This is a genomic window from Stenotrophomonas aracearum (assembly GCF_031834615.1).
Classification (GTDB): Bacteria; Pseudomonadota; Gammaproteobacteria; order Xanthomonadales; family Xanthomonadaceae; genus Stenotrophomonas; species Stenotrophomonas aracearum.
Window position 1 is genome coordinate 445,001 of sequence record NZ_CP115543.1, and the last position, 57,301, is coordinate 502,301.

The following is a 57,301-nucleotide window of genomic DNA, read 5'->3' on the forward strand; positions in this document are numbered from 1 at the left end:
TTGCGGGTATCCTGCAGTGAATACATAGCTGCTGGAAGCGAACCTGGTGAACTGAAATATCTAAGTAACCAGAGGAAAAGAAATCAACCGAGATTCCCTGAGTAGCGACGAGCGAACGGGGACTAGCCCTTAAGCTGGAATGGTTCTAGAAAAACAGCCTGGAACGGCTGGCCATAGAAGGTGATAGCCCTGTATTTAAAAGGGCCACTCCAGTGAAGACGAGTAGGGCGGGGCACGTGAAACCCTGTCTGAACATGGGGGGACCATCCTCCAAGGCTAAATACTACTGACCGACCGATAGTGAACCAGTACCGTGAGGGAAAGGCGAAAAGAACCCCGGAGAGGGGAGTGAAATAGATCCTGAAACCGTGTGCGTACAAGCAGTAGGAGCTCGAAAGAGTGACTGCGTACCTTTTGTATAATGGGTCAGCGACTTACTGTTCGTGGCAAGCTTAACCGTATAGGGGAGGCGAAGGGAAACCGAGTCTGATAAGGGCGCATAGTCGCGGGCAGTAGACCCGAAACCGGGTGATCTAGTCATGGCCAGGGTGAAGGTGCCGTAACAGGTACTGGAGGCCCGAACCCACGTCTGTTGCAAAAGACGGGGATGAGCTGTGATTAGGAGTGAAAAGCTAATCGAACCCGGAGATAGCTGGTTCTCCTCGAAAGCTATTTAGGTAGCGCCTCATATGTATCCTCTCGGGGGTAGAGCACTGTTATGGCTAGGGGGTCATCGCGACTTACCAAACCATTGCAAACTCCGAATACCGAGACGGACTGTATGGGAGACACACGGCGGGTGCTAACGTCCGTCGTGAAAAGGGAAACAACCCAGACCCACAGCTAAGGTCCCAAATTCACTGCTAAGTGGAAAACCATGTGGAAAGGCACAGACAGCCAGGAGGTTGGCTTAGAAGCAGCCACCCTTTAAAGAAAGCGTAATAGCTCACTGGTCGAGTCGGTCTGCGGGGAAGATTTAACGGGGCTAAGCAGTGAACCGAAGCTTGGGGTGTGCATATTTATATGTACGCGGTAGAGGAGCGTTCCGTAAGCCGTTGAAGGTGGATTGAGAAGTCTGCTGGAGGTATCGGAAGTGCGAATGCTGACATGAGTAACGATAATGCGGGTGAAAAACCCGCACGCCGAAAGCCCAAGGTTTCCTTGCGCAACGTTAATCGGCGCAGGGTGAGTCGGCCCCTAAGGCGAGGACGAAAGTCGTAGTCGATGGGAAGCAGGTTAATATTCCTGCACCTCGCGTAAGTGCGATGGAGGGACGGAGAAGGTTAGGTGTACCCGGCGTTGGTTGTCCGGGGGAAAGGCGGTAGGTTTGGATCTTTGGCAAATCCGGGATCCTCTAAGACCGAGCACCGAGACGAGTCTTTAAGACAAAGTCACTGATACCACGCTTCCAGGAAAAGCTCCTAAGCTTCAGCTTACGCAGACCGTACCGTAAACCGACACAGGTGGGTAGGATGAGAATTCTCAGGCGCTTGAGAGAACTCGGGTGAAGGAACTAGGCAACATGGCACCGTAACTTCGGGAGAAGGTGCGCCCTTTTTGGTGGCTCATGCGAGCTATAGCTGAAGAGGGCCGCAGAAACCAGGCCGCTGCGACTGTTTATCAAAAACACAGCACTCTGCAAACACGAAAGTGGACGTATAGGGTGTGACGCCTGCCCGGTGCTGGAAGGTTAATTGATGGGGTCAGCCGCAAGGCGAAGCTCTTGATCGAAGCCCCAGTAAACGGCGGCCGTAACTATAACGGTCCTAAGGTAGCGAAATTCCTTGTCGGGTAAGTTCCGACCTGCACGAATGGCGTAACGACAGCGGCGCTGTCTCCACCCGAGACTCAGTGAAATTGAAATCGCTGTGAAGATGCAGCGTTCCCGTGGCAAGACGGAAAGACCCCGTGAACCTTTACTATAGCTTTACACTGAACGTTGAGTTCGTCTGTGTAGGATAGGTGGGAGGCTATGAAACTGTGGCGCTAGCTGCAGTGGAGCCATCCTTGAAATACCACCCTGTCGTGCTTGACGTTCTAACCTGGGCCCATTATCTGGGTCGGGGACCGTGTATGGTGGGTAGTTTGACTGGGGCGGTCTCCTCCTAAAGAGTAACGGAGGAGCTCGAAGGTACGCTCAGCGCGGTCGGACATCGCGCACTGTGTGCAAAGGCATAAGCGTGCTTGACTGCAAGATCGACGGATCAAGCAGGTAGGAAACTAGGACTTAGTGATCCGGTGGTTCTGTATGGAAGGGCCATCGCTCAACGGATAAAAGGTACTCCGGGGATAACAGGCTGATACCGCCCAAGAGTTCATATCGACGGCGGTGTTTGGCACCTCGATGTCGGCTCATCACATCCTGGGGCTGTAGTCGGTCCCAAGGGTATGGCTGTTCGCCATTTAAAGTGGTACGCGAGCTGGGTTCAGAACGTCGTGAGACAGTTCGGTCCCTATCTGCCATGGGCGTTGGAGATTTGAGAGGGGCTGCTCCTAGTACGAGAGGACCGGAGTGGACGAACCTCTGGTGTTCCGGTTGTCACGCCAGTGGCATTGCCGGGTAGCTATGTTCGGAAGCGATAACCGCTGAAAGCATCTAAGCGGGAAGCGCGCCTCAAGATGAGATCTCCCGGGGCACAAGCCCCCTGAAGGAACCATATAGACTATGTGGTTGATAGGTCAGGTGTGTAAGTACAGCAATGTATTGAGCTAACTGATACTAATGATCCGTGTGGCTTGACCATATAACCTCAAGTTGCCTTGGCCGACATGACATGTCGATGGATACCAAGTGCACGCTACGTCACAAGACCTATGAGAGGCTGGCGCTGATATGCGCGTCCCTTCGCAAAAGCCTGCACATCCATGTGCAGACTCTAAGAAGGCACCGCATCTGCGACACTCCAACCGTCTCCCTGGTGAAATTAGCGCTGTGGAACCACCCGATCCCATCCCGAACTCGGAAGTGAAACGCAGCTGCGCCGATGGTAGTGTGGCTCAAGCCATGCGAGAGTAGGTCATCGCCAGGGTTTACACCCCGAAAACCCCGCTGCACATGCAGCGGGGTTTTCCTTTTTTTGCAGACCCCTGGTTTTCGCTACGGGTCGGCTTCTCGGAAGAGACCCCTGCTGAGCTGGCGCATGCATGCGCTGCTCCAACCGTCTCCCTGGTGAAATCAGCGCTGTGGAACCACCCGATCCCATCCCGAACTCGGAAGTGAAACGCAGCTGCGCCGATGGTAGTGTGGCTCAAGCCATGCGAGAGTAGGTCATCGCCAGGGTTTACACCCAAAACCCCGCTGCTGACGCAGCGGGGTTTTTCTTTGCGTGTTCGACGGGCAGTGAACACCGCCCACGATCTCTGTCCAACGGTAGGGTCGGTTCCCAAACGACCGCCGATAACGGTGATCGGCACGGTGACGCATGGACCCTGATCGAAGGGCGATTCCTCCGATCACAGGCCATGCCCCAATGACGCGATCACCACCTCAGTGGGGCGCTCCTTCGCATCCTGCGAACGCGCCACTCGTGCATCCATGCACATCGTCGATCGGGATGCGACCCTACCGCCTGCGCTGTCTGTCCAACGGTAGGGTCGGTTCCCAAACGACCGCCGATAACGGTGATCGGCACGGTGACGCATGGACCCTGATCGAAGGGTGATTCCTCCGATCACAGGTCATGCCCCAATGACGCGATCACTACCGCGGCGGGGCGCTCCTTCGCATCCTGCGAACGCGCCACTCGTGCATCCATGCACCGCGTCGATCGGGATGCGACCCTACCGAGGGACGCCCATTCCGTCTCCGGTTGACCTACGACATATCGCATTGTCTTCCGGCACTCACGGCGGTGTTCCTCCGATACGCACGAACGCGGGGGAAAGCGAGCCTATGAGTATGTCCAGTCCCCGACTTCTCATTGGCCGCCGCTCCTTGCAGGGCGCGTGCTACATGCTCACCACCACCGTCGCAGACCGCCAACGCGTCTTCATCGATGACGCCAGGGTCGAGTGCGCGGTAGAGGCGTTTCGTTGTTCAGACAGGGAGCATCGCTCGCGAACACTCGCGTGGGTAGTCATGCCCGACCACGTGCACTGGTTGATGCAGCTGCAGAACGGCAACATCAGCCGCTGCATGGCAGCGTTCAAATCCCGGTCCGCTCGTGCGCTGAATCTGCATCGAGCGTCGCAGGGAGCGCTTTGGCAGCGTGGTTTCTACGACCACTGCATCCGCTCGGACGAGTCGCTACTCAAACAGGCCAACTACCTCATCGAGAACCCGGTTCGTGCGGGGCTCACCACCAAGGTGGGCGAGTATCCGTACTGCTGGACGCGCTGGCCTGCAGAGGCCGATGAATCTGCCGACGTCTCTCCACCCGACCAACGCAGTGACGTGGAATGACCACCAACAAAAACGGCGCCCCTAAGGGCGCCGCTCTCTTTCAACCTTGACGATGTAAAAGGCTTACTTCGCCGCAGGCTTGGGCGTTGCCGTATCGACCTTGCCCTTCATCATCTCGTCGCGGGCCGCCTTGAACGGGTTGCCCTCGTACCAGTTCGGCCACCTGCCGCCGATTGCGATCTCACGACCGACGCCGTGCAGCAGCTCCAGGTCTTCCACGGTACCGTCCAGCTTCCAGGTGCTGGCGTCATACTCGTCCTTCGGGCCGTGGTAACGGTCGCGGCCGTAAGCTTCAGCCACCTTGCGGCCGGCTTCCACGCCGCCGTCCAGCAGGTCTTCGCCGCCGTCGGCGTACAGTGCCGGCACGCCGGCCTTGGCGAAGTTGAAGTGGTCCGAACGGAAGTAGAAGCCACTCTGCACCGAAGTCTCGCCGTGCAGGGTGCGACCCTTCTCCGCGGCCAGCGGCTTGAGGATGTCCTCCAGCTGCGAGCTGCCGAAACCGGTCACGGTCAGGTCCTTGGCCCGGCCGGCCACCGACATCGCGTCGATGTTGATCACGCCGGCAATCTTGTCCAGCGGGAAGGTCGGATGGTTCACGTAGTACTTCGAACCCAGCAGGCCCGATTCTTCCAGCGTCACCGCCAGGAACACCACCGAACGCTCCGGCGCCGGCTGCTCGTGGGCCATGGCGTCGGCAATCTCCAGGATGCCGGCCACGCCGGTGGCGTTGTCGATGGCACCGTTGTAGATGTTGTCGCCCTGCTCGCCCTCATGCTTGCCCAGGTGGTCCCAGTGCGCCATGTACACGACGGCTTCGTCGGCATGCTTGGTACCCGGCAGCACGCCGACCACGTTGCGCGACTTCTTCTCTGCGATGGTGCTCTTCAGGTCGAGCGACAGCTTGGCCTTCAGCGGCACCGGCTTGAACCCGCGCTTGTTGGCGTCCTTGTAGGCCTGGTCCAGGTCCAGCCCGGCGTCGGCGAACAGCTGGCGTGCCGTGTCGGCGCTCAGCCAGCCCTGTGCGGGCAGGCGCGGCTCCGGATCGTCCTTGGCCGGCAGGTCGTACTGCGGGCCCGCCCAGGAGTTCTTCACCACGTCCCAGCCGTACGACGCACCGGCGGTGTCGTGCACGATCAGCGCGGCGGCCGCGCCCTTGCGTGCGGCTTCCTCGAACTTGTAGGTCCAGCGCCCGTAATAGGTCATGCGCTTGCCGTCGAACAGCTTGTCGTCGTTGGCATGGAAGCCCGGGTCGTTGACGAACATCACGACCGTCTTGCCCTTCCAGTCCTGGCCGGCGTAGTCGTTCCACTTCTGCTCCGGCGCATCCACGCCGTAGCCGACGAACACCAGCTCGCTGCCGTCGATCTTCACTTCCTGCTGGCCGCTGCGGGTGCCGATCACCATGTCGGTGCCAAACTTCAGGTCGCGCTGCTTGCCGGCCTGGTCCAGCTTCAGCACGGTGCTTTCATCAGCGGTGGTTTCGGTCATCGCCACCTCCTGGAACCAGCTGTCGCCGTTGCCCGGCTGCAGTCCGATGCGCTGCATCTGGTCGCGGATGTAGTTCACCGTGCGCTCTTCGCCGGTGCTGCCCGGGGCGCGGCCTTCGAACTCGTCGGACGACAGGGTCTTGACCAGCTCGCCGAAATCGCCGGCGTTGATCTCGGCGGAGAATGCGTGGCCGGCAGCGGCCGGCGCAGTGTCGGCCGCCGGCGCGGAAGCCGGGGCCGTGGTCTCGCCCTTGCACGCGGTCAGCGCGGCGGTGGCGGCCAGGCACAACAGAAGTTTGCGGGACATCATCGATTCCTGGTGACAAAGGGCCGGTGCACGGGCACCGGGTGAAAGCGTATCAATTGGCGGGCGCGGTGTCGGTGTCGAACGGCACGGGCTCGGCGCCATGCACGGGGCCGATCGACGCGGTACGGTGCACATACAGCACGACCTCACGCTCGAAGTTCAGCTCACCGGCCACCGACGCCTTCGGCCCGATGATGATTCGCGGCTTGCGCGGTGCGCTCAGCGAAATGCCAAAACTTGGCTTTTCCACATGGATGCCACCGCCGACCTGCGAGCCGACGCCGACGGTAATGTCACCGTTGACCGTCTTGATGCTGTTGCTGAGCCGCGTCTCGACCAGCCCGATGCCGCCGTTGACGGTTTCCACGCCACCGTCGATCTGGCTGCCGCGGTCGACGAAGATGCTGCCATTGACGGTCTCGATGTTGCCTTTGGCCATGACCCGCGAGCCCAGCTTGATCGCGCCGTTGACCGTGGACACGCTGCCGGTGCTGGCGCCTTCCTCGACCTTGATGCCGCCATTGACGGTCTGGATGCTGCGCGTAGTGGCGCCGCTGCTCACCGTGATGCCGCCGTTGACCGTTTCAAGATCGCCATAGGCCTGGCCGGCCTCGGCCGTAATGTGGCCGTTGACCTTGCTGATGTCATCCACCGCCCATGCCGACCCGCAGGACAGGGTCATGGCCAACAGCAGTGGGAGCGAGAGATGTTTCATGGGTGCGTCGTCCGGTATGCGGCTGGCAGGCCGCGTGCAGGAATGTCACCATGCAGCGCTGCGATCCGCATCTGCCTGAAGTCACTGGAAAGCCCTTGCGCCACAACGTCTTTTCCTCACGCCGGCATAACAATCCGTCCACCGGGCAGGGCCGTGGCCCGCTGTGGAGGCTGGCGCTGTCGGTGGCGCTGGTGCTGGCGACCCTCGGCGCAGGACCCGTGGCGGCGCAGAACCCGAAGGAAACCGAACGCAAGCTTCAGAAGCTGCGTACCGAACTGAAAGGCGTGGCGCAGGAACGCAAGACCCTCGAAGGCCAGCGCGGCCAGGCTTCGCGCCAGCTGCGCGAAGCCGACGAAAAGGTCGCGCGCACCAGCCGCGTGCTGGCCGAGACCGAAACCGCGCTGCAGCGAGAAAGCCGCGCCCTGCAGGAACTGCAGCAGCGCCGCAGCGAACTGCAGGCCGGCCTGCAGGCGCAGCGCCAGGAGCTGGCCTCGCTGCTGCGCGCCGCGTACCGGATCGGAAACAACGCCCCGTTGAAGCTGCTGCTCTCGCAGGACAAGGTGGCCGACGCCAACCGCACCCTGGCCTACCACCGCTACCTGCAGCGCGAACGCGCGCGTCGGATCGGCGCGCTCACCACCGACCTGACCGAACTGGAAACGGTGGAAGCGCAGATCGTGGAGCGGCAGCAGGCATTGGAAGGCACCCGCAAGCAGCAGAAGCAACAGGCCGCTACCCTGGCCGACGACCGCAAGACCCGCGCGGCCACCGTGGCCAGCCTGGACGAGCGCTTCAAGGACCGCAGCGAGCGCGAGAAGGCCCTCGGCCAGGATGCCAAGGCGCTGGAAACGCTGCTGGCCAACCTGCGCGCGGCCGCCGCCCGCGCCGAGGCCGAACGCAAAGCCGCCGCACGCCGCGCTGCCGCCGAAAAGGCCGCGGCCGAAAAGGCCGAACGCGCTGCCGCTGCCAGCGGCACGCGTCCGCCGCCGCGCCCGGGCAAGACCCCTCCGGCGGTGGCGTCCGCACCCGCGCCCAAGGTCGGTGGCCTGGGCTGGCCGCTGTCGGGCAACCTGCTCGCCCGTTACGGTGGCAAGTTGCCGGACGGGCGGACCAGCAGCGGCGTGCTGATCGGCGCTGCGGCCGGCAGCACGGTGACCGCGGTGGCCGATGGCACCGTGGTGTTCTCCGACTGGATGACCGGCTACGGCATGATCCTGATCGTGGATCATGGCAATGGCTACATGAGCCTGTACGCGCACAACGACACCCTCCTGCGCGATGCCGGCGGCACGGTGAAGAAGGGCGACCCGGTGGCCAAGGTGGGGAACTCGGGCGGGCAGGGGGTTACTGCGTTGTACTTTGAACTGCGTCGTAATGGGCAGCCGGTGGATCCGTCTTCCTGGTTGCAGCGGCGGTAGGTGTGCGCCCAGCCACGCAGGGCGTGGCTCTACCGGCGGGGCGAGCGGCGCCGTCCTGGGCCGTTGTTCAACGGGAATTTACCGTGCGTTCGCGCATAATCGGGCGTGCCTTCCCCCCGCTTACCCTGGAGTGCTTCATGCGCGTAGCCCGTTCCGCCACCCTGCTGCTGGCCCTGGTGCCGGCGCTGTCATGGGCGCAGCAGACCGCCCAGGTTCCGGAACGTGGCGGCGATGCCGCCTCCACTGAAGAAGCCGTCACCTCGCGGGTACCGCTGGAAGAGATCCGCCGCTATGTGGCCGTCTACAACGCCGTGCGCGCGGCCTATGTCGATCCGGTGGAAGACAAGAAGCTGATGCAGTCGGCCATCCGTGGCCTGCTGCTGGACCTGGACCCGCACAGCACCTACTTCGACAAGGAAGATGCCGAAGCCTTCGACGAACAGGCCGAAGGCGCCTACGAAGGCATCGGCGTGGAGCTGCAGCAGCAGCCGGACAACAGCAGCCTGAAGGTGATCTCGCCGATCGACGACACCCCGGCGGCCAAGGCCGGCATTTTGGCCGGCGATCTCATCATCGCCATCGACGGCAAGCCGATCAGCGCCATCGAAGCCACCGAGCCGCTGCGCGGCAAGGCCGGCAGCAAGGTGGTGCTGACCATCGTGCGCGAGGGCAAGCCCAAGCCGTTCGATGTGCCGATCACCCGCGAAACCATCCGCGTCACCAGCGTGCGCAGCCGCATGCTGGAGCCGGGCTATGGCTACATCCGCCTGAGCACCTTCCAGGCCGACACCGGTGCCGACTTCCAGAAGCATGTCGCCCAGCTGCAGCAGCAGGCCGGTGGCCAGCTCAAGGGGTTGGTGCTGGACCTGCGCAGCAACCCGGGTGGCCTGTTGACCGCTGCGGTGCAGGTGGCCGACGACCTGCTCGACAAGGGCAACATCGTCAGCACCCGCGGCCGCATCTCGATCAGCGACGCACGCTTCGACGCTACGCCGGGCGACCTCTTGAAGGGCGCACCGGTGGTGGTACTGACCGACGCCGGTTCGGCCAGCGCCTCGGAAGTACTGGCCGGCGCGCTGCGCGACAACGGCCGTGCCCGCGTGGTCGGCAGCCGCACCTTCGGCAAGGGCTCGGTGCAGACCGTGCTGCCGCTGGACAATGGCGACTCGGTCAAGCTCACCACCGCGCGTTACTACACGCCGAGTGGCAAATCGATCCAGGCAACCGGCATCGTGCCCGACGTGGTGCTGCTGCCGGAGAAGAAGGACGGCGACGACGAGCTGCCGGCCAGCCTGTCCGACTACAGCGAAGCCACCCTGCCTGGGCATCTGCGCGGCGACGACGAAGGCGGCGAAGGCTACCAGGCCGGCGACGTGCTGCCGGGCGACGGGCCGATCAACGACGCCCTGGCCGAACTCAAGCAGCCGGGTTCGGTGGTGGCGAAGCAGAAGGCCGAAGCGGCGAAGAAGCCGGCCGCAAAGCCAGTAGCGCCGGCCGTTGGCCGGCCCACGCAGACGCCAGCACCGAAAGGGGACACCGGAACCGACGCCAACCCCGCGCCCAAACCCGAATCGAAACCCGAACCGAAACCCGAACCGACCCCTTAAAACCCGTGCCGCTTGCGCAGCCGCCGGGCGATGGCGGCGCGCACGTACACCCCGTAGGCCAGGCCGAACACGAAGCCGGCGATGTGCGCCCACCAGGCGACCATGCCGAAGCTTGGGCCGATGTAGGCGAACACCACCTGCAGCCCGGCCCACACCCCGATCAACAGGTAGGCCGGGGCGCGCACGAATTCCAGGAACAGGCCCAGCGGGATCACCACGCCCAGCCGGGCGCCGGGGAACAGCGCCAGGTAGGCGCCGATCAGCGCCGACACCGCGCCGCTGGCGCCGATGATGATCTGGTCGGGGCTGCCCATCGTGTAGATTGCGGTGAGGTTGGAGATCGCACCGCCCACCAGGAACAGCAGGATCAGCCGCCACGGCCCCAGCACCCGCTCGGCGGGCAGGCCGAAGATCAGCAGGAACACCAGGTTGCCCAGCAGGTGCGACCAGTCCGCGTGCAGGAACAGCGCGGTGAACAGCCGCAGCACGCTGCCGTCCTCGAACGTCGCCCACCAGTCCAGCGGCCGGGTCAGCCCGGTGGACAGCGCACCCCAGTCCAGCCACAGGCTGCGGCGGGCGTCGCCCGGCCGCGAGATCGACCACAGGAACGCCGCCCACAGCGCCGCGAACAGCAGGGGCGTGGCCCAGCGGACGGCAGACTTCTTGCGGGCGGGCAGGGAGACGAACATCGGTGCGCTAGCCTAGCGCGCCAGGGCGCCGGAAAGGGGTAAATGGCGGGTTCAGCCTGAATAGCCAGAACCGCCACCAACGTTATTGTTTCATTAACCGGTCTGGGTATACTCGCATACGGCGTCGTATGTCGGGAGGGGAATCCGGCGCGTTGTTCCAAGCCTTTCGGGGCGGGGAACGGCGCAGGCGCGCGTAGCCAAAACCACACGCAATTCCGGAGAGAACACACGATGCATACCGCTTCCACCCTCGCCCGCGTCACCGCCCTGGCTGTCGGCATCGCCGGCGTGCTGGCCGTTGGCCACGTCAACGCCGCCGCCTTCCAGCTGAAGGAAAACAGCGCCAAGGGCCTCGGCCGCGCCTTCGCCGGTTCGGGCAGCGCCCAGGGCGACGCCTCGATCATCGCGGTCAACCCGGCCGGCATGCGCCAGCTGGAAGGCACCATGGTCCAGGGCGACCTGAGCGCCATCAGCTTCAAGGCCGAATACGAAGGCACCGGCCGCAAGCCGACCGGCCAGCCGCAGACCGGCGGTGACGGCGGCGACGCCGGCATGATTGCCCCGGTTCCGGCCGCTTACTTCCACATGCCGATCGGCGAAAAGGCCCACTTCGGTGTCTCGCTGGCCGCTCCGTTCGGCTTCAAGACCGACTACGACAACGGCTGGGTGGGTCGCTACAGCGGCTTGAAGACCGACCTGAAGGCGATCGACCTGGGCTTCGCTGCCTCGTACGACGTCAACCCGTACGTGTCCTTCGGCGCGTCGGTGTTCGTTGAGCACCTGACCATCGAACTGAGCAACAACATCGACTTCGGCACCGCGCTGGCCCAGTCCCGCGTGCCGGGCTTCGCCCCGGGCAGCGCCGATGGCAAGCTGACCGTCGAAGGCGACAACAACGCCGTGGGTTGGACCGTCGGCGGCCTCTTCAGCCCTGATGAGAACACCCACATCGGCATCAGCTACCGTTCCAAGGTCGAGCACAAGATCACCGGCGGCGACGCCACCTTCGACGTGCCGGCCAACGCGGCTGCCGTGCTGGCCGTGGCCCAGCCGGGTCGCTTCGTGAGCACCTCGGGCAAGGCCACCCTGACCCTGCCGGCGTCGGCCACCCTGAGCGTCACCCACAACATCAACGATCGCTGGACCGTGATGGGCGACGTGACCCGTACCGCCTGGTCGACCGCCTTCGACGCGGTCACCATCGACTACGCGTCGGCGCAGCCGGACTCGGTGCTGGAATTCGGCTACCGCGACACCACCTTCGTCTCGCTGGGTACCGACTACAAGCTGAGCGACACCATCACCCTGCGTGGCGGCGTGGCCAACGACCAGACCCCGACCACCGACGCGCACCGCGACGTCCGCGTGCCGGACACCAGCCGCATCTGGCTGTCGGTCGGCATGGGTTGGACCCCGTCGGCGAACACCGAATACAACTTCGGTTACACCCACCTGCTGACCAACGATCCGAACCTGATCGTGCCGGGCACCACCAACAACCAGGGCAACTCGCTCAACGGCAAGTACAAGGTCCGTGGCGACGTGCTGGCTGCTTCGTTCCAGTACAAGTTCTGATTCACGGCGTTCGCGCCGCGTAGTACCAGAAGGCCCCGCGCAAGCGGGGCCTTCTGCGTTTCAGCACTGCGGTGAGCGGCCCGCCGCGTACAACAGGCCCTGGCGCAGGTGCGCCAGGAAATCGCGGTTGCGGTACACCGCCGTGTCGTGGCCCAGGCCGGTGTACCAGCTGCGCCCGCCGTCGAAGGCGTGGCACCAGGCAATGGGGTGGTCGGTGCCCATCGTGCCGCCGCTGTAGCGCTTCTCGTCCACGGTGGCGGTCACCTGAACCGTACCGCGTGGATTGCTGCGGAAGTTGTACAGCTCGTCGCGCACCGGCCAGGCATTCCCCCGTGGCGTGCCCTCGCGTTCGGGCTGCACCGGGCTGAACTGCAGCCCCTCGGGGTGGTTCTTGAAATACGCGCCCACCAGCTGGCCGTACCACGGCCAGTCGTATTCGGTGTCGGCGGCCGAATGCACACCCATGAAACCACCGCCGGCGCGTATGAAACTCTCCATGGCCTGCTGCTGCGTGGCGTCGAGCACGTCGCCGGTGGTGTTGGCGAACACCACCACCCGGTAGCGGGCCAGGTTGGCGTCGTTGAAGTCGGCGGGGTTTTCGCTCTGGTCCACCGCCATGCGCTCACGGCCGGCCAGCAGACGCAGCGTGCTAACTGCCGTGGGGATGGAATCGTGGCGGAACTTCGCGGTGTGGGTGAACACCAGCACGCGGTCTTCCTGCGCCGTGACAGGTCCGGCAATGGTGGACAACGACAGGACCAGCAACAGGGGCAGGGTCAATGAGCGCATGGGCCGATCATGACACAACACGCCATGCCCACAAAAAACCCCGCTTTCGCGGGGTTTTTCGTTACCAGAATCGCCGTAGAGCGGGGCTCTGCCCCGCTGCTCGAATCAATCGCCGAGGGTCAACAACGACGCGTTACCACCGGCCGCCGTGGTGTTCACCGTGACGGTCTTTTCCGTAGCAAAACGCAGCAGGTAGTGCGGACCACCCGCCTTCGGACCCGTACCCGACAGACCCTGGCCGCCGAACGGCTGCACGCCCACCACCGCACCGATCTGGTTGCGGTTGACGTACACATTGCCCACGTTGATGCGCGAGGAAATGCGGTCCACCGTCTCGTCGATGCGCGAATGCACGCCGAGGGTGAGGCCATAACCGGTGGCGTTGATCTGGTCGATCACCGCATCCAGCTGGTCGCCCTTCCAGCGGATCACGTGCAGCACCGGCCCGAAGATTTCCTTGTGCAGCTGGTCCAGGTTCTTCAGTTCGTACGCACGCGGCGCGAAGAAGGTACCGTGCGCGGCCGCTTCGCTGAGCTCGGCGGCGGCGATCAGGCGCGCTTCCTTCTCCATGCGCAGCGCATGTTCGCGCAGGATCTGCAGCGCGTCGGCATCGATCACAGGACCGACGTCGGTGGACAGCAGGCCCGGGTCGCCGACCTTCAGTTCGGCCATCGCACCGGCCAGCATGGTCATCACCTTGTCGGCGATGTCGTCCTGCACGAACAGCACGCGTGCGGCCGAGCAGCGCTGGCCGGCCGAGGTGAAGGCCGAACCGATCGCGTCCTTGACCAGCTGTTCCGGCAGCGCCGAAGAGTCGGCGATGAAGGCGTTCTGGCCGCCGGTTTCGGCAATCAGCACCCCAATGGCGGCGTCGCGCGCGGCCATAGCACGGTTGATCGCACGCGCGGTGTCGGTCGAGCCGGTGAAGGCCACGCCGGCCACGCGCGGGTCGGCGGTAAGCGCGGCACCGACGGTGGCGCCGTCGCCCGGCAGGAACTGCACCACGCCTTCGGGTACGCCGGCGTCGAGCAGCAGCTTCACTGCGTAGTAGCCGATCAGGTTGGTCTGTTCGGCCGGCTTGGCGATCACGCTGTTGCCGGCGGCCAGCGCAGCGGCCACCTGGCCCAGGAAGATTGCCAGCGGGAAGTTCCACGGGCTGATGCAGACGAACACGCCACGGCCGTGCAGCTGCAGCTCGTTGGACTCACCGGTTGGGCTCGGCAGCTTCTCGGCATGGCCGAACTGCTCGCGTGCCTGCTTGGCGTAGTAGCGCAGGAAGTCGACCGCTTCGCGCACTTCGGCGATGCCGTCCGGCAGGCTCTTGCCGGCTTCCTTCACGCACAGCGCCATGAACTCCGGCATGCGCGCTTCCAGCTGATCGGCGGCGTGCTCCAGGATCGCGGCGCGGCTGGCGGCCGGGGTGCGGTTCCACTGCGGCTGTGCCGCCACGGCATTGGCCAGCGCCTTTTCGACGGTGGCGCTGTCGGCCGGCTGCCACTGGCCCACCACCTGGCGGTTGTCGGCCGGGTTGATCACGTTGAGCAGCGCGCCGGTGGGCTGTGCGCCCGGCACCAGCGGGGCGGCCTGCCACGGCTTCACGGCCGCGTTGAGCTGCTCGGCCAGGGCGCGCAGATCGTTGTCGTTGGCAAGGTTGATGCCCATGGAGTTCTTCCTGTCGTGGTTCTGGCTGCGCAGCAGGTCAACCGGCAGCGGGATCTTGGGGTGCGGAATCGAGTCGAACGAGGCAACGGCCTCGACCGGGTCGCGGATCAGGTCGTCGATGGCCACGTCTTCGTCGGTGATGCGGTTGACGAAGCTGGAGTTGGCACCGTTTTCGAGCAGGCGGCGCACCAGGTACGGCAGCAGGTCTTCATGCGAGCCCACCGGCGCGTACACGCGGCACGGCACGTTGAGGCGGTTGGCCGGCACCACTTCGGCATACAGGTCATCGCCCATGCCGTGCAGCTTCTGGTGCTCGTACTGGCCGCCCTTGGCGATCGCCTTCACCGCCGCGATGGTGTGCGCGTTGTGGGTGGCGAACATCGGGTAGATCGCGTCGGCATGGGTGAACAGACGCTTGGCGCAGGCCAGGTAGGACACGTCGGTGTTCTGCTTGCGGGTGAACACCGGGTAGGCCGGCAGGCCGTCGATCTGCGCGCGCTTGATCTCCGCGTCCCAGTACGCGCCCTTGACCAGGCGCACCTGCAGGCGGCGGCCGATGCGCCGGGCCAGGTCGGCCAGGTAATCGATCGTGTACGGGGTGCGCTTCTGGTACGCCTGCACCACCACGCCGAAGCCTTCCCAACCGGCCAGCGACGCGTCGCTCACCACCGCTTCGATGATGTCCAGCGACAGTTCCAGGCGGTCGGTTTCTTCGGCGTCGACCGTGCAGCCAATGCCATACGATTTGGCCAGCTGCGCCAGTTCGAGCACGCCCGGCACCAGGTCGGCCATCACGCGCGCACGCTTGGCGTGCTCGTAGCGCGGGTACAGCGCCGACAGCTTGATCGAGATGCCCGGGGCGGAATTGACGTCGCCGTCCGGACGGCCGCCACGGGCCTTGTGGTCGCCACCGATGGAGTGGATCGCGCGGCGGTAGTCTTCCAGGTAACGCTTGGCGTCCTTCATGGTCAGCGCGCCTTCGCCGAGCATGTCGAACGAGTAGCGGTAGCTGGCGTTGTCGCCCTTGTGCGAGCGCGACAGCGCTTCGTCGATGGTGCGACCCATGACGAACTGGTGGCCCATGATCTTCATCGCCTGGCGCACGGCCAGGCGGATCACCGGCTCACCCACGCGGCCCATCAGGCGCGCGAACGCGCCCGGCACGTCGGCGCGGGTGGAGTCGTTGATCTGCACGATGTGGCCGGTGAGCATCAGGCCCCAGGTGGAGGCGTTGACCAGCACCGAGTCGCTGCCGCCCAGGTGCTTCTTCCAGTCCGCTTCGCCGAGCTTGTCGCGGATCAGCTTGTCGGCGGTGTCCTGGTCGGGAATACGCAGCAGGGCTTCGGCCACGCACATCAGCAGCACGCCTTCCTCGCTGCCCAGGTCGTACTGGCGCATGAAGGCTTCGATCGCGCCCTGGTCCTTGGCCCGCACGCGCACGCGCGCGACCAGGTCGGCGGCAGTGGCCTGCACGGCAGCCTGTTCGTCGGCCGGCAGGCGCGCCTGCGCCAGCAGCTCGCGCACGTGGCTGGCCTCGTCCTTCATCCAGGCATCGGTGATCGCCTGGCGGAACGCGTTGGGAACGGCCGGCAGCTCGGGCGACAGCAGCGGCGGGCGGGAGGCGCCGGACGAAGCCGGGGCAGGGGGAAGCGCGGAAGATGCGGTCATGCCGGTTGGCTCGTGGAGAACTTGACCATTTTAATCGTTTTTTTGCCCTGGCAAGCAATTCGGGGTGCGCCGTCGATCCGCCGCATAGCCTTTCATACAGGGGGATTCGGCGGGTCCCATGGGAGTGTCGAAAAGTGTGCCATTTTCGTCAAATCGGCTGCCGATGCTTATGCTGTATTGCACCATCTCTGAAATTGTGAATGGACCCTTGCGGCTCGCGCGACAGCAGGGCTACCATCGGGACGTTCAGCGTACAGCTGGCAGTCGCACTGCGTGCTCACCCCCTCGGGTGCGTCTGCGACCGAAAAGTAGGCTTGCTCGTGGCCAGCGATGGCTGCAACCGACGACGCTAAGGGTCTAGGCAATGAAGCAACGCAGAAAGTGGGGCACGCAGTTCGGAAAGGCAGTGGGGTGTGGGGCAGCGCTGATGGCGCCGGCACTGGCGTGGGCCCAATCGGCCGACCCCAAGCCGTGGCAGCTCAACATGGGCAAGGGGGTCACCCAGAGCTCGCGGTTGGCCTGGGAATCCAACATGTTCTCGCTGTGGGTGTGTACGGTCATCGGCGTGCTGGTGTTCGGCGCGATGTTCTATGCCATCTTCAAGTTCCGCAAATCCAAGGGTGCGGTCGCCGCCACCTTCAGCCACAACACCAAGGCCGAGGTGATCTGGACCGTCATCCCGGTGATCATCCTGGTGGTGATGGCCTGGCCGGCCACCGCCAACCTGATCAAGTTCTACGACACCCGCGACGCCGAAATGACCGTGAAGGTCACCGGCTACCAGTGGATGTGGAAGTACGAGTACCTGGGCGAAGAGGTCACCTTCACCAGCCGCCTGGACCGCGAGTCGGACCGGGTGCGGCAGAGCGGCAAGGTGCCCGACCGTGAGAGCCACCCGCATTACCTGCTCGACGTGGACAACCGCCTGGTGCTGCCGGTCGACACCAAGGTGCGCTTCGTCATCACCTCCGACGACGTGATCCACGCCTGGTGGGTGCCCGCGCTGGGCTGGAAGCAGGACGCCATTCCCGGCTTCATCAACGAGGCCTGGACCAACATCGAGCAGGTCGGCGTGTACCGCGGCCAGTGCGCCGAGTTGTGCGGCAAGGACCATGGCTTCATGCCGATCGTGGTCGAGGCGGTCTCGAAGGACGACTTCCAGAAGTGGCTGGCCGCAAAGCGTCCGAAGGCGGCAGATCCCGCCCCGGCGCCCGCCGCGCCGGAAGCCACTCCGGAAGCGACCCCGGGTGAAACACCGGAAGCACCGGCAGCGCCGGCCGCGGCACCGGCCGCGGCGCCGGAAAACGCCTGACATCATCGAACCGCGCGCGCCGCACGGCGCGCACGGCTACCAGCGGAACCAATGAGGTGTAGTTGCGATGGCGCATACCGCAGTTGATCACGACGGGCATCACGGACATCAGCAGTCGTTCTTCGAACGTTGGTTCTTCTCGACCAACCACAAGGACATCGGCACGCTGTACCTGCTCTTCAGCTTCCTCATGTTCATCATCGGCGCGGCGATGAGCGTGATCATCCGCGCCGAGCTGATGCAGCCCGGCCTGCAGTTCGTGAAGCCGGAAACCTTCAACCAGCTCACCACCGTGCATGCACTGGTGATGATCTTCGGTGGCGTCATGCCGGCCTTCGTCGGCCTGGCCAACTGGATGATTCCGCTGCAGGTCGGCGCGCCGGACATGGCGCTGCCGCGCATGAACAACTGGTCGTTCTGGCTGCTGCCGGTGGCGTTCAGCCTGCTGCTGCTCACCTTCCTGCTGCCCGGTGGCGCACCGGCCGGTGGCTGGACCCTGTACCCGCCGCTGTCGCTGCAGGGCGGCTACAACGTGGCCTTTACCGTGTTCGCCATCCACGTGGCCGGCATCAGCTCGATCATGGGCGCGATCAACATCATCGCCACCGTGCTCAACATGCGCGCGCCCGGCATCGACCTGCTGAAGATGCCGATCTTCTGCTGGTCCTGGCTGATCACCGCGTTCCTGCTGATCGCGGTGATGCCGGTGCTGGCCGGTGCGGTGACCATGCTGCTCACCGACAAGTTCTTCGGCACCAGCTTCTTCAATGCCGCCGGCGGTGGCGACCCGGTGATGTTCCAGCACATCTTCTGGTTCTTCGGCCACCCGGAGGTGTACATCATGATCCTGCCGGCGTTCGGCGTGGTCAGCGAAATCATCCCCACCTTCAGCCGCAAGCCGCTGTTCGGTTACCAGGCCATGGTCTACGCTATCGCCGCGATCGCGTTCCTGTCGTTCATCGTCTGGGCCCACCACATGTTCACCGTGGGCATGCCGCTGGGCGGCGAAATCTACTTCATGTTCGCCACCATGCTGATCTCCATCCCGACCGGGGTGAAGGTGTTCAACTGGGTGAGCACCATGTGGCGCGGCTCGCTCACCTTCGAAGCACCGATGCTGTGGGCGGTGGCCTTCGTCATCCTGTTCACCATCGGCGGGTTCTCGGGACTGATGCTGGCCATCGTGGTGGCCGACTTCCAGTACCACGACACCTACTTCGTGGTGGCGCACTTCCATTACGTGCTGGTCACCGGTGCGGTATTCGCGCTGATCGGCGCGGTGTACTACTGGTGGCCGAAGTGGACCGGGCGCATGTACAGCGAATTCTGGGCCAAGGTCCACTTCTGGTGGTCCATCCTCTTCGTGAACCTGCTGTTCTTCCCGCAGCACTTCCTCGGCCTGGCCGGCATGCCGCGCCGTATTCCCGATTACAGCGTGGCGTTCGCCGACTGGAACCTGATCAGCTCGATCGGTGCGTTCGGCATGTTCGTCACCCCATTCATGATGGCCGCCATCCTGATCGCCTCGCTGCGCAATGGTGAGAAGGCCGCCGACCGCTCCTGGGAAGGCGCGCGCGGGCTGGAGTGGACCATTCCTTCACCGGCACCGGCGCATACCTTCACCGTGCCGCCGGTCATCCGTCCGGGCGATCTGGCCCACGACGACATCACTCACTGAGGTGCGCCATGCATGATGCGCAACAACAGGATCTGGCCGTTCGCCGCCAACGTGCGCGGCGCACCGCGCTGTGGGTGGGCGCGGTGGCCATCGCGGTCTATGTCGGCTTCATCCTGACCGGGGTGCTCGGCCGATGAACGACCCGCGCCCCGCCACGCCCGCGCCGAGCGCCGGGCTGCCGCGCCTGATCGGGGTGGCGGTGGCGGTGTTCGTGCTGACCTTCTCGCTGGTGCCGCTGTACCGCATCGCCTGCGAGAAGGTGTTCGGCGTGCGCCTGGAACGCGGGCCCGGCGCGCAGGCGGCGGGCGGTCCGGCGGCGGCAAAACGCACCGTGCGGGTGGAGTTCGACGGCGGGGTCAATTCGAAGCTGCCGTGGGCGTTCCATCCCGAGCAGCTGAGCATGGACGTGGTGCCGGGTGAGCTCAACGAAGCGCTGTACTACGCCCGCAACGACAGCGACCACGCGCTGGTTGGCAGCGCGGTGCCGTCGGTGGCCCCGGCCAAGGCCTCGGGCTACTTCAGCAAGACCGAATGCTTCTGCTTCACCGCGCAGACCCTGGTGGCCGGCGAGAAACGCGACATGCCGGTGCGTTTCATCGTCGACCCGGACCTGCCGGCCAACATCAAGACCATCACCCTGTCGTACACGTTCTACAAGAACGACGCGCTGTCGTCGCAGCTGGCCACGGCGACCCCGCCGGCCACCGCGCGCTCGGCACCCTGATACGTACCCGGATACCGCATATGGCCGCCCAGCACAGTCCCGACGCCAACGTGTACTTCGTCCCCACGCACAGCAAGTGGCCCTTCATCGGTTCCATCGCGATGATGGTGACCATGGTGGGCGTGGCCAGCTGGCTCAATGACGCCGGCTGGGGCAAGTGGACCTTCTACGCCGGCATCGCGATGCTGGTGCTGACCCTGTTCTGGTGGTTCAGCGATGTGGTGCGCGAATCGCAGGCTGGGCATTACAACCGCCAGGTCGACGGCTCGTTCCGGATGGGCATGGTGTGGTTCATCTTCTCCGAAGTGATGTTCTTCGGTGCCTTCTTTGGCGCGCTGTTCTACACCCGCAACCTGGGCCTGGCGTGGCTGGGCGGCGAGGGCGACGGGGTGATGACCAACGAACTGCTCTGGGACGGCTATTCGGCGGCCTGGCCGACCAACGGGCCGGGCGCCATCGGCGGCCACTTCCAGACCATTCCGGCCTGGGGCCTGCCGCTGATCAACACGCTGATCCTGCTGACCTCCGGCGTCACCCTGACCATCGCCCACCATGCTTTGAAGGCAGGTCATCGCCGCCAGCTGCTGGTGTGGCTGGGCATCACCGTGCTGCTCGGCGCGTTCTTCCTCACCCTGCAGGCCGAGGAATACATCCACGCCTACAAGGAACTGAACCTCACGCTGGGTTCGGGCATCTACGGGTCCACCTTCTTCATGCTCACCGGCTTCCACGGCGCGCACGTGCTGCTGGGCACCATCATGCTGATCGTGATGTGGCTGCGCGCGGCCAAGGGCCATTTCACTCGCGACAACCACTTCGGCTTCGAAGCGGCGGCGTGGTACTGGCACTTCGTCGACGTGGTGTGGCTGATGCTGTTCCTGTTCGTCTACGTGCTGTAGCGCCGGGGCTCAACCACCGATGCCGTGGGGTTTGATCCAGCCGGTGTAGATGCCGATCGCCACCAGCGCAATCAGCGCCACCGACACCGCGATGCGCCGGGTGAGCGCATTGACGGTGCGCTTGGTCTGGCCGCGGTCGACCAGCAGGTAGTACAGACCGGCGCCCAGATTCCAGACGATGACGATCAGAAACGCGATTACCAGCAGGGTCTTCAACGAATCATTCATGCGCGGCTCAAGGGCAGGGCGGGTACGCCTATCTGACCGCGTTTCGACGGCGTTGTCATGATGCGCAAGCACACGCGCCTGATCGGCTGGGTGGCCGCCGTGCTGGTCATCGTCGGTTTCTCCCAGCTGGGCATGTGGCAGCTGCACCGCATGCATGAAAAGCAGGCCCTGTTGGACCAGCAGGTGCCAGCCCGCGCGCAGACCCTGGGCCTGGCCGATGCGCAGGCCGCGCCGCCGCAGCTACGCTGGGTCGAAGACCACGGCCGTTTCCTGCCGGGCACCGTGCTGCTGGACAACCAGACCCGCGGCGGACGCGCCGGCATCAAGCTCTACCAGCCGTTCCGCAGCGACAGCGGCGCCGTGGTGCTCGTCGACCTGGGGTGGCTGCCGATGCCGCCTGATCGCCAGCTGCCGACCGTGGTGCCGCGCGAAGGCGAGGCTCATGTGGCCGGGCTGCTCGCTCCGCCGCCGGCCACCGGGTTGGCGCTGGGCCCGGCGCTGGTCCCGGCCTCGCAGCCCGCCGTGTGGCTGGCCAACCGCATGCCGCCTGCGGACGTGGCTGCCGCGTTGGGCCTGCCGCCCGCCAGCCTGCGCAGCGCGGTGCTGCGCCTGGACCCTGCACTCCCCGGCGGTTACGCCCGCGACCTCGAACTGCTGCCCAACACCCTGCCGCCCAGCCGCCACCTCGGCTACGCCGTGCAGTGGTTCGGCCTGGCCCTGACCGTGCTGGTCGTCGCGTTGGTGCTCGAATGGCGAAGCCGCCGCCGCACACCCTCCGCTTACATGAGAAAATCCCGCCCATGAATGCCATCACCCCGGAACAGCTCAAGGCCCGCAACCGTGGTCGCTGGACCCTGGTCGCGCTGTTCGGCCTGTTCTTCGGCGCGATGGCGCTGGCCGGCGTGCTGCGCTTCTCCGGCTGGCAGCCGGCCGACCACCGCAATACCGGCCAGATGCTGCAACCGCCGGTGGACGCGCGCGCGCTGCCGCTTACCCTCGCCAATGGCGAACCCTACCCGTGGAACCCCGACGCGCACGTGTGGCGCATCCTGGTTGCGCCCGCACCGGGCTGTGCAGCCGAGTGCGTCACTTTGTCGCAGGGATTGGGCAAGGTGTGGCAGCTGTTCGGCCATAGGGCGGATAATGTCGAGATCCTGTGGCTGGGTACGCCGCCGGCCGAGGTCCAGGGCCTGCCCGCCCTGCGCGTGCTGGCGCCCCAGCCGACCCTGCGTGCCGCCTTGCCCGCCGTGGATGACGCCGCCGGCACCCCTGTGTATGTGATCGACCCGAACGGGTTCGTGATCATGCGGTACGCGCCGGGATTCGAACTGGCCGGTCTGCGCAAGGACCTGGCCACGCTGTTGAAACTGAAGTGAGTTCCGTTTGATGAACCCCACCGCGCGCCCGGCGCTGCATCGCAATTTCCACCGTCTGGCGTGGTTCGCCCTGATCATGACGGCGAGCACGATCATGTTCGGTTCGTTCGTGCGCCTGTCCGATGCCGGCCTGAGCTGCCCGGACTGGCCGACCTGCTATGGCCGCGTGACCTGGCCGCAGCATGCGGCGGAAGTGATCCGCCACGAAGCGGCCAAGATCCGCCCCCTGGAAACCCACAAGGCCTGGCGCGAGCAGGTGCACCGCTTCCTGGCCGGCGCGCTGGGTATCGAGATCCTCACCCTGGCGCTGCTGGCGGTACGCCGGCGCAGCTGGGGCACCACGGCGGTGGTCACTGCGTGCGTGCTGGTGGCCACCGGCATACCCCTGTACATGATGGGCTGGCACGTCTCGGCCAGCGTGCTGGCGCTCACCGGTGAGGCGATCCTGCTGATCGCTGCGCTGCGCTGGAACAACATCGACCTGGCCCGCGCGGCGTTGCTGACCCTCGCGGTGGTGATCTTCCAGGCGTTGCTGGGCATGTGGACGGTCACCCTGCTGCTCAAGCCGATCGTGGTGATGGGCCACCTGCTGGGTGGCATGCTGATGTTCGGGCTGCTGGTATGGATGGCGTGGCGTGCCACGCACATGCCGATCAACCTGGTCGAGGCGCCGAAGCTGAAATGGCTGCTGCGCGCCGGCGTGGCCGTGCTGGTCCTGCAGATCGCGCTCGGCGGCTGGGTCAGCGCCAACTACGCGGCCCTGGCCTGTGGCGGTGGCAGCGCCACGCTCGACAACTTCCCGCGCTGCGTGAGCCAGTGGTGGCCGCCCCACGACTTCAAGGAAGGCTTCACCCTGTGGCGTGGCATCGGCGTGGACTACGAAGGGGGCGTGCTGGATGGCGCCTCGCGTATCGCGATCCAGATGGCGCACCGCATGTTCGCGGTCGTGGTCGCGGTTTACCTGCTGTGGCTGGCCGTGCGCCTGTATCGCCTGCCGAGCATGCGCGGCTGGGCCACCGCGCTGGGCCTGCTGGTGGTGTTGCAGATCACCTTGGGCATCCTCAACGTCAAGCTGGCCGTGCCGCTGGAAGTGGCCGTCGCCCACAGCGGCGGCGCCGTGGCGCTGCTGTTCGTGCTGGTCACGCTGCTCGCGCGCCTGCGTGCGCCGGCCGATGTGGACGATGAAGATGACGTTTCTGGAGCGACGCCGTGAGCGTGCGGCAGTACTGGGACCTGACCAAACCCAAGGTGGTGGCACTGATCGTGTTCACCGCATTGGTGGGCATGTTCCTCGCCATTCCTACCCTGCCTACCGCCGAGCAGGCGGTTCGCGGTGCGCTGGGCTTCCTCGGCATCTGGCTGGCGGCCTCGGCGGCAGCGGCGATCAACCAGCTGCTGGACGCACAGATCGACGCACAGATGGCGCGTACCTCGTGGCGGCCGCTGGTGGTGGGCAAGGTCAAGCCGTGGCAGGTGCTGGTGTTCGCCGGCGCACTGATCGTGCTGTCGATGACCATCCTGGTGCTGTGGGTCAACGTCATCACCGCCGTGCTGACCTTTGCCTCGCTGATCGGCTATGCCGTGATCTACACCGTATACCTCAAGCGCGCGACCTCGCAGAACATCGTGATCGGCGGCCTCGCCGGTGCCACGCCGCCGCTGCTCGGCTGGGCGGCCATCACTGGCATGCAGGGCCCGATGGACTGGGCCTACGCCTCGCTGCTGGTGCTGATCATCTTCATCTGGACCCCGCCGCATTTCTGGGCACTGGCGATCTTCCGCCGCGAGGATTACGCCAAGGCCAAGATTCCGATGCTGCCGGTGACCCACGGCGTGGCGTACACCCGCAAGTCGATCATGGCGTACTCCATCGCGCTGGCCATCGTCAGCATCCTGCCTGCCGTGGTGGGCATGAGCGGCCTGTTCTACCTGGGCGGTGCGGTCGTGTTGAACACCGTATTCGTCTGGTACGCCTGGCGCATGCTCAATCCGCCGGATGAGCTGTTCTCGATGAAGATGTTCGGCTACTCCATCGTCTACCTGATGGCGCTGTTCGCGTTCCTGATGGTGGACCACTGGATGCTGCCGTTCCTGTGATCGCCATCGCACGCGCCCGGACTTGAATCCGGCCATCGCGCCGCCATTGCTTTCATGACCCCGACAGGACGCGACGGCATGAAGCGATGGCTCTGGATGGCTGCGATGGTGGCTTTGATGATGTACGGCACCGCCTTTGCCGCGCCCGCAACGGGCGTGGACGACACCGCCACACAGATCATGACGCTGGCGGGCGATCACCGCCTGGTGGTGCTGGGCGAGTACCACGGCACCGCCGAAACGCCGCTGTTGGTGGCCGACCTGATGGAGCGCTACAGCCGCGACAACGCGCCGGTACGGCTGGGGTTGGAGCTGCCGATGAGCGAGAACGCCGCCTTGGCGCGCTACCTTCGCTCGAACGGCGATGCAGATGCGCGGGAAGCACTGCGCACCCAGCCGTTCTGGCGGGTGAAGGACGACCAGCACGACGGACGCCGAAGCCGCGACATGCTCGCGCTGATCGAAGCCCTGCGCGCGCTGCGGGCGCAGGGGCGCGATGTCGGTGTGGCCGGCTACGACATTGAAATAAGCGCATACGACAGCGACGTGGATCGCGACGCTGCGATGGCCACGCACCTGCGGCAGCAGTTCAATGCACTTCCGACAGGAACGCGCATGCTGGTGCTCACCGGCAACGTGCACGCCATGCGCCACCCCTTTGCAGATGCACCGCCGGAAATGAAGCACCGCACGATGGCTTCGTACCTGTTGGACCTTCCGCTGTACAGCGTGCGCGTGGAGGCGCTGCGTGGCCAGTCTTGGGGCTGCTTGAAGCCATGTCGCGCAATCACGCTACCCGAGAGGCCGGCGCGTGATCCGGTCGCCGAAACCGACGCGGATCGCTCCTACGACGTGTGGGTGTATCTGCCGGAGTTGAGCGTGGGTACGTTGACTGACCCGTAACGCTGAAGAAATCCTGGCTGTTCGGTGAATTGGTGGGGTCGCTTCCCAAACGACGCTGTGCATGGATGCACGAGTGGCGCGTTCGCAGGATGCGAAGGAGCGCCCCGCACGTAAAAAGGATCGGCGCGACGAAGGCATGTTGTTTACCGAGGCAACGTCGGACTGTCCGTCAGACAATGCCGCACCAGTGTGTCGTCATCCACGCATCTGCCTCAAATCATGAGGTGTGTCCCAACTCCTCACGCGCCCGTCAGCCTATACAGCTAGTTCGAGCCGCTGACGCGCGTTCCACATGAGGAAAAACACATGCATCCATCCACGAAGCTCGGACTCTGTCTGGTCGCCATGAGTGTGATCGCAGGCGCGAATGGCTGTTCAGAACAGCCCGATCCAGTGCCCGTCGACGCAGTAGGCCAGTGGCTGAATGACCGCGCGATGCGTGCGGCCGAAAAGGACCAGGCGTCGGGCGCGAACCAAGATCTCCCAGAAGGTGTGTACCGCTTGATCCCCGTGGCAGAACTGGACGCCACAGAGCCCGTCAAACAGCATTTCCGGGAGAAGATTGAACGAAGTCGTTCGGGCGTGATGAAGGTGCCGACAGGCGCGATTCCATCCGAGCAACAACTTGTGATTGCACTGCCCAAGACAAAGCGATCAGAAACGACCCTGCGGGAAAGGCTACCCAATCCTCCAAGCAATCTGCAGGGAACGGCACTGACCACTGCAGCGTTGATCGGAATGGAGCCCACCGGCGCGCTGCACGGCCTCAGATCCTCCGGACTCTCCCGCTTCTATCGTTTGAAAGACATCGGCATCGTAGAGTTCAACGAACACAATTTCCGGGTGCCCGGCGGGGTGATTGAAGCCTTCGTTGAGGCGCAGAACACCTTGATCAACGGAGTACCCGGCAAGATCGAAATGACGGTCGACGATCAAGGCCGTGGCTGCGTATCACTGACGTGGGCCGGCAAAGACAAGGTGTACTCATTGACCGCTACAGGCGACGACAACGTGGAGCGCAAAGCCGAGGCGTTGAGAGCGATCGCTGAGTCGGTGGTCGATTGATCCTGGCCAGACAACCATGCCTTCCGCTACGTGGAAGGCATCCCGGGATCACGCGCAAATCGCTGCGCAATCACCGCGCACACAATCAGCTGGATCTGGTGGTAAATCATGATCGGCAGCACGATGGCGCCCAGGCTGCCGCCGGCGAACAACACCTTTGCCATTGGTACGCCGGTGGCCAGGCTCTTCTTGGAGCCGCAGAAGAGGATGGTGATACGGTCTTCGCGGTTGAAGCCCAGGCGCCTGGACAGGAAGGCGATGATCGGCATCGCAATGCCCAGCAGCACCGCGGCCACCACGGCCACGGTCAACAGCGACAACACAGGCGTCTTGCTCCACAGCCCTTCGTTCACTGCTTCACCGAATGCCGAATACACCACCAGCAGGATCGTGCCCTGGTCGGTGTAGCGCAGCAGGGCGCGTTGACGCTCCACCCAGCGCGCAATCCACGGGCGCAGCAGGTGGCCGGCCACGAACGGCACCAGCAGCTGCAGCATGATGCTCAGGATCGCCTGGCCAGGGTTGTGCATGCCGCCCTGGGCGCCGGCCAGTACGGTCAGCAACAGGGGCGTCAGGAACACGCCAAGGATGCTGGACAGCGATGCACTCACCACTGCGGCAGGCACGTTGCCGCGCGCAAGCGAGGTGAACGCGATGGACGACTGTACGGTGGACGGCAGCGCGCATAGGAACAGGACGCCGATGTACAGCTCGGGGGTGAGCAGCCAGCCATCCAGCGGTTTGAATGCCAGCCCCAGCAGCGGGAACAGGGCGAAGGTGCAGGCCAGGATGGTCAGGTGCAAACGCCAGTGCAGCAGGCCGCCGACGATCGATTCGCGCGGCAGACGCGCGCCGTGCAGGAAGAACAGGGCGGCGATGGCGACGTCGGTAACGTCGTCCAGCACCATCGCGGCGGGGCCATGCATCGGCAGGAAGGACGCCAGCAGCACAGTGCCGAGCAGCGCGAGGGTGAAGTTGTCCGGTCGCAGGCGCGACCACCAGCGGGTCATGGTGGGCAGGCTCCTGTAGAGCTGGGGGAAACGGGGTGATGCGCGCGGGAACTCAACGCGCGGCGTCCTGCTCTAGCAGGGCGCGGGTCTGTGTCTCGAGCGAGGTCATGCCGGCGCTGCGGCCGAACTGCAGCGCGTCTTCGGTGGAAGCACCCTGTTGGTGCTTGAGCAGCGCCAGCAACGCGCCGACTCGGTTGCCGGACGCGCAGTGCAGGAGAACCGGGCCGTTGGACTGGGTCAGTGCCGCCTGCAGGGCCTGTGCGTTTGCGGCGGTGAGGCCGGCGGCGCCCGCGACCGGGATGCGCACGTAGTTCAGGCCGAGGTCTGCTGCGGTAGTGGCTTCATCGAAGCCGCGATCTTCATCGGGTTGGCGCAGGTCGATGACGGTGGCGATGCCTGCGGAGGCGGCCTGCTGCACCTGTGCTGCGGACGGTTGGCCGCCGGTGTAGAGGCCTTCGTCCGGTTGGTGGAAGGCATTGGGGAAGGCGGTCGCCGGTAGCTCGGGCCGTGCGGGCAGCGGGGCAGAGCCCCGCTCCACGGCGGGGGCGGGTGACACCATGCTCATCGCAAGGATCAACAGGAAAGCCGGGCGCTCCAACCATCGCATCACGTCACTCTCCTGTCGGTCCAATCAGCGCAACGCTGCGCGGGCCTTCAACAGCTCGCGCAGCTCGTACTTGTCAGTATCGTCGAGACCCTGCTGCCGCTGCTTTGCCTGAAGCTCCTCAAGACGTTGCAGCAACAGCTGTTTCTCCAGCTGTGCCACCGCATCGTGCAGCTCCTGGTTCCACATCGCCTCGTCACCGGGCAACGTCTGCGCGGCCAGCTTGTGCAGGGCGTCCTGCTCCTCGCGGCCTTCGAAATGCTCCAGCAATGCGCCGGTACTGATATCCGGGCGCTGCTCCACCAGGGTGAGCAGCTCGATCAGCAGTTCCACGCCCGGCAGGCGCAGCCCGCTGAAATGGTGGCCTTCCAGCGTCATCGCCAATGACGGCTGCTGCAGCAGGATCGCGATCGCTGCGCGCACCAGGCTGCGGCGCTGGGTCGGTGCCACCGCGCGCGGTGGTGGACGCGAAACCGGTGCGGCGGTGGCTGTGCCACCCAACCCGGTCAGCGTCGACAGCTGCTGCTTCATCAGGTCGCCGAACGCACCGTCGGGAATCTGCGCCAGCATCGGCCGCGCGCGCTCGGCCAGCCGTGCCTTGCCGTCCAGCGTGGCCATGTTGACCTCGCGGGTGAGCTCGTCGAAGAAGAACTGCGACAGCGGCGTCGCTTGCTTCAACCGCTCGTCGAAGCCTTCCTTGCCTTCCTTGCGCACGATGGTGTCGGGGTCTTCGCCATCGGGCAGGAACAGGAAGAACGCCTGGCGCCCGTCCTTCATGCGCGGCAGCACCGACTCCAGCGCACGCCAACCGGCGCGGCGGCCGGCGGCGTCGCCGTCGAAACAGAAGAACACGTCCGGCGCGTTGCGGAACAGCAGCTCGGCGTGCTCGGGCGTGGTCGCCGTGCCCAGCGTCGCCACCGCCTGGGTGACCCCGAACTGGAACAGCGAGACCACGTCCATATAGCCTTCCACCACCACCAGCCGCTCGATCTTCTGGTTGGCCTGGCGCACCTGCCACAGGCCGTACAGCTCGCGGCCCTTGTGGAACAGCGCGGTTTCCGGCGAATTGAGGTACTTCGGGCCGTCGTCCTTTTCCATGACCCGGCCGCCGTAGGCGATCACGCGTCCGCGCCGGTCGAAGATCGGGAACATCACCCGGTCGCGGAACTTGTCGTAGACATGGCCGCGGTCGTTCTTGGAAAACAGGCCGGCGCGGTCGAGCAGCTTCATGCGCCGCTCGTCCTTGCCCAGCGCATCCTTCAGCGCGCTGTAGCCATCGGGCGCATAGCCGATCGCAAACCGCGTGCGGTTTTCCTCGTCCACGCCGCGCTGGTCCAGGTAGGCGCGCGCCTTGTCGCTGCCCTCCAGCGACTTCTGGAAGAAGCGCGTGGCCGCATCCAGCGCCGCGTACAGGTCGCGGCTGTCGTCCTGCTGCTGGGCGGTGCGCTGCTGCGTCTCGCGCGGCACTTCCATGCCCACGCGCTTGGCCAGCTCATCGACCGCGTCGAGGAACTCCAGGCGGTCGTAGTTCATCAGGAAGCTGATCGCCGTCCCGTGCGCGCCACAACCGAAGCAGTGATAGAACTGCTTGGTCGGGGATACCGTGAACGACGCCGAGCGTTCGTCATGGAACGGGCAGCGCGCCGAGTACTCCTTGCCCTGGCGCTTCAACGGCACGCGGCTGCCCACCACTTCGACAATGTCGGAGCGGGCCAGCAGGTCGTCGATGAATGCGTCGGGGATACGGGCCATGGGCAGCAGGCTGGGGGCGCGACCGGCAACGGCCAAGCGCGGTAGCGGGGGACCCCGCTAGTCTACTAGCTGGCGCTGGTTCCGCCCGGTTTCGGGGGCTCGATGCCGGCTTCGGCCAGGTGGAAGCGCGCCCGCAGGCGTTCATCGATCACCGCCGTCATCAGCGCACCGACGAAGAACACCACCGTGGCGTAGTAGATCCACACCAGCGAGATCACCAGTGCGCCCATCGAGCCGTAGGCGCTGCCCGGTGCCACGGTGGCGATATACAGCCCGATCGCATAGCGCCCCAGCGCGAACAGCGCCGAGGTGATGGCCCCGCCAATGAACGCCTGGCGCCAGGCCACGCGGCGGTCGGGCAGGTAGTGGTACAGGAACGCGAAGCCCACCGTGTACAGCACCAGGCTGGTCAGGTAGCCCACCGCCGGCAGCACCGAGGGCAGCTGCGCGAAGGCCACCTGCAGCATGGTGGTGGCGGTCATCGACAGGATCAGCAGGAAGCCCAGCGCCAGCACCACGCCGAAGGAAAACACGCGCTTGCGCAGCCACGCCACGATCCCGTCGAGCCGCTCGCCACTGGTATTGAAGATCAGGTTGAGCGCGTTCTGCAGCTGGGCGAAGACGGCGGTGGCGCCGATGAACAGCAGCAGGGTGCTCCACATCCCGGCCAGTGAGCCCATCGACGGCTGGTTGTCGGCGTTCTTGAGCACGGTGTCGGCCACGGTGGCTGCGCTGCTGCCGGCCACATCGTTGATCTGGCCGATCAGTGCCTGCTGCGCGGGCGGGTACAACGAAGCGGTCAGCCACAGCAGCAGCACCAGCAGCGGTGCCATCGAGAGCAGGGCGTAGAAGGAGACCGATGCGGCCTGGGTCAGTACGTCGATATCGACGAAGCGTTTGCCCACCGCCACCGGGAAACTGCGTTCAAGCCGGTCCACGTACTTGCGCAGGCGGGGCGGAACATGGGTGTGGTCGTGCGCGGGTTCGGGCGCAGGGGAGGGCGGCAGCGAAGACATGCCTGATTTCTAGCAGGCCCGGTTCGAAGACCGGGTGAAACGCGCGCCTGCCGGGCAGGACACGACCGTCGGTCGTGTCCCCGCATGCTCAGCCGGCGAAGTGCTTCTTGACCAGCTGCGACACCAGGCCCATGTCGGCCTTGCCGGCCAGCTTCGGCTTCAGCGCGCCCATCAGCTTGCCCATGTCGGCCGGGCCGCTGGCGCCGGTTTCGGCCACCGCTTCCTGGATGGCGGCCTGGATCTCGGCTTCGCCCATCTTGGCCGGCAGGTAGGTGTCGATCACCGCCAGTTCGTCGCGCTCGATCTGCGCCAGGTCATCGCGGTTGGCCGCGTCGTACTGGGTGATCGAGTCCTTGCGCTGCTTGACCATCTTGTCCAGCACGGCGATCACGGCGGCGTCGTCCAGGGTGACGCGCTCGTCCACTTCACGACGCTGGATTTCGGCGTTGATCAGGCGGATCACGGCCAGCTTGTGCTTCTCGCCCGCCTTCATGGCGGCCTTCATGTCGTCGGTGAGCTGCTGTTTCATGCTCATGGAACACCTCGTTCGGTGGAAGTATGGAAACGCAAAAAGCCGGTAACGCTTGCGCGTTCCGGCTTCGGCTCCGCCGCGACAGGACCCGCCTGCCGCATCGAAGTGCGTCCGATCAGTACAGGCGCTGACGCTTGGTGACGTCGCGCGACGAGCGGCGCAGCTGACGCTTCACAGCAGCAGCAGCCTTACGCTTGCGCTCCTGGGTCGGCTTTTCGTAGAACTCGCGCTTGCGGGTTTCGGCCAGCACGCCGGCCTTTTCGCAGGTGCGCTTGAAGCGACGGAGCGCAAACTCGAAGGGCTCGTTCTCGCGGACTTTAACGCTGGGCATGGAATCTCCGGGACACAGTAGAACCGGGTCACGCCCGGTGAGAGCCGCACATTATAGCGGCGAGAAAAGAACTTGCAACCCACCCCGGCAAACTTCCTGGCCTTGGGTAGTGAAGGGCGCGCTGGCGGTACGTCTGCCAAGGCCTCAAGAGGTCCATAATAGCAGGCATGCGAGTCCTTGGTATCGAATCTTCCTGCGATGAGACCGGCGTGGCGGTGTACGACACCTCCCTGGCCGGCCCGGACGCCCTGCGCGCCCATGCCGTCTACAGCCAGATCGCCCTGCACGCCGAATACGGCGGGGTGGTGCCTGAACTGGCCAGCCGCGACCACGTGCGCAAACTGCTGCCGCTGATCCGCCAGACCCTGGCCGAGGCTGGGCTGGGCGTGGGCGACATCGACGGGGTGGCCTACACGGCTGGCCCCGGGCTGGTTGGCGCGCTGCTGGTGGGGGCGGGCGTGGCCCGCTCGCTGGCCTGGGCGCTGGAGGTGCCGGCGGTGGGTGTCCACCATATGGAAGGCCACCTGCTGGCCCCGCTGATGGAAGATCACCCGCCGCAGGCGCCGTTCGTGGCCCTGCTGGTCTCCGGCGGGCATACCCAGCTGGTGGCAGTGGACCGCATCGGCCAGTACCGCCTGCTGGGCGAGACCCTGGACGATGCGGCGGGCGAGGCCTTCGACAAGACCGCCAAGCTGATGGGCCTGCCGTACCCCGGTGGCCCGCAGCTGGCGGCGCTGGCTGAACGCGGCACGCCGGGCCGGTTCAAGTTCACCCGCCCGATGACCGACCGGCCCGGCCTGGATTTCAGCTTCTCCGGCCTGAAGACCCAGGTCCTGCTGGCCTGGCGCGACAGCGACCAGAGCGAGCAGACCCGCGCCGATATCGCGCGCGGCTTTGAAGACGCCGTGGTTGAGACCCTGGCGATCAAGTGCGATCGCGCGCTGGACGCGGCCGGCACCGACGTGATCGTGGTGGCCGGCGGCGTGGGCGCCAACAAGCGCCTACGCGCCAAGCTGCAGCAGATGGCCGAACGACGCGGCGGACGTGCGTGCTTCCCGCGCCCCTCACTGTGCACCGACAACGGCGCCATGATCGCCTTCGCCGGCGCGCTGCGCCTGGAAGCCGGCCAGCACAACCCGCCGCAGGTGCAGGTCACCCCGCGCTGGGACATGGCGACGTTGCCGGCGGTGTAGGGAGCCCGGGGCGTCGCCTGAGCACTTCCGATACGGTTTCGTGGTTGCGCATCCATTGACCTACGTGAGGGCATCTCAGGCCGACGACTCGCGCAATCGTCATGAGGTCTTCGTCCAGGTCCCGTCCAAAGATAGGCTCGTGGTGCGCGATTCGGTTGCGCAACTGGCGCACCCGCTCCAGATCAGTGAAGGCACGAGCCCGAGTTCGATGCGCGGGATCCGGCGAGCCAGGCAGCACGGTTCGCATGGTCTTTGCCCAGAGTGACTGATCGAATCTCTGGGTGAACATCTGTTGCCAGAACGCGAATCGCAATCCTGCGACAACTGAAGCCGTGGATGAGCATCCACTGGCGGCACGCCGCAGCTCATCCCGCGCGTTGAAGCCCCCGGTGCTGCTTGGCAGGCTTAATCGAAAGCTCTCCTGCCAAGGCCACGATGGCCCGTGTCTGAGGGAAAGGGCTTCTGCTACGGCGTTGCGGGTGATGATCTCGCAGGTATGCAGCGGAAGCATGAAAGCGCCACTGACCTGCATGTTCCATTGATAGAGTTCAAAAGGGTGGATGCGGCATGGTGCAAGCGAGGCCGCAGCTTCATAGGTCTGCATGCGTGAGGCCGAGAAAGATCGATGAATCTGTTCCAGGTTGCGCATCCCGCGCTCCGATGTGTCTACATCGATGGATCCTGCTCAGATGGCGACCCAAGCCCCATCGGAAAAGTCAGCGCTCGCTCGTCGGAGTCGCCCGTGACGGGCAACTCTGCGAGTGTCGTCGCAAAAATGAGATCGACAGGTTGACCTGATGCTCGCCCCGCGACTACGGTAGTCCCGTGTGCCGCCGGGATCAGTTCATGGGGAGACCCATTTCCCCCGGGGACGTTGGCAGTAAGCAAAGGGCCCCGCGCGGGGCCCTTTGTCTTTTCCAGCCCATTGAACCGCCGGTTCGAGGCACGTTCGGGCCCACCCCGTTACCATGGACGCCATCTTTCACGTGGCACTCCTATGGACAAGGTATTCATTGAAGGGCTCGAAATCGACGCCCTGATCGGGATCTACGACTGGGAACGGCGGATCCGCCAGACCCTGCGTTTCGACCTGGAAATGGGCTTCGACAACCGCAAACCGGCGGCCAGCGACGACATCGCTGACACCCTGAACTACAAGGCGGTGAGCAAGCGGATCGAGCAGTTCGTGCGCGAGTCCGATTTCGGCCTGGTCGAAACCCTGGCCGAGCGCATCGCTGAGATCGTGCTGCGCGAGTTCAACGTGCAGTGGCTGCGCCTGAAGCTGAGCAAGCCCGGCGCGGTGCGCGGGGCCAAGGCGGTGGGCGTGATCATCGAACGAACCGCGGATTCATGATGCAGGAAGCTGTGATTGCCACTACGCAGTGGCTGGAAGGGGTGCAGAAGACCCTTGAACCGTACCCCTGGGCATACACCACCCTCGTGCTGTGCGCGTTGGCGCTGGCCGCCTGGCTGGCCAATTTCGTCACCAAGCGGATCCTGCTGCGCGGCCTGCGCCGCCTGCTGCGGCGCCTGCCCGGCCATGGCGCCGGCCACGAAGGCGGCAGCAATCTGCGGGTGATCTCGCGGTTGTCGAACCTGGTGCCCAGCATGGTCATCGCCGCCGGCATCCGCATCGTGCCCGACCTGCCACCGCAGCTGGTGCAGTTCGTGATCGGCGCTTGCCAGGCCTGGGCGATCCTGACCGTGGCGCTGGCGATTTCGCACGCGCTGGATGCGGCCAACGAACTCTACGAACGCCGCCCGGACGCCCGCAGCAAGCCGATCAAGGGCTACCTGCAGGTGGTGAAGATCGTGGTCTTCGTCATCGCCGGGCTGTCCATCGTCGCCACCCTGCTGGGCGTGAAGCTCGGCCCGCTGGTGACCGGCCTGGGCGCTGCCACCGCCGTGTTCATGCTGATCTTCCAGGACACCATCCTGTCGCTGGTGGCCAGCGTGCAGATCAGTGGCGACGGCCGCGTGCGGCTGGGCGACTGGATCGAAATGCCCAGCCAGAACGCCGACGGCGACGTGATCGACATCGCCCTGCACACCATCACCGTGCAGAACTTCGACAAGACCATCACCACCATTCCGACCAAGAAGCTGGTCACCGAGTCGTTCAAGAACTGGCGCGGCATGCAGGAAGCGGGCGGGCGCCGGATCAAGCGCGCGCTGTACCTGGACCAGCACAGCGTGGGTTTCCTGGACGCGCAGGCGCTGCAGCGCCTGGAGCAGTTCGCGGTGCTGGGCGACTACCTGCGTGAAAAGCAGGCGGAGCTGTCGGAATGGAACACCGGGCTGGAAGCCAAGGGCGTTAACGCAGTCAACGCGCGCCGGGTGACCAACCTGGGCACCTTCCGCGCGTACGTGGAACGCTACCTGCGCCAGCATCCGGGCATCCATACGGACATGACACTGCTGGTACGGCAGCTGCAGCCCACCACCGAAGGCCTGCCGCTGGAGCTGTACTGCTTCACCCGCACCACGGCCTGGGCCGGCTATGAAGGCATCCAGTCGGATGTGTTCGATCACCTGCTGGCGATCCTGCCGGCGTTCGGGCTGCGCGTGTTCCAGGCCTCCAGCGATGCGATGCTGATGGCCGCGCAGCAGCATCGGGTGGCGGCAGAGTAAGCTCCTGAGCCCGGCGCGCCGCCCTGGCTGCGCCGGATTTCCCTCCGGGGATGCAAAATGAACGTCAAAATCCTCCACAACGGGCTCGGGGACGCTAGAATCCCGGCCTTGTAAACGTTTTCATAAGGACTGCCGGTGGCCTCCGATCGCATCGAAACCCTCATTGCCCAGATGACCGTCGAAGAAAAGGTCGGCCAGCTGGGCGTGTTCGCGGACATGGTTCGGCCGTTCGCGCCGGACGTGAACCCGGAAGCCAACGTCAGCAACGCCGACCAGGTGCTGCAGCAGGTGCGCGAAGGCAAGGTGGGCTCGCTGTTCAACGGCGTGGGCGTGGAAGCCGGCCGCCGCATCCAGCAGGTGGCGCTGGAAGAAAGCCGTCTCGGCATTCCGGTGATCCTCGCCGCCGACGTCATCCACGGCATGCGCACCGTGTTCCCGATCCCGCTCGGTGAAGCGGCCAGCTTCGAACCCGACCTGGCCGAGCGCACCGCGCGCGCCACCGCCGTGGAAGCCACCGCAGGTGGCCTGCACTGGACCTACGCGCCGGCCGTGGACATCGCCCGCGACCAGCGCTGGGGGCGTGGCGCGGAAGGTGCAGGCGAAGACGTGGTACTGGGCTGTGCGTTCGCCGCTGCCCGCGTGCGCGGCTTCCAGGGCCCGGACCTGCGCGCGGCCGACGCGCTGCTGGCCACGCCCAAGCATTTCGCCGCCTATGGCGCGGTGATGGCCGGCATGGAATACAACATGGTGGACATCTCGCCGCAGACCCTGCGCGACGTGCACCTGCCGCCGTTCAAGGCCGCCTTCGAAGCCGGCGCCATCACCGTGATGTCCTCGTTCAACGACATCAACGGCGTGCCGGCCAGCGCCAACGCCGAACTGCTCACCGACATCCTGCGCGGTGAGTGGCAGTTCCCGGGCGTGGTGATTTCCGATTACACCGCCGACATGGAACTGGTGGCGCACGGCTACGCCGCCGACGACCGCGACGCCACCGCCAAGGCGTTCACCGCCGGCCTGGACCTGAGCATGCAGAGCGGCTTCTACGCCGTGCACCTGCCGGAGCTGATCGAAAGCGGCGACGTGCCGATGGCCACGCTGGACGAGTCGGTGCGCCGCATCCTCAACCTGAAGGAAGCGATCGGCCTGTTCGACGACCCCTACCGTTCGCTGGACCTCGAGCGCGAAGCGGACACCTCCTACCTCGCCGCACACGACGAACTCTCGCGCGACGCCGCGCGCCGTTCGATCGTGCTGCTGAAGAACGAAGGCAACGTGCTGCCGCTGCGCAAGGAAGGCCAGAAGATCGCGCTGATCGGTCCGTTCGTGCAGGACCGCGAGAACATCGAAGGCTGCTGGACGCTGTTCGGCGACAAGTCGCGCTACGTGACCCTGGAAGCCGGCGTGCGCGCGGCGATCGGCGATGAGAGCCTGCTGGAGATCGTGCCCGGCTGCGAACTGGAAGCGGCGCTGCAGGATGGCATCGAGCAGGCCGTGGCTGCCGCGCTGCGCGCCGACGTGGTGGTGCTGGCGCTGGGCGAGCCGCAGCGGTACAGCGGTGAAGCGCAGTCGCGCGTTGAAATCACCCTGCCGGCGGCGCAGCAGGCGCTGGCCGAAGCGGTGGCGATGACCGGCAAGCCGCTGGTGGTGCTGCTGCGCAATGGTCGCGCGCTGGCGCTGCAGGGCGCGGTGCGCAACGCGCAGGCCGTCGCTGTCACCTGGTACCTGGGCACCCAGACCGGCCCGGCCGTGGCCGACGTGCTGTTCGGCGACTACAACCCGTCCGGCCGACTGCCGGTGAGCTTCCCGCAGGTGTCGGGCCAGCAGCCGTTCTTCTACAACCACCCGCGTACCGGCCGCCCGGAGCTGCCGACCATGTCGGAGTTCAAGGCGCGCTGGCGCGAGATTCCGAACGCGCCGCTGTATCCGTTCGGCCATGGCCTGGGCTACACCACCTTCAGCTACGGCGTGCCGCAGCTGGGCAACGCCAAGCTCGGTTGGGACGGTACGCTGGAGATCACCACCACCCTGACCAACACCGGTGCGGTGGCGGGCGAGGAAGTAGTGCAGCTGTACATCCATGACCGCGTCGCCAGCCGCGTGCGTCCGGTGCGTGAGCTGAAGGACTTCCGCAAGGTGGCGCTGCAGCCGGGTGAAAGCACCGAAGTGCGCTTCACCCTGGACCGCCACGCGCTGGGCTTCACCGGCCGCGACGGCGTGTTCCGCGCCGAACCGGGCCAGTTCGACCTGTGGGTGTGTGCCTCGTCGGCAGCTGGCGAACCGGTGGTGTTCGAACTGCTGGCGAAATAAGGTAGCGCCGGGCTCTGCCCGGCCGCCATCCTGGCATCGCGCGCAGACCGTCATCACCCAACCACGCCGCCCCGGCTACCCTGCGCGTTCGCACTTCATGGAGCCGCGCATGCGCCTGATCCAGATCCTGCTTCCCACGATGCTGCTGGCTGCCTGCAGCCAGCCGGCCCCGCCGGCAGACGAAACCGCCGCGCCGTCGACCTCGCCGCCGGCCACCGCGCCTGCTGCTGCAGAAGACGCACCGCAGGCAGGTCTCTCGCCGGATGCGGTGGAGCCCAGCACCGCGCCAACGCCAGATGCAGCCCCTCCGGTTCCGGGCACCGATTCCGCCGCCACGCCTGCAGACGCCGCACCGGCCGAAGGCGGCGCACGCGAGCGCATCAACAGCCTGCTTGGCGATGCCGAGAAATACGAAAGCGTGTTCAACGACCTGCAGCGCGGTGTTGCCGCCGGTGACCGCGCCACCGTGGCCGGGCTGATGCGTTATCCAGTGCGGGTCAGCATCGCAGGCAAGAGCCAGAAAGTGGCAGATGCCGCAGCCTTCCAGCGCGACTACGACAAGATCGTGACCCCGTCGCTGGCCAAGCTGATCGGCGAGCAGAAGTTCGACCAGCTGTTCGTCAACTGGCAGGGCGTGATGCTCGGCCAGGGCGAGGTGTGGATCAATGGCGTGTGCCCGGACAACGATTGCAAAAACGCCGACGTGAAGGTCAACAACATCGGCGAGTGATGCGTCGTAGAGCCGGGCTCTGCCCGGCTCTACCGTTCCATCAACCCTTCGGGGTCAGCTTCAGCAGTTTCGCGTTGCTGCCATCTTCCAGCAGCCAGATCGCGCCATCCGGACCCTGTTCCACTTCGCGGATGCGTTCGCCCATCTTGAAGCGCTCCGCTTCGCGCGCGTTGTCGCCGTCGAACGCCACGCGCACCAGCGAGGTCGACGACAGGCCGCCGATGAAACCGCTGCCGGTCCATTGCGGGAAGAGCTTGCCGCTGTAGATGATGAAACCGGCCGGGGAAATCACCGGGGTCCAGGTCACCTTCGGTGCGGCGAATTCCGGGCGGGTGTCGTGGTCGGGAATGTCGCGGCCATCGTAGTGGTTGCCGTTGGATACGATCGGGTAGCCGTAGTTGGCGCCGCGCGTGATCAGGTTCAACTCGTCGCCGCCGGCCGGGCCCATCTCATGCACCCACAGCTTGCCGCGCGCGTCGAACGCGATGCCCAGCGCGTTGCGGTGCCCCAGCGACCACACCTGCGCGGCCACGCCGCCCTTGGAGGCGAACGGGTTGTCAGCCGGCACGCTGCCGTCGTCGTTGAGGCGGATGATCTTGCCCAGGTTGCCGCTCATGTCCTGCGCCGGGTCGAACTTCTGCCGCTCGCTGGAGGTGATCCACAGCTTGCCGTCCGGACCAAAGGCGAGGCGGTGGCCGTAGTGGCCCTTGCCTTCGACCTTCGGGGTCTGGCGCCAGATCACCTTCAGGTCTTCCAGCGTGCCGCTGCCATCGGCGGCCAGTACCAGCTTGCCGCGTGCCACGGCCGCGCCGCGGGTGTCGTTCTCGCCCTCTTCGGCGTAGCTGATATAGATCAGATGGTTGCTGGCGTAGTTCGGGTGCGGCAGAACGTCACCGAAACCGCCCTGGCCGCCGTAAGCGACCTTCGGCACGCCGGTGATATCGGCGCTCTTCTTCGTCTGCACGTTGAAGTGCTTGAGCTTGCCTTCCTTTTCAGTCACCAGCAGGCTGCCATCGGGCAGGAAGCTCATCGCCCACGGCTGGTCGAACCGGGCCACTTCGGTCGCGGTGAACGGCCACTGGGCCTTGTCCAGCTGCGGCGCGGCGGCGGCGCCCGCCTTGTCGGCAGCAACGCAGGCGGTGGTGAACAGGGCGGGGGTGACGGCAAGGGCAACGCTGAGCAGCAGACGACGGGTCATGGGAAATCTCCGGATGGGGACGCGAATGGCCAACCGGTGTTGTACACCATGCACATCAACGGGGCGTGGACCAGAGGTCATGAAGAAAACCCGCAGCCTTGCGGCTACGGGTTCCAAGGTATCGCGGGTGTGCGCAGTCAGGTACCGCGCGGCACGCCCTTGTCGAGGTGCGCCTGGTGCAGGGACGTGGACTCGTCCCAGCCGCGGCGGACCGCGTTGCGCGCCTGCGCCCAGGTCAGCTTGCTGGTGGCCTGTTCACGCGCCCAGCGCGATTCCAGTTCGGCTTCCACCTGCTCGTAGGCTTCGATGACTTCATCGGCTCGGGTGCGGGTATGGCGCGAGCTGTAGCCCAGGTAGTAGGCCGGCTCGTAGTCTTCAAAGCGCTGGTCGCTGTCGTAGTACGGCTCGGCGCTGAAGCGTTCACGCCAGTAATCGGATACGGCTTCGCGCGGCACGCCATCTTCCGGCACCCGGCCGGGAATCTGGTAATCAGGGCTCATGTCTGGCTCCGGTGGGGTGAGGCTGTACCGTAGCCAGAAGGCGGTTAACGCGGTGGGCGCGTGGGGTGAATGGTGGGTCAAGGGCAGCGCGCCGCCGGGGCGTGACGCGGACACGCATGGCGTGTCTCTACGCGGACCACGCGTGTCCCACGGGACAATGACCGCGTAGCGACACGCCATGCGTGTCCCACGCGGTGCCACCGAAGCCAATCACCCCACGTTCTTGCGCGGCAACAGGTAAATCACCCCACCCACCGCAAACGCGATCAACGCCGCCGCGATGTTCTGCCAGCTTGCACTGGCGAACAGCGCCAGGCACAGCACCAGCGCCAGGATCGGAATCAACGGGCCACCGGGGAGCTTCAACGCACCGGGACGATCACGGAACCGACGCGCCAGCACGATCACCGCCGCCGCCGTGCCGATGTAGGCGAACAACCGCGTGGTCATCGACAACAGCGCCAGCTGCACGAACGAACCCGACAACGCCAGCACCAGCGCGATCAACCCCTGGGTGATGATCGCCGCGGCCGGCGTGCGGAAGCGCGGGTGCACCTGCGCCAGCAGCTTCGGTCCATAGCCATCACGGGCCAGTGCGAACAGGAAGCGCGGGCCCATCATCATCGTGTTGCTGTTGGTGCCCAGGATCGAGATCGTCGCGCCCACGGTCAGGATCAGCGCCAGCGCCTCACCGCCGAACCCTGCCGCCGCATCCGCCAGCGGCGTGGCCGAATCGGCCAGGCCCGGCAGCGTCCCCTGCGCGATGAACTGCACCGCGCCATAGATCACCGTCACCGTGATGATCATCGTGATCAGCGCGAACGGAATGTCCCGGCGCGGGTTGCGGTACTCGCCGGCCGCCGCCGGAATGTTCTCGAACCCGGCATACGCATACAGCAACAACAGTGCCGCCTCCCCCATGCGTTGCAGGTCATGCGGGTCCGGGCGGGTGCCCGAGAACGCCAGGTCCGTATCCACATAGAACGCGCCGATCGCCACGAACAGCAGCAGCGGCAGCATCTTGCCGATCACCAGCACGATCCCGGTGCGTGCGGCCGAGCGCACCCCGGCGACGTTCACGGCGGTCAGGAAGCCCAGCGACGCCACGATGATCAGCACCCGGCCCAGGTCGTGCCCGGCCCACGGCCAGAACCGCGCCACGGCGTCGGCCAGTGCATTGCTCAGCGCCGCCGCCGAGCTGATCCGGGTCAGCCAGATCATCCAGCCGATCTCGAACCCGGCAAAGCGTCCGAACGCTTCGCGCGCATACAGGTAGCTGCCACCGGGCTCGTCGAAGTAGCTGGCGGCCTGCGCGTAGCACAGCACCAGCAGCGCCACCACGATGCCCGCCGCCACCACGCCCCATAGGCTGAACGGCCCCAGCAGGAGCACCGTAGCCGCCGGCAGCAGGTAGATGCCACTGCCGATCACATCGTTGATCGACAGCCCCACGATCTGCCAGCGGCTGACCGCGCGCTCCAGTTGCGGTTCGGGCGTGGCGCTCATTCAGCGGCCCCGGCCAGCGGCGGCAGCTGCCAGTCGTGCTGCACGCGCTGGTACTGCGCGCGCGGCAGCAGCACCAACACCGGCTTCTGCGCCCGGTCCAGCCACTTCAGCAGCGCGGCCATGTGCTCGGGCTGCATCGCGGTGCAACCGGCAGTCGCCTCGCCCGGCGTGCGCCACAGGTGCGCGAAGATGCAGCTGCCCCGGCGCGGTTCCGCGCCCGGGTTGTGCTCGATCACGAAGCCCTGGCGGTACCGCACGTCACCCTTGTTGTGCAGGTCCAGCCGCATCGGCTCGGTGGAACCCTCCACCGCCTCGGCGCCGACCACCTCGGCGTCCACGATGCGGTTGTAGTACTTCGAATCCGGCACGTCCATGCAGTAGCTGCTGTCCAGCATCGGCTGGTAGGGCAGGGACGTGGTGGCCTTGTCGGCATAGCCGAACGCAGTGCCGATGCTGAAGATGCCGGCCGGGCTGCGCCCATCGCCTTCCTGCTTGACCGGTTCGCCCGGCTGCTGCGGTCCGTCGCCGTTCGCGGCCGGCACCAGGCCCACGCCCCAGGCGCTGCCGCTGCGGCCCACCGACACCGCGAACGCTTCGCCCTCCGCCTTCCAACCCGTGGCCGTGCGCGAGTACGCCTGCAACCGGCCCTGGGTGGCATCCCAGCCCTCGGTGGTAACCACGATCATCTGCCGGTGGTCCTGCAGCGGGGCCACCGCCGGGGTCAGCGCGGCAACGGGCAGGGCGCTGGCAACCAGCACCACGGCAACAGCGGAACGCAGCAACGACAGCATCGGGCAGACTCCGGCAATCAGGTATCGATCAGGTGTTCGATCCGTTCCAGGTTCACCCCGAGCTGGCGGTGGCGGTCCGGGTTGGCGTGGCAGAGCAGCACGAACACGAAGTCCAGCAGCGACTGCAGGGCAGAACGGTACAACAGTTGCGCCACGTGCGGCGCCGGGTCGTGCGCGCACACCACCAGCGCGCCGTCGGCGTGCGCGCGCAGCGGGTTGGCGCTGTGCCGGGTGATCGACACCACCTTGCCGCCCATGTCCTGGAATTGGCGCGAGAGCTGGAACAGCTGCGGCAGCTTGCCGAACTCGGAAAACACCAGCAGCACATCGCCCGGGCGCGCGGCCGACAGGTTGGCCATCATCAGGATCGGGTCGGCGTGGTGCACGGTGAGCATGCCCAGCAGCGAAAGCCGCATGGCGAATTCGCGCGCATACAGCCCATCGTCGCCCAGCCCGTACACGAACAGCTTGGGCGCGTCGTCGATCAGCCGCACGATCGCTTCCACGTCCGCCTGCGGGTTGGCCAGCCGGGTTTCCTCGTCGGCCGCCGTGCGGCTCAGGCGCAGGCGTTCGGCCAGCTGGTCGTAATCGTTGGCCGGGCCGGCGGTTGGCGGACTGCTACCACCCTCATTGCCGGCACGGGCGACCGCCTCGCCGATGGAATACTTCAGGTCCGGATAGCCCTTGAAGCCCAGCTTTTGGCTGAACTTGACCACGCTGGACTGGCTGATCCCCAACGCGCTGGCCAGCTGCTGCGAAGAGTAGTCGCGCAGCAGGTGGGCGTTGTCGAGGATGAAGTCGGCAATGCGGCGTTCGATCGCCGACATGTGGTCACGCTCGGAGCGGATTTTCACCAGGGGCGGCATGCGCTCTTCACCATGTGGGGGGCTTCAACATCTCCAATCCTCGCACTTCGGTGATGCCCAATCCCGGCGCATCGCTGATGGTGATCTCGGACTCGTTGAAATGTACCCCGCCTGTGACCGGATTGAACTGCCCCAATGATGGCCCGTCCAGGTCCACCTTGGTGATGACCTCGCTCTTGGCCACGGCCAGGTGCACCGCCGCAGCCACGCTGATGCTGGACTCGATCATGCAGCCGATCATGCACGGCACCCCGTAGATGGCGGCGATGTCGGCAATCCGGATCGCGTTGGAGAGCCCACCGGTCTTCATCAGCTTGATGTTGATGATGTCCGCCGCGCGCTGCTGGATCAGGTCGAACACCTGGCCCGGGTTGAACACGCTCTCATCGGCCATCACCGGTGTATTGACCCGGTCGGTCACGTACTTCAGCCCGCTGATGTCGGCCGCCTTCACGGGCTGTTCCAGCAGTTCCAGCACCACCCCGGCGTCTTCCAGGGTGCGCATGGCGTGCACCGCCTGCTTGGCGGTCCAGCCCTGGTTGGCGTCCAGGCGAAGCAGCGCCCGGCCCTGCACCGCCGCGTGGATCGCCTTGACCCGCTCGATGTCCAGCCCGATGTCCTTGCCGACCTTGATCTTCAGCGACTCGAAGCCGCGGTCGATGGCCGACAGCGAATCGGCCACCATCTTGTCGATGTAGTCCACGCTGATGGTGATGTCGGTGGTGATCACCGGATCGCCACCACCCAGCATCTGGTACAGCGGTGCGCGGTGCAGCTGCGCCCACAGGTCGTACACCGCGATTTCCACCGCCGCCTTGGCGCTGGTGTTGCGCTCCATCGACGACTGGATCAGCGCGCAGATGCGGTTGAGGTTGGCCACCTCCTGGCCGATCAGGCGCGGCTTGATGAAGCGGTCGATGGCTTCGACGATTGAGCCGTGGGTATCGCCGGTGATCACTGCCGTGGCCGGTGCTTCACCGTAGCCGGTGTGGCCGCTGTCGGTGCGGACCAGCACCACCACGTCTTCCACCGTGTCCACGGTGCGCAATGCGGTCTTGAACGGGGTCTTCAGCGGCACGCGCAGCATGCCAAGTTCAATGTCGGTGATTTTCATCAAGGAGTCTGGGGCCGGATGCGCTGGATGTTGGTGATGCGGTCGATGTAACTGACGGTGTCGCTGGCCATCATCGGCTGCAGCGGGGTCACCGATACCCCATTGAGATGCGCCTGCACGCGCGTGCCGCCCGGTCCGAACCAGCTGCCGCCGGAGGTGTCGTGGATCATCCACGTCTGCCCGTCCAGCTGGCCGATGGTGACCATCACGTGGCCCGGGATGTAGACCAGGTCGCCCACCTGCAGCTGCTGCACGGCGGCGTTGCGCTTGGCTTTGTCGTCCGTCGCGGTGAAGGCGATGCGGTCCAGCGCCGGGCTCACCGCCTGCGCGCTGGTGTTGCGCGGCATCAGCACGCCGAAGCTGCGGTAGATCTCCGAAACGAAGCCGCTGCAGTCGCGGGTGTCGTAGGAATGGCCCCAGCCGTAGCGCTCGCCCAGGAACTTGAAGGCCTGGGTAAGCAGGTTGCGCGGGGTCAGCGGCAGGTAGTCGGCGGCGGTGTCCTGCGAGCGCGGCAGCAGCGCCGGCACCAGTGCCAGCGAGCCGTCGGTATTGCGCACCGGCAACTGCACCACGTGCGCGGCATGCGCCTGCTGGCCGTTCACGGTCTGCGCCTGGGGCCAGTCGGCCAACACCGGCAGCCGCACGCCCATGTCCAGCTGCAACCGCGACACGCGCGGTTCTTCCGGGGTGAAGGCGGTGAACGCGGTCGCGCCGGTCACCACCCGATACGGGCCCTTCTGGCCGTAGCCGAGCACCGTCGCGGCATCGCCGATTCCCACGAAGCGCTTTTCGATCCAGGCGGAATAGCGCTCGCTGGTGATGAACAGCCACTTCCCGTCGGCGCTCTCATGCAGCACCGCCACCGCGTCGCCCGGGAACAGCGCGGACTCCTGGAAGCGGTCGATATCGGTATCGCCCTGCGAGGTGAACACCCGCAGCGCGGTCGGGAACGCGCGCAGGTCGGCGCGGTGGGTGACCAGTCCGTACTGCAGCGGGCGTGCGGCGGGAATCGCATCCAGTGCCAGGTTGGCCTCGATGCTGGCGCGTGCCGTTGCGGCAATCGGCTGGCTGTCCACTCCAAACAGTGCCTTTTCCGGCCAGCGCGAAAGCTTCTGGATGTCGGCCAGCACCTGCGAACGAGGCAGCGACGCCGGCAGCGCCCGCAGGTCGTGAATGGAGTCGTCTTCGGCCCGCATGCGCGCGTTCTGCGCGTCAATGCCGGCCCGGTCCAGGATCACCCGGTCCGCGTCGGGCAGCCGCGCCGCCCAGAACGCCGGGTCCAGGTAGGCCTCGCGCAGCCCGACCACGCCGCCGAAACCACTGGGGGTCGCAACCGGGGCCTCGGCCCAGGCGGCAGTGCCGGGCAGGGCCAGCATCGCTGCCAGCACTACGCGCGCCGGCCACGCAAGCCGCGCAGGGCGGCGGGGGGGAGCCTGGATCATGGAGCGGTCATCCTCCTCGGAATCGTCAGGAATATTTATTCCTTTTTTCAGCGAAAGCAAGAATAAATTATTGACCCCCTGTCAGGCCCGTGTTACACAGCGATTACCACCCGCACGTTGGGAAGTGTCGCTGTGGATCTGCCCGTTAGCAAACCGCGTTCTGCCTCGACCTTCGCCCGTCGCGCCGCCACGGCGTGCCTGCTGCTGGGCCTGGCGTCGTTGCAGGCGCCGGTGCTGGCCCAGGACGCGCTGATCGCGCAGATCGACCAAGGCCAGTTCGCTGCGGCGGAAGCCACCATCACCGAACGGCTGGCAGACCCTGCGCTCAGCGCCGAACAGCGCGACGCCTATGCCTTCCAACGCGAACGCATGCGCCGCATGCGACTGGACTTCAGCCTGGACGAAGCGCAGGCGAAGACGCAGCTGCGCAAGCAGATTCCCGACCTGCGCGACGACGAATTCGCGCGCTGGGACGCGGCCGGCCTGATCGAACACCTCGACATCGATGGCCAGCGCCGTTATTTCAAGCGCGCGCCGTCCAATCTGTTCCGGGTCAGCGCTGAAGCACGTGCACGGCGCGCACCGAATGTGCCGCTGCCCACCGAGGGCCCTTACGAAAGCCTCGCCCCGCATCACCATGAAGTAATTGCTGCTGCAGACGCCAGCGGCGCCACCAGCCTGGTGCCGCGCCGGGTCGAGGTCAGCCAGTCGATCACGGTCAAGCCCGATGCCGTGCCCGCCGGCGAACTGCTGCAGGCGTGGATTCCGTACCCGCGCGCCATCGCCGGCCAGCAGGAAGACATCACCTGGATCGCCCCGCAGCAGGGCGCGGTGATCGCCCCGGAATCGGCCCAGCAGCGCACCGTGCACCTCCAGCAGAAGGCGGTGGCCGGAAAGCCGACCCGCTTCGAGATCCGTTACGCGGTCACCGTGTACGCGCGCCACATCGACATCGACCCGGCCAAGGTCATCGCCACGCCGAACGATCCGGCACTGCAGCCCTACCTGGCCGAGCAGCCGCCGCACGTGGTGTTCACCCCGGCCCTGCGCGCGTTCTCGCAGCGCGTGGTGGGCACTGAAACGAACCCGTACGCCATCGCGCAGAAGCTGTTCGACGCCGTCGACCAGATCCCTTGGGCCGGCGCGCGCGAGTATTCCACCATTTCCAACATCAGCGACTACGCCCTGCACGCCGGCCATGCCGACTGCGGCCAGCAGACCCTGTTGCTGATCGCCCTGCTGCGCCTGAACGGCATTCCGGCGCGCTGGCAGTCGGGGATGGTCTATTCCGACGACGCGGTGGGCTACAACAACCTGCATGACTGGGGTGCGCTGTACCTGGCCCCGTACGGCTGGGTGCCGATGGACGTCACCACCGGCCGCCTGCAGAGCAATGAGCCCGCCCTGCGCGACTTCTACTTCGGTGGACTCGACGCCTACCGCATCGCCTTCAACGACGATTTCCAGCAACCGTTCCAACCGGCCAAACGGCATCCGCGCTCGGACACCGTCGACTCGCAACGCGGCGAAGTCGAATGGGCCGGCGGCAACCTGTACTTCGATCAATGGAACTACGACTTCCAGTCGCACGTCGTGCCGGCGAAGTCCACGCACTAATCAGCACCATCACCATTTCACCCTTGAAGGAGAGAGCAGGGAATGAAAGCGAACGGTTTGAAGCGGGCGGCGCTGTGCGTCGCGTTGGGAGCGTGTCTGGGCAGCCTCGTGCCCACCGTGGCATTCGCGCAGGCGGTCAGCGGTGCCGTGGCCGGTCGTGCCAGCGCCGGCGACCAGATCACCGTGGTCAGCACCAGTACCGGGCAGACCCGCACGGTCACCGCCAGCGCCGACGGCACCTATCGCCTCGGCCAGCTGCCGGTGGGCAACTACCAGCTGCAGCTCAGCCGCGACGGCCAGAACCTCGGTGACCCGGTCGCCGTGAGCGTGGCCATCGGCGGCACCACCACGGTCAACCTCGGCAGTGGCGGCGGCGTAGTCAACCTGGACGCACTGCAGGTGGTCGGTACGCGCGTGGTCAACCGGGTGGACGTGTCCACCACCGAGACCTCATTCAACGTCAACCGCCAGGAGCTGGAACGCCTGCCGGTGGCGCAGGACCTGTCCGCGGTGGCGCTGCTCGCCCCCGGCGTGGTCGGCGGCAACTCCACCTTCGGTGGCCTGTCGTTCGCCGGTTCCTCGGTGGCCGAGAACGCAGTGTTCATCAACGGTCTCAACGTCACCGACATGTACACCCGGCGCGGCTTCTCCAGCGCACCGTTCGCGTTCTTCAACGAGTTCCAGGTCAAGACCGGCGGCTACTCGGTGGAGTTCGGCCGTTCCACCGGCGGCGTGATCAACGCCGTGACCCGCTCGGGCAGCAACGAGCTCAAGGGTGGCATCGAAATCACCGCCGAACCGAGCGCATGGCGCTCCAGCGGGCGCGACCACTTCCACCGCGACGGCACCCCGCATTCCTACGCCAGCCGCGACGACAGCTCCTTCTTCAAGACCAACGTGTGGGGCTCCGGCGCGCTCGTGCAGGACCGCCTGTTCCTGTTCGCGATGTATGAAGATCGCAACGACAGCGGCCACAACACCTCCAACGACGCCCTGACCTGGTTCAAGAACGAGGCCGACAACGGCTTCTGGGGCGCCAAGCTCGACTGGAACATCACCGACAACCACAGCATCTCGCTGCTGGGCTTCTCCGACGAAGGCGACGTCACCAACGGCTCCTACAACTACGACTGGGACGCGAACGAGATCGGCCAGTGGGGCGGCGATTCGGTCACCGAGACCGGCGGCCGCAACTACTCGGCCACCTATACCGGCCACTTCGGTGAAACCTTCACCGCGCGTGCCATGGTCGGCCAGAACAACCAGCGTGCCTTCACCAGCTCCTCGCTCGACGAAGCCTGCAGCCCGGTGTTCACCGACGCCAGCTACGCCTCGCGCCTGTACAAGCTCAACGGCCTGCGCCCGGGTTGCCACCCGACCGGCGCCGCCGTGGCCGAGCGCGACGACACCCGCGACGTGGCCCGCCTGGACTTCGAATGGCAGCTCGGCCGCCACCTGCTGCGCTTCGGCGTGGACCGCGAGCTGATGACCACCGAGCAGTCCACCCGCTACCCGGGTCCGACCCAGCTCAGCTACACCGCCTACGTCGCCCGCCCGGGCGATGAAGTGTGGGACGGCGCCAACGCATTCGTACCGCCGGGCGTCACCGAGATGCTGCGCGGCCGCAACCGCGTGTCCGGCGGCACCTTCGAAACCGAAGCCAACGCGTTCTACCTCGAAGACATCTGGAACATCACCCCCAACCTCATGCTCAACCTGGGCGTACGCTGGGACCGCTTCGAGAACCGCACCGCCGACGGCGACGCCTTCATCAAGATGGACGACCTCATCGCGCCGCGCGTGGGCTTCTCCTGGGACGTGAAGGGTGACGCCACCACCAAGCTGTTCGGTAACGCCGGCCGCTATTACCTGCCGGTCACCAACAACATCAACGTCAACTTCGCCGGCGGCCTCACCGACGAGTACTCCTACTTCGTCCTCGACGGTTGGCAGCAGCAGGCCAACCCGGTCACCGGCGCGCCGTACGCGGCGCCGATCATCGGCCAGCAGATCGGCCCGGTCGACACCCGCATGAACACCGGTGCGGCCGACCTGCGCCAGAGCGTGGATCGCGACCTCAAGGCGGTCTACCAGGACGAGTACATCCTCGGCTTCCAGAGCATGATCAACCAGGCCTGGTCGTGGGGCGTCAACGCCACCTACCGCACCATGGACCGCGCGCTGGACGACATGCGCCTGAACTACACCCCGTGCGGCCCGACCGGCACCACCCTGTGGCCGATCGCCAACCCGGGTGAGAACCTGACCATCTGGGGCGACTCCAGCATCGGCTGTGCCACCGAAGGCTGGATCACCATCGACACCGCCAACAGCGGCTACCGCAAGGGCGGCAGCGGCGAAGTGGTCGGCTATTCCAAGCCCAAGCGCACCTACAAGGCGCTGGAATTCCAGATCGACCGTGGCTGGGACGAGAAGTGGCTGTTCAACGCCTCCTACCTGTGGTCGCGCAGCGACGGCAACTTCGAAGGACCGGTCAACTCCGATACCGGCTATGGCGACACCGGCATGGTCCAGCACTGGGACCACCCGTCCAACAACGAACGCTATGGCGTGCTGTTCAATGACTTCCGCCACCAGTTCAAGTTCCGCGCGGCCTATGCGCTGAATGAAATGTGGTCGTTCGGCTCCACCCTGCAGGTGATCTCCGGCGGCCCGGTCACCGCCTTCGGCGTGATGTGGCCCGGCGACACCGTGGCCGGCGGCAGCACCTCCAACGAAAGCGGCGGCGGTGGCACCGGCTGGCTGTGCGTGGCCAACTGTTCCGGCTCGTACGACCAGCGCCAGTTCGAATACACCCCGCGCGGGGCGTACGGTCGCCTTCCATGGACTTGGACCATGGGCGCCAACGTCACCTGGCGCCTGCCGGTGGAGGGCATCGACCTGAGCGTGCGGCTCTCGGTGTTCAACCTGTTCAACAACCAGACCGTCATCAACGTCCACCAGCGCTACGAAGCCCAGCCGGGCCAGTACCGCGAGAACACCTTCAACACCGGGACCCGCTGGCAGGCCCCGCGCTACACCCAGCTGATGGCGACCTGGAGCTTCTGATCGCCGCAGTACCGCCGGGCCGCAGGACACGCTGCGGCCCGGCATCTTCTCCGTTCTGGAATCACCGGACATGCCCGCGCTCCGCCCCCTGCTGCTGACCGTTGCACTGGCCGCGTCACTGCCCGCAGCGGCGGCCGAATCGCCTGCGTTTGCGCCCATGCTAGACAGCACCGTCGAGCAGTACCGCCTGCCTGGCATCGCCATGGCCGTGGTGGAGAACGGCGAGGTCGTGTTCAGCGGCACGCGCGGCAAACGCGGCGAAGCCATCACCCCCGACACGCATTTCAGGATCGCATCCAACAGCAAGTCCATGACCGCCGCCGTACTCGCACGGCTGGTCGACCGTGGCCGGCTGGCCTGGGACGACCCGGTCATCCAGCACCTGCCGCAGTTCCGCATGTTCGACCCGTGGGTCACCGAACACATGCAGGTGCGCGACCTGCTCATCCACAACAGCGGCCTGGGCCTGGGCGCAGGCGACCTGATGCTGTGGCCCGCGCCCAACCAGTACACCCGCGCCGACATCATCGCCGGGCTGGCCCACCTCAAGCCGGTCACCAGCTTCCGCAGCGGCTACGCCTACGACAACCTGATGTACGTGGTGGCCGGCGAAGTGGCCGCCGCGGCCGGAGGCAAGCCGATCGACCAGCTGCTGCACGACGAAGTGTTCGCACCGCTGGGCATGGCCGGATGCCAGGCGCCCGCCGAGCTCACTTCGCTGGCCGCAGGCGGCATCCGCTGCAGCCTGCGCGACATGACCCGCTGGATGCAGGTGCTGTTGGATCCCACGCTGGTGCCCGGCTGGCTCAGCGACACCCAGCGCCGCGCGCTGTGGACCGCGCACATGCCGATGCCGCTGGGCGAACGCCAGCGTGCCTGGGACAACGCGCACTTCTCCGCCTATGGCTACGGCTGGCGTTTGTCGGACCTGGATGGGCAGTGGAAGGTCGCGCATACCGGCACGCTGTCGGGCAGCTATTCCTCGCTGGCGTTGTTGCCGGACAGGAAGGTAGGCGTGGTGATCCTGATCGACGGCGAAGGCGAGGACGCGCGCACCGTGCTGATGCAGGCGGCGCTGAAGCAGTACACCGCCCCGGAGCAGAAGCAGACGGTGGCCGCGTATGCCGCGCAGTTGAAGGCCGAGCAGGCCAACCGCCGCAACGCAGGCCATGTACGCCCAAACACGGATGGGCGTTCCCCGGTAGAGCCACGCCCTGCGTGGCTGCGCGGTGCCACCGGCCTCTACCGCGACCCCTGGCTCGGCCAGGCCCGCCTCTGCCCTGAAAGCGACCGCCTCCGCTTCACCGTCGACAAATCGCCCACCCTGCGCGGCACCGTCATGCAGCTCGACACCCGCTGGCTGGTGCAGTGGGATACCCTCGGGGCGGACGCCGAACCCTGGCTGCAGGTTACGCCGGGCACCCCGCCCGCGCTCACCCTGCGCGCGATCGATCCGGACATCGACTTCAGCTATGACTTCCAGGACCTGCATTTCACCCGCATCGGCGACTGCCCTTAGCCTTCTGCTGGCGCTCGCAACCCCGTTGGCGCACGCCCAACCGGTCACCATCGCCCTGGTACGCACCACCGACCAGGCCGGCCTGGTCGACATCCGCACCCTCGCGCCGGACATCCAGCTCGACATGCGCTACGCCACGGCCAACAACTTCACTGGCCGCCCGGTTCCCGGCTACGACGCACCGAATTGCTACCTGCTGCGCCCGGCCGCCGCCGCGCTGGCCAAGGTGGAAGCCGACCTGCGCGAACGCGGCTACGGCCTGCAGCTGTTCGACTGCTACCGCCCCGCGCAGTCGGTGCGCGCCTTCGTCGACTGGGCCAACGACCCGCTGGAGCAGTCGCGCAAGGCCACCCAGTACCCCAGCCTGGAAAAGCCCGCGCTGCTGGGCGAGTACATCGCCGAAACCTCCGGCCACAGCCGCGGCGCCACCGTCGACCTGGGCCTGCTCGACTGCCGCCGCGACCCCTGCACGCCGGTCGACATGGGCACCGACTTCGACTTCTTCGGCCCGCGTGCGCATACCGACGCGCCCGACGTCACCCCCGCCCAGCACCAGAACCGGCACACGCTGCTGCAGGCCATGCAACGCCGGGGCTTCGCCAACTACCCACAGGAGTGGTGGCACTTCACGCTCAGCCCGGAGCCGGCCCCCGGTACCGCCTACGACGTGCCGGTGCGCTGAGCCGCGCCGCTACAATGCGCGCTCACCGAACCTGTGGACCACGATGAACCTGCCGCTGCACTTTGGATTGCTGGGCACGCTGGAAGCCGGCCTGATCTCCCTGCTGGTCGGCCTGCTGGTGTACGCGCTGTGGCACCGGGTGTGCCGCTGGGCCGGCTGGAGCATGGGCTACGCCATTGGCTGGTCCTGCGTCATGGCCGTGGTGATCTCGGCCGGCATCGACGCATGGAAGCTGTTCTACATGGGCATCGTGCGGCTGGAGTCGCCGTTCTTCGCGCGCATGTACCTCGCCACCATCCATGACCCCAACGAATTGGGCTCCCGCGTGGTGATCGAAGTGGCCGGTGCACTCTTCGGTGTTGCATTGGGCTGGCTTTTGTTCAGTTCGCGCTCAGGCGAAAAAAACGCCAGCGAAAGCTGAGTTTTCGTTCGTATCCGGTTAAATCCGGCGCGATTGAATGGGCGTCTTACCAATCGCTCACCTGTGCATAACCACCCGGGTAACCGAGCACTGCGCGCATGTGGTTAAGACCGCGTGCGCACGCCGATTCGGGCGCAAGATCGATTCACAAACGGGCTGGCAGTGTGGGGCCGTGCGGAAACAACAGCCGCGCAACATCCCTCAAGGAGACCACCCAGATGACTATTCGCAACCGCAAGCCCCTGATCGCCCTGATGATCGCCGCAGGCAGTGTGCTGGCCATTCCGGCGATGGCCCAGACCGCCCAGCAGAGTGCAGCGCAGGCCCAGACCCAGGCCGCGCAGGCCCAGCAGTCGGCGGCCCAGGCGAGCGACGCGGCTGACGCGGCAACCGGCGCGGCCGCCCAGGCCTCGCAGGCCAGTGGCGGTGGTGGCCAGACGTGGGCCAGTGTCGACACCGACGGTGACGGTGCCATCAGCAAGACCGAGGCCCAGGTGAACGCCGGCCTTGCCCAGGTGTTCGACCAGGCCGACACCAACAAGGACGGCAAGCTTACGCCGGACGAGTACAAGGCCTACGTGGCCGCCCAGCAGGGTGCCGCCGGCGGTGGCAACGCCGCCCCGGGCCGCTGATCAAGAGGATCCACGCGCAACTGGCCTGAAACCGCCGGACAACGGTGGATGGCCCCGGAAGGGCGGCTTCGGCCGCCCTTCCTTCTGCCCGCTTGGTATCCTTGGCCGATGATGACCTCCATGCCCACGCCCAACGGCGCCATCGGTCTGGTCGGTTTTGACGGTGACGACACGCTGTGGAAGAGCGAGGACTATTACCGCAAGGCCGAGCAGGATTATCTCGACATCCTGTCGCGCTACATCGACGTGCACGACACCGCCACCGCGCGCCACCTGCTGGAAGTGCAGCAGCGCAACCTCGGCGTGTTCGGCTACGGCGTCAAGGGCATGACCCTGTCGATGCTGGAAGCGGCCATCGAGATCACCGAAAAGAACATTGCCGCACGCGACCTGCAGCTGATCCTGGACATCGGCCATGACACCCTGCGCCACCCGGTCGAACTGATCGACGGCGTGCGCGAGTCGGTGGCCGAAATCGCGCGCGACTACCCGGTGGTGCTGATCACCAAGGGCGACCTGTTCCACCAGGAAGCCAAGATCAAGGTTGCCAACCTGCGCGACCTGTTCCCGCGCATCGAGATCGTGTCCGAGAAGGACCCGGAAACGTATGCCCGCGTGCTGGAAGAATTCGACCTGCCGATGGAGCGCTTCGTCATGGTCGGCAACTCGCTGCGGTCGGACATCGAGCCGGTGGTCACCCTTGGCGGCTGGGGCATCCATACCCCGTATGCCGTGACCTGGGCGCATGAAACCCAGCATGGCGTGGCCGACGACGAGCCGCGCATGGTCGAAGCGCCCACCGCATTCGACTGGCCGCAGGCCCTGCGCGCCATCGAAGCCAAGGCCGCCGGCGGCTGAGCCGGTGAAGCGCCTGCGCCCGCTGCTGGTTGCACTGCTGCTGTGGCTGCCGTTGCTGGCCGCCGCGCAGCAGAGCGCAGACGAATCCGCCGCGTATCGCGTCGACACGGGCGATACGTGGGTGGACACCCAGCTGCAGGACATCAACTACTACGCCGAGCGCTACCCGGAGAGTTTCCTCGACGAGGTCGCGCGTTACGGCGGCATATCGCGTGACTACATCGCCGCGTTGTTCTACACCCACAACTGGCAGGCCGGCGACATCTACTTCGCCTGCTTCTGGGCCAAGGCCATCGAGCATTCCTGCCGCGACAGCGTAAAGGCCTGGTCGCGCGCCGTACCGGAAGAGGGCGAGCCCAAGCGCTGGGCCGACGTCGTCGCCAGCCTGCCCACGAAGCCCACCAACCAGCACTGGCGCACCCTGCGCCACGCCATCGTCGCCAGCCACGACCACTGGGATCGCCCGGTCACCCTGGACGCCACCCTGAAAAGCCAGCTCGGCGACCGCGCCCAGCGCGATCGTGCCGCAGCAAACGCCGAGGTCAAGCGCGCCCGGTAACGGCGCAATGCTGCTCTGCACCTCGCCGCCCACCCCGGCCGTGCGCGACAATGCCGGATTGCTGTTCCCCCGTGATCCGTTGCCGAGTACGTAATGAGCGCCGACCGTTTCGTTTCACCCGACGATATCCGCAGCCTGTTCGCCCAGGCCATGTCCACCATGTACCGCACCGAAGTGCCGCTGTACGGCACCCTGGTCGACCTGGTGGCCGAGATCAACGACGCCGTCCTGACCGACAACCCGGCGCTGGCCGAGCAGCTCGAACGCAATGACGAACGCGCCCGTCTGGCGCAGGAACGCCACGGCGCCATCCGCGTCGGCACGGCCGAAGAACTCGCCACCCTGGGCCGCCTGTTCGCGGTGATGGGCATGTACCCGATCGGCTACTACGACCTTTCCGTCGCCGGCGTGCCCGTGCATTCCACTGCATTCCGCCCGCGCACCGCCTCGGCGCTGGCGGCCAATCCGTTCCGTGTGTTCACCTCGTTGCTGCGCCTGGAACTGATCGAAGACACCGCCCTGCGCGAAGAGTCCGCGCGCATCCTCGCGCGCCGCCGCATCTTCACCGACGAAGCCCTGGCCCTGATCGACCAGGCCGAACGCGAAGGCGGCCTGGACCAGAACGACGCCCGCCGCTTCGTGCTCGCCGCGCTGGAAACCTTCCGCTGGCACAGCGACGCCACCGTCTCGCTGCCCACCTACCAGGCGCTGAGCAACGCGCACCGGCTGGTGGCCGACGTGGTCAGCTTCCGTGGCCCGCACATCAACCACCTCACCCCGCGCACGCTGGACATCGACGCCGCCCAGGCCGGCATGCTCGCGCGCGGCATCGACGCCAAGGCCGTGGTCGAAGGCCCGCCGCCGCGCCGCTGCCCGATCCTGCTGCGCCAGACCAGTTTCAAGGCGCTCGAAGAAACCGTGAACTTCCCGGACGGCGAGGGTGGTGACGCCGGCACCCATACCGCGCGCTTCGGCGAGATCGAACAGCGCGGCCTTGCCCTCACCCCCAAGGGCCGCGCGCTGTACGACCAGTTGCTGGCGCAGGCGCGCGACGCCGGTGGCGCTGGCAGTACCGGGCAGGATTACTCCACCCGGCTGGCCGCAGCATTTACTGGCTTCCCGGACGACCACGACACCCTGCGCCGCGAGGGACTGGGCTACTACCGCTACGCGCTCACCGAAGCTGGCCGCAACGACCGTGCCGCGGTGGCCGACCTGCCGGCCGAAGCGCTGGTCAGCGCCGGCCTGGCCAGCGCCGATCCGATCGTCTATGAGGATTTCCTGCCGGTCAGTGCCGCAGGCATTTTCCAGTCGAACCTGGGCGGCGAAGAGCAACGCGCCTATGCCGCGCATTCCAACCGCGATGCATTCGAGAAAGCACTGGGGATGCAGGTGGAAGACGAGTTCGCCATCTACGAACGCCTGCAGCAGGAATCGCTGGACAGCCTGCGCGTCGGTTGATCGATCGCGAGGAACAAAAAAAACGCCGGGAATTCCCGGCGTTTTTCGTTGCATCACATCACACCTTCATCGTGCCGGTATCCAGCCACCGCTGGTGCCAGGACAACGCTTCCGGCAACAGGTGCGGGGTGTGCTTGCCGTAACTATCGCGGCTCGCCCGCTCGAAATAATCGTTCAACTGGTCGCGGAACTCCGGGTGCGCGCAGTTGTCGATCACCACCCGCGCGCGCTTGCGCGGCGTCAACCCGCGCAGATCCGCCAACCCCTGTTCGGTCACGATCACCGACACATCGTGTTCGGTGTGGTCCACATGGCTCACCATCGGCACGATCGCCGAAATGGTGCCGTTCTTCGCC

At 65.9% G+C, this 57,301-nt stretch carries 50 protein-coding genes and 3 rRNA genes (2 of these 53 cut by a window edge); 32 read left to right on the forward strand and 21 right to left on the reverse strand.

The window, feature by feature from the left end; all coding sequences use genetic code 11:
• From PDM28_RS01975 to PDM28_RS01990, 4 genes are all read left to right on the forward strand, one after another.
• Positions 1-2,744: ribosomal RNA gene (locus PDM28_RS01975) — 23S ribosomal RNA — on the forward strand; it begins 135 nt to the left of the window's first position.
• Positions 2,745-2,914: 170 nt separating this feature from the next.
• Positions 2,915-3,029, forward strand: a 5S ribosomal RNA gene (rrf, locus tag PDM28_RS01980).
• Positions 3,030-3,165: 136 nt separating this feature from the next.
• Positions 3,166-3,280, forward strand: a 5S ribosomal RNA gene (gene rrf, locus PDM28_RS01985).
• A gap of 618 nt (positions 3,281-3,898) precedes the next feature.
• Positions 3,899-4,402: an REP-associated tyrosine transposase gene (locus PDM28_RS01990; protein ID WP_425507628.1), complete on the forward strand. Its 504-nt coding sequence runs from the start codon at positions 3,899-3,901 to the stop codon at positions 4,400-4,402.
• 63 nt (positions 4,403-4,465) lie between these two features.
• Here the strand turns inward: PDM28_RS01990 and PDM28_RS01995 are convergent, their stop codons facing one another.
• On the reverse strand, positions 4,466-6,196 hold the full coding sequence (locus PDM28_RS01995; RefSeq protein ID WP_311183603.1) for a M28 family metallopeptidase: 1,731 nt from the start codon (positions 6,194-6,196) through the stop codon (positions 4,466-4,468).
• A 52-nt stretch (positions 6,197-6,248) separates the two neighbouring features.
• Complete coding sequence (locus PDM28_RS02000; RefSeq protein WP_102946647.1) at positions 6,249-6,911, reverse strand: DUF4097 family beta strand repeat-containing protein; 663 nt, start codon at positions 6,909-6,911, stop codon at positions 6,249-6,251.
• 95 nt (positions 6,912-7,006) lie between these two features.
• Here PDM28_RS02000 and PDM28_RS02005 point away from each other — a divergent pair, with 95 nt between their 5' ends.
• Together PDM28_RS02005 and PDM28_RS02010 are read left to right on the forward strand one after the other, a co-directional pair.
• Complete coding sequence (locus PDM28_RS02005) at positions 7,007-8,329, forward strand: murein hydrolase activator EnvC family protein (protein ID WP_311183604.1); 1,323 nt, start codon at positions 7,007-7,009, stop codon at positions 8,327-8,329.
• 137 nt (positions 8,330-8,466) lie between these two features.
• A complete protein-coding gene (locus PDM28_RS02010) occupies positions 8,467-9,936 on the forward strand; it encodes a S41 family peptidase (protein ID WP_311183605.1) in 1,470 nt (489 codons plus the stop codon).
• On the opposite strand, the gene PDM28_RS02015 is transcribed toward PDM28_RS02010, so the two are convergent.
• Positions 9,933-10,625, reverse strand: coding sequence for a rhomboid family intramembrane serine protease (locus tag PDM28_RS02015; protein WP_102946644.1), 693 nt, complete (start codon positions 10,623-10,625; stop codon positions 9,933-9,935). The genes PDM28_RS02010 and PDM28_RS02015 overlap by 4 nt on opposite strands.
• Before the next feature lie 231 nt (positions 10,626-10,856).
• Between PDM28_RS02015 and PDM28_RS02020 the strand changes: the two genes are divergently transcribed.
• Positions 10,857-12,200, forward strand: a complete 1,344-nt coding sequence (locus tag PDM28_RS02020) for an outer membrane protein transport protein (RefSeq protein ID WP_311183606.1) — start codon at positions 10,857-10,859, stop codon at positions 12,198-12,200.
• 60 nt (positions 12,201-12,260) lie between these two features.
• Here PDM28_RS02020 and PDM28_RS02025 read toward each other — a convergent pair whose 3' ends face one another.
• Positions 12,261-12,989, reverse strand: a complete 729-nt coding sequence (locus tag PDM28_RS02025; RefSeq protein WP_311183609.1) for a ThuA domain-containing protein — start codon at positions 12,987-12,989, stop codon at positions 12,261-12,263.
• 105 nt (positions 12,990-13,094) lie between these two features.
• On the reverse strand, positions 13,095-16,319 hold the full coding sequence (gene putA, locus PDM28_RS02030; RefSeq protein ID WP_311183610.1) for a bifunctional proline dehydrogenase/L-glutamate gamma-semialdehyde dehydrogenase PutA: 3,225 nt from the start codon (positions 16,317-16,319) through the stop codon (positions 13,095-13,097).
• Positions 16,320-16,683: 364 nt separating this feature from the next.
• On the opposite strand from putA, the gene coxB reads away from it, so the two are divergent.
• The 5 genes from coxB (at position 16,684) to PDM28_RS02055 (ending at position 20,932) form a co-directional block, all read left to right on the forward strand.
• Positions 16,684-17,631, forward strand: a complete 948-nt coding sequence (coxB, locus tag PDM28_RS02035) for a cytochrome c oxidase subunit II (RefSeq protein WP_311183611.1) — start codon at positions 16,684-16,686, stop codon at positions 17,629-17,631.
• A gap of 67 nt (positions 17,632-17,698) precedes the next feature.
• A complete protein-coding gene (gene ctaD / locus PDM28_RS02040) occupies positions 17,699-19,309 on the forward strand; it encodes a cytochrome c oxidase subunit I (protein ID WP_102946639.1) in 1,611 nt (536 codons plus the stop codon).
• 8 nt (positions 19,310-19,317) lie between these two features.
• Positions 19,318-19,446: a hypothetical protein gene (locus tag PDM28_RS02045; protein ID WP_256123623.1), complete on the forward strand. Its 129-nt coding sequence runs from the start codon at positions 19,318-19,320 to the stop codon at positions 19,444-19,446.
• The gene (locus PDM28_RS02050) at positions 19,443-20,033 is read left to right on the forward strand and encodes a cytochrome c oxidase assembly protein (RefSeq protein WP_070208837.1); all 591 of its coding nucleotides are present in this window, start codon (positions 19,443-19,445) and stop codon (positions 20,031-20,033) included. Before PDM28_RS02045 ends, PDM28_RS02050 begins: the two co-directional genes overlap by 4 nt.
• A 20-nt stretch (positions 20,034-20,053) precedes the next feature.
• A complete protein-coding gene (locus PDM28_RS02055) occupies positions 20,054-20,932 on the forward strand; it encodes a cytochrome c oxidase subunit 3 (protein ID WP_311183612.1) in 879 nt (292 codons plus the stop codon).
• A gap of 9 nt (positions 20,933-20,941) precedes the next feature.
• On the opposite strand, the gene PDM28_RS02060 is transcribed toward PDM28_RS02055, so the two are convergent.
• Positions 20,942-21,160 (reverse strand): twin transmembrane helix small protein, encoded by a 219-nt coding sequence (locus PDM28_RS02060; protein ID WP_070208839.1) that lies wholly within the window; start codon positions 21,158-21,160, stop codon positions 20,942-20,944.
• A 57-nt stretch (positions 21,161-21,217) separates the two neighbouring features.
• Here PDM28_RS02060 and PDM28_RS02065 point away from each other — a divergent pair, with 57 nt between their 5' ends.
• The 6 genes from PDM28_RS02065 to PDM28_RS02090 all read left to right on the forward strand — a co-directional run bounded on the left by PDM28_RS02065 (position 21,218) and on the right by PDM28_RS02090 (position 26,601).
• Positions 21,218-21,964, forward strand: a complete 747-nt coding sequence (locus PDM28_RS02065; protein ID WP_311183613.1) for an SURF1 family protein — start codon at positions 21,218-21,220, stop codon at positions 21,962-21,964.
• Entirely contained in the window at positions 21,961-22,536 is a 576-nt protein-coding gene (locus tag PDM28_RS02070; protein ID WP_102946636.1) for a hypothetical protein, read from the forward strand. Before PDM28_RS02065 ends, PDM28_RS02070 begins: the two co-directional genes overlap by 4 nt.
• 10 nt (positions 22,537-22,546) lie before the next feature.
• Positions 22,547-23,749, forward strand: a complete 1,203-nt coding sequence (locus PDM28_RS02075) for a COX15/CtaA family protein (protein WP_311183615.1) — start codon at positions 22,547-22,549, stop codon at positions 23,747-23,749.
• Positions 23,746-24,633 (forward strand): heme o synthase, encoded by an 888-nt coding sequence (cyoE, locus tag PDM28_RS02080; protein ID WP_311183616.1) that lies wholly within the window; start codon positions 23,746-23,748, stop codon positions 24,631-24,633. Before PDM28_RS02075 ends, cyoE begins: the two co-directional genes overlap by 4 nt.
• A 78-nt stretch (positions 24,634-24,711) precedes the next feature.
• On the forward strand, positions 24,712-25,536 hold the full coding sequence (locus PDM28_RS02085; RefSeq protein ID WP_311183617.1) for a calcium-binding protein: 825 nt from the start codon (positions 24,712-24,714) through the stop codon (positions 25,534-25,536).
• A gap of 306 nt (positions 25,537-25,842) precedes the next feature.
• Positions 25,843-26,601, forward strand: coding sequence for a hypothetical protein (locus tag PDM28_RS02090; protein ID WP_311183618.1), 759 nt, complete (start codon positions 25,843-25,845; stop codon positions 26,599-26,601).
• A 26-nt stretch (positions 26,602-26,627) separates the two neighbouring features.
• On the opposite strand, the gene PDM28_RS02095 is transcribed toward PDM28_RS02090, so the two are convergent.
• The 6 genes from PDM28_RS02095 to rpsU form a co-directional block, all read right to left on the reverse strand.
• Positions 26,628-27,611: a bile acid:sodium symporter family protein gene (locus PDM28_RS02095; RefSeq protein ID WP_311183619.1), complete on the reverse strand. Its 984-nt coding sequence runs from the start codon at positions 27,609-27,611 to the stop codon at positions 26,628-26,630.
• 52 nt (positions 27,612-27,663) lie between these two features.
• Complete coding sequence (locus PDM28_RS02100; RefSeq protein WP_311183622.1) at positions 27,664-28,221, reverse strand: protein tyrosine phosphatase family protein; 558 nt, start codon at positions 28,219-28,221, stop codon at positions 27,664-27,666.
• Between the two features lie 21 nt (positions 28,222-28,242).
• The gene (gene dnaG / locus PDM28_RS02105; RefSeq protein WP_311183623.1) at positions 28,243-29,967 is read right to left on the reverse strand and encodes a DNA primase; all 1,725 of its coding nucleotides are present in this window, start codon (positions 29,965-29,967) and stop codon (positions 28,243-28,245) included.
• 65 nt (positions 29,968-30,032) lie between these two features.
• Positions 30,033-30,983 carry a YihY/virulence factor BrkB family protein gene (locus tag PDM28_RS02110; protein WP_102946630.1) on the reverse strand — a complete coding sequence of 317 codons (951 nt, stop codon included), beginning with the start codon at positions 30,981-30,983 and terminating at the stop codon, positions 30,033-30,035.
• Between the two features lie 88 nt (positions 30,984-31,071).
• Positions 31,072-31,518, reverse strand: a complete 447-nt coding sequence (locus PDM28_RS02115) for a GatB/YqeY domain-containing protein (protein ID WP_102946629.1) — start codon at positions 31,516-31,518, stop codon at positions 31,072-31,074.
• A 112-nt stretch (positions 31,519-31,630) separates the two neighbouring features.
• Positions 31,631-31,846, reverse strand: coding sequence for a 30S ribosomal protein S21 (gene rpsU / locus PDM28_RS02120; protein WP_002808376.1), 216 nt, complete (start codon positions 31,844-31,846; stop codon positions 31,631-31,633).
• A 167-nt stretch (positions 31,847-32,013) separates the two neighbouring features.
• Here rpsU and tsaD point away from each other — a divergent pair, with 167 nt between their 5' ends.
• Positions 32,014-33,039, forward strand: coding sequence for a tRNA (adenosine(37)-N6)-threonylcarbamoyltransferase complex transferase subunit TsaD (gene tsaD, locus PDM28_RS02125; protein ID WP_311183627.1), 1,026 nt, complete (start codon positions 32,014-32,016; stop codon positions 33,037-33,039).
• Here tsaD and PDM28_RS02130 read toward each other — a convergent pair.
• Positions 32,999-33,688 carry a hypothetical protein gene (locus PDM28_RS02130; protein ID WP_311183628.1) on the reverse strand — a complete coding sequence of 230 codons (690 nt, stop codon included), beginning with the start codon at positions 33,686-33,688 and terminating at the stop codon, positions 32,999-33,001. The two genes, tsaD and PDM28_RS02130, sit on opposite strands and share 41 nt — an antisense overlap.
• A gap of 348 nt (positions 33,689-34,036) precedes the next feature.
• On the opposite strand from PDM28_RS02130, the gene folB reads away from it, so the two are divergent.
• The 4 genes from folB (at position 34,037) to PDM28_RS02150 (ending at position 38,710) form a co-directional block, all read left to right on the forward strand.
• Entirely contained in the window at positions 34,037-34,393 is a 357-nt protein-coding gene (gene folB / locus PDM28_RS02135; RefSeq protein ID WP_102946626.1) for a dihydroneopterin aldolase, read from the forward strand.
• The gene (locus PDM28_RS02140; protein ID WP_311184627.1) at positions 34,393-35,670 is read left to right on the forward strand and encodes a mechanosensitive ion channel family protein; all 1,278 of its coding nucleotides are present in this window, start codon (positions 34,393-34,395) and stop codon (positions 35,668-35,670) included. Before folB ends, PDM28_RS02140 begins: the two co-directional genes overlap by 1 nt.
• A 135-nt stretch (positions 35,671-35,805) precedes the next feature.
• Entirely contained in the window at positions 35,806-37,980 is a 2,175-nt protein-coding gene (locus tag PDM28_RS02145; RefSeq protein WP_311183629.1) for a glycoside hydrolase family 3 N-terminal domain-containing protein, read from the forward strand.
• Between the two features lie 109 nt (positions 37,981-38,089).
• On the forward strand, positions 38,090-38,710 hold the full coding sequence (locus PDM28_RS02150; RefSeq protein ID WP_311183630.1) for a hypothetical protein: 621 nt from the start codon (positions 38,090-38,092) through the stop codon (positions 38,708-38,710).
• Between the two features lie 40 nt (positions 38,711-38,750).
• On the opposite strand, the gene PDM28_RS02155 is transcribed toward PDM28_RS02150, so the two are convergent.
• From PDM28_RS02155 to PDM28_RS02185, 7 genes are all read right to left on the reverse strand, one after another.
• Positions 38,751-39,908 carry a PQQ-dependent sugar dehydrogenase gene (locus PDM28_RS02155; RefSeq protein WP_311183632.1) on the reverse strand — a complete coding sequence of 386 codons (1,158 nt, stop codon included), beginning with the start codon at positions 39,906-39,908 and terminating at the stop codon, positions 38,751-38,753.
• A gap of 137 nt (positions 39,909-40,045) precedes the next feature.
• The gene (locus PDM28_RS02160) at positions 40,046-40,408 is read right to left on the reverse strand and encodes a hypothetical protein (RefSeq protein WP_070208630.1); all 363 of its coding nucleotides are present in this window, start codon (positions 40,406-40,408) and stop codon (positions 40,046-40,048) included.
• 210 nt (positions 40,409-40,618) lie between these two features.
• Entirely contained in the window at positions 40,619-41,914 is a 1,296-nt protein-coding gene (locus PDM28_RS02165; RefSeq protein WP_102946622.1) for an APC family permease, read from the reverse strand.
• Complete coding sequence (locus PDM28_RS02170; protein ID WP_311183633.1) at positions 41,911-42,705, reverse strand: L,D-transpeptidase family protein; 795 nt, start codon at positions 42,703-42,705, stop codon at positions 41,911-41,913. Before PDM28_RS02170 ends, PDM28_RS02165 begins: the two co-directional genes overlap by 4 nt.
• Positions 42,706-42,722: 17 nt before the next feature.
• Entirely contained in the window at positions 42,723-43,571 is an 849-nt protein-coding gene (locus tag PDM28_RS02175) for a MurR/RpiR family transcriptional regulator (RefSeq protein ID WP_311183634.1), read from the reverse strand.
• A 7-nt stretch (positions 43,572-43,578) separates the two neighbouring features.
• On the reverse strand, positions 43,579-44,685 hold the full coding sequence (locus PDM28_RS02180; RefSeq protein WP_311183635.1) for a dipeptide epimerase: 1,107 nt from the start codon (positions 44,683-44,685) through the stop codon (positions 43,579-43,581).
• Positions 44,685-46,127, reverse strand: coding sequence for a C40 family peptidase (locus tag PDM28_RS02185; RefSeq protein ID WP_311183636.1), 1,443 nt, complete (start codon positions 46,125-46,127; stop codon positions 44,685-44,687). Before PDM28_RS02185 ends, PDM28_RS02180 begins: the two co-directional genes overlap by 1 nt.
• Positions 46,128-46,259: 132 nt before the next feature.
• On the opposite strand from PDM28_RS02185, the gene PDM28_RS02190 reads away from it, so the two are divergent.
• The 9 genes from PDM28_RS02190 to hglS all read left to right on the forward strand — a co-directional run bounded on the left by PDM28_RS02190 (position 46,260) and on the right by hglS (position 56,945).
• Positions 46,260-47,744, forward strand: coding sequence for a transglutaminase-like domain-containing protein (locus PDM28_RS02190; RefSeq protein WP_425507629.1), 1,485 nt, complete (start codon positions 46,260-46,262; stop codon positions 47,742-47,744).
• A 42-nt stretch (positions 47,745-47,786) separates the two neighbouring features.
• The gene (locus PDM28_RS02195) at positions 47,787-50,813 is read left to right on the forward strand and encodes a TonB-dependent receptor (RefSeq protein WP_311183637.1); all 3,027 of its coding nucleotides are present in this window, start codon (positions 47,787-47,789) and stop codon (positions 50,811-50,813) included.
• Positions 50,814-50,883: 70 nt separating this feature from the next.
• Entirely contained in the window at positions 50,884-52,332 is a 1,449-nt protein-coding gene (locus PDM28_RS02200; protein WP_311183638.1) for a serine hydrolase, read from the forward strand.
• A complete protein-coding gene (locus tag PDM28_RS02205) occupies positions 52,286-53,014 on the forward strand; it encodes a M15 family metallopeptidase (RefSeq protein WP_311183639.1) in 729 nt (242 codons plus the stop codon). Before PDM28_RS02200 ends, PDM28_RS02205 begins: the two co-directional genes overlap by 47 nt.
• Before the next feature lie 43 nt (positions 53,015-53,057).
• A complete protein-coding gene (locus PDM28_RS02210; protein ID WP_311183641.1) occupies positions 53,058-53,435 on the forward strand; it encodes a hypothetical protein in 378 nt (125 codons plus the stop codon).
• A 218-nt stretch (positions 53,436-53,653) separates the two neighbouring features.
• The gene (locus PDM28_RS02215) at positions 53,654-54,067 is read left to right on the forward strand and encodes an EF-hand domain-containing protein (RefSeq protein ID WP_102946612.1); all 414 of its coding nucleotides are present in this window, start codon (positions 53,654-53,656) and stop codon (positions 54,065-54,067) included.
• Positions 54,068-54,175: 108 nt separating this feature from the next.
• A complete protein-coding gene (locus PDM28_RS02220) occupies positions 54,176-54,925 on the forward strand; it encodes an HAD family hydrolase (protein WP_311183644.1) in 750 nt (249 codons plus the stop codon).
• Positions 54,926-54,929: 4 nt separating this feature from the next.
• Positions 54,930-55,484: a hypothetical protein gene (locus tag PDM28_RS02225; RefSeq protein ID WP_311183645.1), complete on the forward strand. Its 555-nt coding sequence runs from the start codon at positions 54,930-54,932 to the stop codon at positions 55,482-55,484.
• Between the two features lie 93 nt (positions 55,485-55,577).
• Positions 55,578-56,945 (forward strand): 2-oxoadipate dioxygenase/decarboxylase HglS, encoded by a 1,368-nt coding sequence (gene hglS / locus PDM28_RS02230; protein WP_311183647.1) that lies wholly within the window; start codon positions 55,578-55,580, stop codon positions 56,943-56,945.
• A gap of 58 nt (positions 56,946-57,003) precedes the next feature.
• Here the strand turns inward: hglS and scpC are convergent, their stop codons facing one another.
• A protein-coding gene (scpC, locus tag PDM28_RS02235) for a succinyl-CoA:acetate CoA-transferase ScpC (RefSeq protein WP_311183648.1) crosses the window boundary here: on the reverse strand, positions 57,004-57,301 show its 3' portion. The gene runs 1,217 nt beyond the window's last position; 298 of the gene's 1,515 nt are visible here — the last part of the coding sequence; its start codon lies beyond the right edge, outside the window; the stop codon is at positions 57,004-57,006.

Bases quoted from the DNA above. Each gene is read 5' to 3' on its own strand.
- hglS (WP_311183647.1), top strand. From the start codon at position 55,578: ATGAGCGCCGACCGTTTCGTTTCACCCGACGATATCCGCAGCCTGTTC.
- PDM28_RS02110 (WP_102946630.1), bottom strand. From the start codon at position 30,983: ATGTCTTCGCTGCCGCCCTCCCCTGCGCCCGAACCCGCGCACGACCAC.
- dnaG (WP_311183623.1), bottom strand. From the start codon at position 29,967: ATGGCCCGTATCCCCGACGCATTCATCGACGACCTGCTGGCCCGCTCC.
- PDM28_RS02200 (WP_311183638.1), top strand. From the start codon at position 50,884: ATGCCCGCGCTCCGCCCCCTGCTGCTGACCGTTGCACTGGCCGCGTCA.
- PDM28_RS02070 (WP_102946636.1), top strand. From the start codon at position 21,961: ATGAATGCCATCACCCCGGAACAGCTCAAGGCCCGCAACCGTGGTCGC.
- PDM28_RS02095 (WP_311183619.1), bottom strand. From the start codon at position 27,611: ATGACCCGCTGGTGGTCGCGCCTGCGACCGGACAACTTCACCCTCGCG.
- PDM28_RS02025 (WP_311183609.1), bottom strand. From the start codon at position 12,989: ATGCGCTCATTGACCCTGCCCCTGTTGCTGGTCCTGTCGTTGTCCACC.
- PDM28_RS02215 (WP_102946612.1), top strand. From the start codon at position 53,654: ATGACTATTCGCAACCGCAAGCCCCTGATCGCCCTGATGATCGCCGCA.
- PDM28_RS02205 (WP_311183639.1), top strand. From the start codon at position 52,286: ATGACTTCCAGGACCTGCATTTCACCCGCATCGGCGACTGCCCTTAGC.
- PDM28_RS01990 (WP_425507628.1), top strand. From the start codon at position 3,899: ATGTCCAGTCCCCGACTTCTCATTGGCCGCCGCTCCTTGCAGGGCGCG.
- PDM28_RS02150 (WP_311183630.1), top strand. From the start codon at position 38,090: ATGCGCCTGATCCAGATCCTGCTTCCCACGATGCTGCTGGCTGCCTGC.
- PDM28_RS02090 (WP_311183618.1), top strand. From the start codon at position 25,843: ATGCATCCATCCACGAAGCTCGGACTCTGTCTGGTCGCCATGAGTGTG.
- PDM28_RS02020 (WP_311183606.1), top strand. From the start codon at position 10,857: ATGCATACCGCTTCCACCCTCGCCCGCGTCACCGCCCTGGCTGTCGGC.
- tsaD (WP_311183627.1), top strand. From the start codon at position 32,014: ATGCGAGTCCTTGGTATCGAATCTTCCTGCGATGAGACCGGCGTGGCG.
- PDM28_RS02075 (WP_311183615.1), top strand. From the start codon at position 22,547: ATGAACCCCACCGCGCGCCCGGCGCTGCATCGCAATTTCCACCGTCTG.
- rpsU (WP_002808376.1), bottom strand. From the start codon at position 31,846: ATGCCCAGCGTTAAAGTCCGCGAGAACGAGCCCTTCGAGTTTGCGCTC.
- PDM28_RS02140 (WP_311184627.1), top strand. From the start codon at position 34,393: ATGCAGGAAGCTGTGATTGCCACTACGCAGTGGCTGGAAGGGGTGCAG.
- PDM28_RS02055 (WP_311183612.1), top strand. From the start codon at position 20,054: ATGGCCGCCCAGCACAGTCCCGACGCCAACGTGTACTTCGTCCCCACG.
- coxB (WP_311183611.1), top strand. From the start codon at position 16,684: ATGAAGCAACGCAGAAAGTGGGGCACGCAGTTCGGAAAGGCAGTGGGG.
- PDM28_RS02165 (WP_102946622.1), bottom strand. From the start codon at position 41,914: ATGAGCGCCACGCCCGAACCGCAACTGGAGCGCGCGGTCAGCCGCTGG.
- PDM28_RS02160 (WP_070208630.1), bottom strand. From the start codon at position 40,408: ATGAGCCCTGATTACCAGATTCCCGGCCGGGTGCCGGAAGATGGCGTG.
- PDM28_RS02060 (WP_070208839.1), bottom strand. From the start codon at position 21,160: ATGAATGATTCGTTGAAGACCCTGCTGGTAATCGCGTTTCTGATCGTC.
- PDM28_RS02130 (WP_311183628.1), bottom strand. From the start codon at position 33,688: ATGCGCAACCTGGAACAGATTCATCGATCTTTCTCGGCCTCACGCATG.
- PDM28_RS02220 (WP_311183644.1), top strand. From the start codon at position 54,176: ATGATGACCTCCATGCCCACGCCCAACGGCGCCATCGGTCTGGTCGGT.
- PDM28_RS02065 (WP_311183613.1), top strand. From the start codon at position 21,218: ATGATGCGCAAGCACACGCGCCTGATCGGCTGGGTGGCCGCCGTGCTG.
- PDM28_RS02000 (WP_102946647.1), bottom strand. From the start codon at position 6,911: ATGAAACATCTCTCGCTCCCACTGCTGTTGGCCATGACCCTGTCCTGC.
- PDM28_RS02170 (WP_311183633.1), bottom strand. From the start codon at position 42,705: ATGCTGTCGTTGCTGCGTTCCGCTGTTGCCGTGGTGCTGGTTGCCAGC.
- PDM28_RS02180 (WP_311183635.1), bottom strand. From the start codon at position 44,685: ATGAAAATCACCGACATTGAACTTGGCATGCTGCGCGTGCCGCTGAAG.
- ctaD (WP_102946639.1), top strand. From the start codon at position 17,699: ATGGCGCATACCGCAGTTGATCACGACGGGCATCACGGACATCAGCAG.
- putA (WP_311183610.1), bottom strand. From the start codon at position 16,319: ATGACCGCATCTTCCGCGCTTCCCCCTGCCCCGGCTTCGTCCGGCGCC.
- PDM28_RS02185 (WP_311183636.1), bottom strand. From the start codon at position 46,127: ATGATCCAGGCTCCCCCCCGCCGCCCTGCGCGGCTTGCGTGGCCGGCG.
- PDM28_RS01995 (WP_311183603.1), bottom strand. From the start codon at position 6,196: ATGTCCCGCAAACTTCTGTTGTGCCTGGCCGCCACCGCCGCGCTGACC.
- PDM28_RS02010 (WP_311183605.1), top strand. From the start codon at position 8,467: ATGCGCGTAGCCCGTTCCGCCACCCTGCTGCTGGCCCTGGTGCCGGCG.
- PDM28_RS02175 (WP_311183634.1), bottom strand. From the start codon at position 43,571: ATGCCGCCCCTGGTGAAAATCCGCTCCGAGCGTGACCACATGTCGGCG.
- PDM28_RS02115 (WP_102946629.1), bottom strand. From the start codon at position 31,518: ATGAGCATGAAACAGCAGCTCACCGACGACATGAAGGCCGCCATGAAG.
- PDM28_RS02210 (WP_311183641.1), top strand. From the start codon at position 53,058: ATGAACCTGCCGCTGCACTTTGGATTGCTGGGCACGCTGGAAGCCGGC.
- PDM28_RS02050 (WP_070208837.1), top strand. From the start codon at position 19,443: ATGAACGACCCGCGCCCCGCCACGCCCGCGCCGAGCGCCGGGCTGCCG.
- PDM28_RS02045 (WP_256123623.1), top strand. From the start codon at position 19,318: ATGCATGATGCGCAACAACAGGATCTGGCCGTTCGCCGCCAACGTGCG.
- PDM28_RS02015 (WP_102946644.1), bottom strand. From the start codon at position 10,625: ATGTTCGTCTCCCTGCCCGCCCGCAAGAAGTCTGCCGTCCGCTGGGCC.
- folB (WP_102946626.1), top strand. From the start codon at position 34,037: ATGGACAAGGTATTCATTGAAGGGCTCGAAATCGACGCCCTGATCGGG.
- PDM28_RS02195 (WP_311183637.1), top strand. From the start codon at position 47,787: ATGAAAGCGAACGGTTTGAAGCGGGCGGCGCTGTGCGTCGCGTTGGGA.
- PDM28_RS02085 (WP_311183617.1), top strand. From the start codon at position 24,712: ATGAAGCGATGGCTCTGGATGGCTGCGATGGTGGCTTTGATGATGTAC.
- PDM28_RS02155 (WP_311183632.1), bottom strand. From the start codon at position 39,908: ATGACCCGTCGTCTGCTGCTCAGCGTTGCCCTTGCCGTCACCCCCGCC.